This window comes from Streptomyces sp. NPDC044063 (genome assembly GCF_056434285.1).
Genome location: NZ_JBWKFM010000007.1, coordinates 163,926 through 219,983, shown reverse-complemented (window position 1 = coordinate 219,983; position 56,058 = coordinate 163,926). Strand labels below are relative to the sequence as shown.

Below are 56,058 nucleotides of genomic sequence, written 5' to 3'. Positions count from 1 at the left end.
GCCTCCAGCGCGGGCACACCGGCCCGCGGCCGCAGGGTGACGGTCCGCAGGGTGCCGGTGACCTTCACGATGTCCCGGTCGTCGCAGTCGCATATTCGTGTGCAGCCGGTGGCCGCCGCGTCCTGCTGCAGTTCGGCGTGGTGCAGCTCCTCCTGGGAGCTGGACAGCCGGTCCAGCATCCGGCGGAAACGGCCGGTCGGCTTATCGGGACGGGGTACGGCACTCATGTCACCAGCGTAGCGGGGCCGGGCACGCCCGGGATCAGCCCGCACACCGGGATCCCAGGTCACGCCCGCGGCCCGCCCCTCACCCCTCGAACCGGTACCCCATCCCCGGCTCCGTGATGAAGTGCTTCGGATGCGACGGGTCCAGTTCCAGCTTCCGCCGCAGCTGGGCCATGTAGACCCGCAGGTAGTTCGTCTCCGTGCCGTACGACGGGCCCCAGACCTCCTGGAGCAGCTGCTTCTGGCTGACGAGACGGCCCGTATTGCGGACCAGTACCTCCAGCAGATGCCACTCCGTGGGCGTGAGGCGTACGTCCTTGCCTCCCCGGTTGACCTTCTTCGCCGCGAGGTCGACCGTGAAGACCTCGGTCTCGACGATCGCGTCGTCGCCCGCGCCCGCCGGGTGCGTCGGCTCCGCGCGCCGCACGGCGGCTCGCAGTCTCGCCAGCAGCTCGTCCATCCCGAAGGGCTTGGTCACATAGTCGTCGGCGCCCGCGTCGAGCGCCTCGACCTTCTCGTCGGAGGTCTGGCGCGCGGAGAGGACGAGGATCGGCACCCGGGTCCAGCCGCGCAGTCCCTTGATGACCTCGACGCCGTCCATGTCCGGCAGGCCGAGGTCGAGGATGACCACGTCGGGGTGGCGGGCGGCGGCGAGCTGGAGTGCCGTGGCGCCGTCGGGCGCGGCGTCGACCTCGTACTTCCGCGCCTTGAGGTTGATCACGAGAGCGCGGACGATCTGCGGCTCGTCATCCACCACGAGCACCCGGTTCATGCTGAACCACCTCTACTGTTCGTGCGGGCCCCGCCCTGGGGCCCGGAATCCTGGTCCGGTTCGGTCTGGGTCCGTGCGGCCGCCGCGGCCGCCGTCACGTCGTGGCCTGGGCCGGCAGGTCGGGGCGTACGGGCGGGCGCCCGGGCGCGGCCCGGAGGGTGAGGACCATGGTCATGCCGCCGCCGGGGGTGTCCTCGGCGGTCAGCGTGCCGCCCATGGCCTCGGCGAAGCCCCGCGCGACCGCGAGGCCGAGGCCGACCCCGGCGCCGCGGGGGGCGTCCCCGTAGCGCTGGAAGGGCTCGAAGATGCGGTCCTTGGCGCTGTCGGGGACGCCGGGTCCCCGGTCGGCCACCCGTACCTCGACCCGGTCGCCGAGGGCGCTGGCGGCCACGAGGACCGGCTCCCGGCCCTCCGGGTTGTACTTGACGGCGTTCTCGACGATGTTCGCCACGCTGCGTTCGAGCAGCCCGGGGTCGACGGCGACCATGGGCAGCGACTCGGGGATGTCGAGGATCGCGCTGCCCTCGGGGACGCCGCCCAGCGCCATCGGGACCACCTCGTCGAGGTCGATCTCCCTGATCAGCGGGGTGACGGTGCCGGTCTGGAGGCGGGACATGTCGAGGAGGTTGCCGACCAGGTGGTCGAGCCGGTCCGCGCCGTCCTCGATGCCGGCGAGCAGCTCGGCCTCGTCCTCCTCGGACCAGGCGACGTCGTCGGAGCGCAGGGAGGTCACCGAGGCCTTGATCCCGGCCAGCGGGGTGCGCAGGTCATGGCTGACGGCGGCCAGCAGGGCGGTGCGGATGCGGTTGCCCTCGGCGAGCCGGCGGGCCTCCTCCGCCCGGTCCACGAGCCGCTGGCGGTCCAGGACGACGGCGGCCTGCGCGGCGAAGGCGGCCAGGACGCGGCGGTCCTCGGCGGGCAGCACCCGGCCGGAGAGCGCGAGGGCCAGGTTGTCGCCGACGGGCATGTCCACGTCGGCGTCCTCGGGCCGCAGCAGGGGCTTGCCCGTGCCCGTGACGACGCTGCTGGCGCAGGTCCACGGGTCGACGTCGCTGGCGCGTTCGAGCAGGGCGACGGATTCCATGCCGAAGGTCTCGCGGACCCGTTCCAGCAGGGCGTCCAGGCTGGTCTCGCCGCGCAGGACGCTGCCGGCGAGGAAGGAGAGGATCTCCGACTCGGCGCGCAGCCGGGCTGCCTGGTGGGTGCGGCGGGCGGCGACGTCGACCACGGAGGCCACGGAGATCGCGACGAGCACGAATATCGTGATGGCGACGATGTTCTTGGTGTCGGTGATCGTCCACTGGTGGACGGGCTCGACGAAGAAGTAGTTGAGCAGCAGCGAGCCGAAGGCCGCCGAGGCCAGGGACGGCAGCGCGCCGCCGAGCAGGGCCGCGCCGACCGTCGCGCACAGGAACAGCAGCATGTCGTTGGCCAGCCCGAGGTCCGGCACGACCTGGGTCAGCAGGAAGCTGAGCAGCGCGGGCCCGACGAGGCCGACCATCCAGCCGGCCACGAGCCGGCCGCGGCCGAGCCGGGCGCCGCGCGCCACGGGCAGTCCGCGGCCCTTGGCGACCTCCTCGTGGGTGACGATGTGCACGTCGAGGTCGGGGCCCGAGTCGCGGGCGACGGTGGCGCCCACGCCGGGCCCGAAGACGTACTGCCAGGTCTTGCGGCGGCTGGAGCCCAGCACGATCTGGGTGGCGTTGACGCCGCGCGCGAACTCCAGCAGCGAGGCCGGCACGTCGTCGCCTATCACGTGGTGGAAGGTGCCGCCGAGGTCCTCGACGAGCGTGCGCTGGACGGCCAGTTCCTTGGGCGAGGCGGAGGTGAGGCCGTCGCTGCGGGCGATGTAGACGGCGAGGATCTCGCTGCCGGAGCCCTTGGCGGCCATACGGGCGGCGCGGCGGATGAGGGTGCGGCCCTCGGGGCCGCCGGTGAGGCCGACGACGATGCGCTCGCGGGCGTGCCAGATGGTCGAGACGTCGTGCTCGGTGCGGTACTGCCGCAGGTACTCGTCGACGCGGTCGGCGGTCCACAGCAGGGCCAGCTCGCGCAGGGCGGTGAGGTTGCCGGGGCGGAAGTAGTTGGAGAGGGCCGCGTCGACCTTGTCGGGCTTGTAGATGTTGCCGTGCGCCATGCGGCGGCGCAGGGCCTGCGGCGACATGTCGACGAGCTCGATCTGGTCCGCGCGGCGGACGACCTCGTCGGGCACGGTCTCGCGCTGCCGTACGCCCGTGATCGACTCGACGACGTCGCCGAGCGACTCCAGGTGCTGGATGTTGACGGTCGAGACGACGTCGATGCCGGCCTGGAGCAGTTCCTCGACGTCCTGCCAGCGCTTGGTGTTGCGGGAGCCGGGGACGTTGGTGTGGGCCAGCTCGTCCACGCACACGACGGCGGGCCGGCGGGCGAGGACGGCGTCCACGTCCATCTCGGTGAAGACGGAGTCGCGGTAGCCGATCTCGCGGCGCGGCACCTCCTCCAGGCCGTGGAGCATGACCTCGGTGCGCGGGCGGCCGTGGTGCTCCACGAAGCCCACCACGACGTCCGTGCCCCGCTCGACCCGGCGGTGGGCCTCGGAGAGCATGGCGTAGGTCTTGCCGACGCCCGGTGCCGCGCCGAGGTAGATGCGTAGGTTGCCGCGTCCCATGGCCCCATTGTCTTTCAGGAATCGCGACGGTGTTCGGGGCGGTTCTCCGTCCTGAGGTGCCACACCGTCGCGCACCTCGACCTTACGACCCGGGAAACCGACATTTCGGGCGAGGGGTGGCTGGACGGCGGGTATTGACGCAGCTCTGACGCCCCGGGGCGTAACGCGCGCCCTCACCCGCCCCCGCCGGGGAGCATGCGAGCACCCCCGCCCCTCCCCCATCGGCGACAGGGGTGGGGGCGGGGGCGGTGATCAGGCGCGGTGGCCCAGCGCCCGATGGCTCAGCGCGCGGTGCCGGCGCTCGGCCACATCGTGGGCGGCTGCGGGGTGGGGCGGGCGGTGGCCGGACGCTCCGTGGGGGCCTGGGTGGGCCGCGGGTCCTGGCTCGGTGCCGTCGTCGGACCCTGGCTCGGACCCGTCGTCGGGCCCTGGCTCGGACGCGTGGTGGGGAGCGGGGTGGGCTCGGCGGTGGGCTTCGCCGTCGGCGGACGCGTGGGGTCCTCGCCGGGGACCTGGGGCAGGCGCCACGACTGACCCTTGGCGGTGGAGGAGTAGGACCACTGCTGGGCGCGCGCGCCGGGCTTGAGGCTGGAGTTCTCGATCTCCAGGATCTTGCCGCTGTTCTTGTTGGCGATGAGCGCGATGTCGTTGAGGGTGTCGAACCGCCAGAGCTGGGTGGCCGCCTTGTCGACACAACTCCACAGCTGGGCCGGGGCACCGTTGTCCTTGCGGGAGTCGGCTATCTCCAGGCATCTGCCGCTCTCGGCGTGAATGATCCGGAAGTCGGCCGAGGTGCCCACGCGTTCGACGCGCCACTGCGCCTTCGGGCCGTTCTCGCAGTATCCCTGCACGGCGGGCGAGCCGTTGTCCGTACCGAGGGCCTGGAGGCACTGGTTGCTGTAGTGGTTGACGACGAGCTGTCGGGTACCGGACGCGTCCGCGGCGTGCCCGGCCGACGGGATCATCACGACGGCGGCGGCAGCACCGGCTGCCGTGGCGGCCGCCGCTGTGGCGATCTTCGAGGTGATCTTCATGCCGGTGATCGTAAGCGGCTCAAACCTTGCCACAGGCGGGAATAGACGGACAATCAGCTCGTGGCGGAACAAGTGGAATGCGCCCCACCAGGAATCGGCGGGGCGCGTTCCGGGTCGGACGCGGCCGGGACGGTCAGCCCCGGGCCCCCTTCGCGAGCTCCCTCAGCGCCACGTTGAGCCGGAGCACGTTCACCCGCTCCTCGCCCATGAAGCCCAGGACGCGGCCGTCCACATGGTCCTCGACCAGCTTCTCGACCTTCGCCGCCGGCAGGCCGTTGGCCTTGGCGACCCGCTTGGCCTGGAGTCGCGCGTACTCCGGGGAGATGTCCGGGTCGACACCCGAGGCCGAGGCGGTCAGCGCGTCCACCGGGACGGACGCCGGGGAGACGCCATTGAAGGCCGCGACGTCCGTCCGCCGCTTCTCGACGTTCTCCAGCAGCACCTTGCTGTCCGCCGCGAGGTTGGAGGCGCCGGAGACCAGCAGCTTGTAGCGCGTGTTCTCGGTGTTGGGGCCGGCGGCCGAGGGGCGGGGCTGGAAGTACTTCGGGTCGGGCAGGGCGTTGCCGTCCTCGCCCTTCTCCTTCAGGTCGTAGGTCTGGCCGAGCCGCTCGGAGCCGACGGACCTGCCGCCGGCCTTGATCTCGGAGCCGTTGGCCTTGTCGTGGAAGGCCGCCTGGGCGATGCCGGTGACGACGAGGGGGTAGATCACCCCGCAGACCACCGTGAGGACGAGGAGGGCGCGCAGCCCCGCGCCCAGCAGGCGGGCCGTGCCGCGTACGGAGTTGTTCATGGTGACGTCACCCGATGCCAGGGATGAGGGAGATGAGCATGTCGATGATCTTGATGCCGATGAACGGGGAGATGAGACCGCCCAGTCCGTAGATCAGGAGATTGCGGCGGAGCATGGCGTCCGCGCTCATCGGGCGGTAGCGGACGCCCTTGAGGGCGAGCGGCACCAGGGCCACGATGATCAGTGCGTTGAAGACGACGGCCGACAGGATGGCCGACTCCGGGGAGGCCAGGCCCATGATGTTGAGCTTGTCCAGGCCCGGGTAGGCCACGGCGAACATCGCCGGGATGATCGCGAAGTACTTCGCGACGTCGTTGGCGATCGAGAACGTGGTCAGGGCGCCGCGCGTGATGAGCAGCTGCTTGCCGATCTCGACGATCTCGATGAGCTTGGTCGGGTCGGAGTCCAGGTCGACCATGTTCCCGGCCTCCTTGGCGGCGGAGGTGCCGGTGTTCATGGCCACGCCCACGTCGGCCTGGGCCAGGGCGGGCGCGTCGTTGGTGCCGTCGCCGGTCATGGCGACGAGCTTGCCGCCGGCCTGCTCGCGCTTGATGAGGGCCATCTTGTCCTCGGGGGTGGCCTCGGCGAGGAAGTCGTCGACGCCGGCCTCCTCGGCGATGGCCGCGGCCGTCAGCGGGTTGTCGCCCGTGATCATGACGGTCTTGATGCCCATGCGCCGCAGCTCCTCGAACCGCTCGCGCATGCCCTCCTTGACGACGTCCTTGAGGTGGATGACGCCCAGCACCCGGGCGCCCTCGGCGTCCTCCAGCGCGACCAGCAGCGGCGTACCGCCCGCCTGGCTGATCGCGTCCGTCAGCGCCCGGGCGTCCTCGGCGACGGCGCCACCGCGCTCCTCGACCCAGGCGATGACCGAACCGGTCGCGCCCTTGCGGACCTTGCGGCCCGCCACGTCCACGCCCGACATACGGGTCTGCGCCGTGAAGGGCACCCACTCGGCGCCCACGAGCTCGCCCTGGTGGCGCTCGGGCAGCTCGTACTTCTCCAGGGCGAGGGCGACGATCGAGCGGCCCTCGGGCGTCTCGTCGGCGAGCGAGGAGAGCTGGGCGGCCTCGGCGACCTCGGTGGCCGTGGTGCCCCGCACGGGCACGAACTCGCTGGCACGGCGGTTGCCGTAGGTGATGGTGCCCGTCTTGTCGAGCAGCAGCGTCGAGACGTCGCCCGCGGCCTCCACCGCGCGCCCGGACATCGCCAGGACGTTGCGCTGCACCAGCCGGTCCATGCCGGCGATGCCGATCGCGGAGAGCAGCGCGCCGATGGTGGTCGGGATGAGACAGACCAGCAGGGCGGCCAGCACGATCATCGTCTGCTCGGCGCCGGCGTGGATCGCGAAGGGCTGGAGGGTGACGACGGCCAGCAGGAAGACGATGGTGAGCGAGGCCAGCAGGATGTTGAGGGCTATCTCGTTCGGCGTCTTCTGCCGGGCGGCGCCCTCGACCAGGTTGATCATCCGGTCGATGAAGGTCTCGCCGGGCTTCGTCGTGATCCGGACGACGACGCGGTCGGAGAGGACCTTGGTGCCACCGGTGACGGCCGAGCGGTCACCGCCGGACTCACGGATGACCGGGGCCGACTCACCCGTGATGGCGGACTCGTCGACGGAGGCCACACCCTCGACGACGTCGCCGTCGCCCGGGATGATGTCGCCGGCCTCGCAGACGACGAGGTCGCCCACGCGCAGCTCGGTGCCCGGCACCGACTCCTCGGCGTCGCCGTTCAGCCGGCGGGCGACGGTGTCGGTCTTGGCCTTGCGCAGGGTGTCGGCCTGCGCCTTGCCACGGCCCTCGGCGACGGCCTCGGCGAGGTTGGCGAAGAGGACGGTCAGCCACAGCCAGACGGTGATCGCCCAGCCGAACCAGTCGCCGGGGTGCTCCAGCGCCAGCACGGTGGTGGCCACCGAGCCGACCAGGACCACGAACATGACCGGGGCCTTGACCATCACCCGCGGGTCGAGCTTCCGGAAGGCGTCGGGCAGCGACTTCAGCAGCTGCGCCGGGTCGAAGAGGCCGCCGGAGACGCGGCCGTGCTCCTCGTCACCGTGCGGGCGGGTGTCCTTGGGGTCCTCGGAGGCGGTACGGACAGGTGTGGTCGTGCTCATGAGAGTCCCTCCGCCATCGGGCCAAGGGCCAGGGCCGGGAAGTAGGTCAAGCCGGTGATGATGAGGATCGCGCCGACGAGGAGGCCCGCGAAGAGCGGCTTCTCGGTCCGCAGGGTGCCCGCGGTCTCGGGGACGGGCTGCTGCTCGGCGAGCGAGCCGGCCAGCGCCAGGACGAAGACCATCGGCAGGAAGCGGCCGAGCAGCATGGCGAGGCCGATCGTGGTGTTGTACCAGGGGGTGTTGGCGTTGAGGCCGGCGAAGGCCGAGCCGTTGTTGTTGGCGCCGGAGGTGAAGGCGTAGAGCACCTCGGAGAAGCCGTGGGCGCCGCTGTCGTGCACCGAGTTGCCGGCCGTGTTGAGGATCGACTCCGGCGGCGAGGACAGTGCCATGGACAGCGCGGTGAAGCCCAGGACCAGCGTCGGGGTGATGAGGATGTAGCACGCGGCGAGCTTGATCTCGCGGGTGCCGATCTTCTTGCCCAGGTACTCGGGCGTGCGGCCGACCATCAGGCCCGCGATGAAGACCGCGATGATCGCCATCACCAGCATGCCGTAGAGGCCGGAGCCCACACCGCCGGGGGCGATCTCGCCGAGCATCATGCCGAGCAGGGCGATGCCGCCGCCGAGGCCGGTGAAGGAGGAGTGGAAGGAGTCCACGGCACCGGTCGAGGTGAGCGTCGTCGTGGTCGCGAAGATCGCGGAGGCGCCGACGCCGAACCGCTGTTCCTTGCCCTCCATCGCGCCGCCGGCCGCCTGGAGCGCCGCGCCGTGGTGCGCGTACTCCGTCCACATCATCAGCGCGGTGAAGCCGAGCCAGATCAGGCCCATGGTGGCCAGGATCGCGTAGCCCTGCTTGACGTTGCCGACGAGCTTGCCGAAGGTGCGGGTCAGCGAGAACGGGATGACGAGGATGAGGAACGCCTCGAAGAGGTTGGTGAAGGCGTTCGGGTTCTCGAAGGGGTGGGCGGAGTTGGCGTTGAAGTAGCCGCCGCCGTTGGTGCCCAGCTCCTTGATGACCTCCTGGGAGGCCACCGCGCCACCGTTGACCTGCTGGGTGCCGCCGGTGAGCTGCCCGATGTCGTGGATGCCCGCGAAATTCTGGATCGCGCCACAGGCGACGAGGATCAGCGCGCCGACGACGGAGAGCGGGATCAGGATGCGGACGGTGCCGCGCACCAGGTCGGCCCAGAAGTTGCCCAGCTCCCCGGTGCGCGAGCGGGCGAAGCCCCGGACGAGCGCGACGGCGACGGCCATGCCGACGGCGGCCGAGACGAAGTTCTGGACGGCGAGGCCGAGCGTCTGCACGGCGTGGCCCATGGCCTGCTCGCCGGAGTACGACTGCCAGTTGGTGTTCGCGACGAACGACGCGGCGGTGTTGAACGCCTGGTCGGGGCTGATCGCGGTGAAGCCCAGCGAGAGCGAGTCGGGCAGGACGCCCTGGACGCGCTGGAGCAGGTAGAGGAAGAGGAGGCCGACGACGGAGAAGGCGAGGATGCCGCGCAGATAGGCGGGCCAGCGCATCTCGGCGTCCGGGTCCGCGCCGATGAGGCGGTACATCCACTTCTCGGCGCGCAGGTGCTTGTCGGAGGAGTAGACGCGGGCCATGTGGTCGCCGAGCGGGCGGTAGCAGAGCGCGAGCGCGGCGACCAGGGCGGTGAGCTGGAGGACTCCGGAGAGAACGGGGCTCATGTGAGTGCTCAGAACCTCTCCGGGTAAACGAGGGCGAGGATCAGGTAGCCCAGGAGGGCGACGGCCACGACGAGGCCGACGATGTTCTCGGCGGTCACAGCTTCGTCACCCCCTTGGCGACGAGAGCCACCAGCGCGAAGACCGCGACCGTGGTGACGACGAAGGCCACGTCGGCCATCGTGTGCTCCTAGAGAGGTTCGGGTGAACTGACCTCTAGAGGAAACATCCGTTACCGGTGGGTACGGCCTTCGTTGACGCCTCCCTTACGGCCATTAGCGCCGCCTTGACGGGATTCATACGGACGCGGTCCGGACCTGCGCAAACGCCGCTGGGCCGGAACCCGTGCATCGGGTTCCGGCCCAGCGAAACGGCGGAATCCGGCCGTGTACCGGCCGGTTCGCCTGCCTTGGATCGGCTTGGGTGTCTGCTGGGGTTCAGCGCACCTCGGTGGTCTCCGGGCCGCGCTGGAGGCGGTCCACACCACCGGCGAAGCGCGAGCCCTGCTCCTCCTGCTGGAGGCCCTCGGCCACCATCTGGGCGTCCTCGGGCAGCTTCAGCACGATCGGGTCGCGGGGCGCCATCGGCGACTCGCCGCGCACCACGACGGTGTCGCGGAAGATCTGCTCCAGCAGCCCGGCGGTCTGCGGCTGGACCGCGCCCTGGCCCGAGATCACACCGCGCAGGAACCAGCGCGGCCCGTCGCAGCCGACGAAGCGCACCAGCTGCACACCCTGGGTGCCGTCCGGCAGCGCCACGGGCACCTGGGCCCGCAGCTCCCAGCCGAGCGTTCCCTCGATCTCCTCGACGACACCGCCCTGCTGGGTGATGCCGTTCGCGATCTCCTCGCGGACCTCGTGCCAGATGCCCTCGCGCTTGGGTGCGGCGAAGGCCTGCAGCTGCACGGCGCTGTCGCGCAGCACCACGGTCGCGGCGACGATCGCGTCACCGGCGACCTCGACCCGCAGTTCCATGCCCTCGACGCCGGGCACGAACAGCCCGCCGAGGTCCACGCGCCCGTCACCGGGCTCCCTGACCTCGGAGATGTCCCACGGCCCGTCGGGGCGCGGCTCCGGCTCCAGCCGGATCCGGCTCGCGGCCGCGGTGGCATGTGCGTCCTCGTCGGCGAGGGCGTCCTCGTCCGACTCCTCGGAGGTCACGTCGTCGAGGCGGTCGGCACTCTCGACGACGTCCTCGCTGCGCTTGCGGCGACGACCGAACACGTCACTGTCCTTCCCGGTCGCTGGCGACCGAAGCGAATCCATTCCCCACGGCAGCGTGGCCACCGGTGGACCCGAAGCCCCCTTCGGCCCGTGCCGAGCCGGGAAGCTCCGCCACCTCGTGGAAGCGGACCTTCTCGACCTGCTGGACAACCAACTGGGCGACGCGGTCGAACCTCTCGAACCGGACGCTCTCGCGCGGGTCCAGATTGACCACAATCACCTTGATCTCTCCACGGTACCCGGCATCGATGGTGCCCGGGGCATTGACCATGGACACCCCGCAGCGGGCGGCGAGACCCGAGCGGGGGTGGACGAACGCGGCGTACCCGTCGGGCAGCGCGATCGAGATGCCGGTGGGCAGCACCAGCCGCTCGCCGGGGGCGAGCTCGGCGGCCTCGGTGGTGACCAGGTCGCAGCCGGCGTCGCCGGGGTGACCGTAGGCGGGAACCGGCACCTCGGGGTCGAGCCGGCGGATGAGGACGTCGACGGGCGGCCGCATCAGTGCTTGCTCCTGTTCGCTTCTCCGCCCGCGAGGCGAACGTGCGGCTCGTACGTCGTCCGCGGCCCGGAGGCCTCGCGTGCGCCGCTCACGGGTTCACCTCGAAGGCTCGGGCGACCTTCACCTGGTCGGGGTCGGCGAGGACGGCCTGGATCTCGTCCTTGCGGCCGTTCTCGATGAAGTGGTCGATCTTGACCTCGATGAACACCGCCTTCGCGCGCACCGCGACCGGTCCGTCGGGGGCGCCGATCCGGCCCGTGGCGGTGCAGTAGATCTTGCGACCCGCCACCGCGACGACCTCGGCGTCCAGGTGCAGCACCGAGTCCACGGGCACCGGGCGGACGTAGTCCGTCTCCAGCCGGCCGGTGACCGCGATGGCGCGCAGCAGCCAGCCCAGGGCGCCCAGCGTCTCGTCCAGCGCCGTGGCCAGCACACCGCCGTGCGCCAGCCCGGGCGCGCCCTGGTGGGCCTCCTTGACCCGGAACTCGGCGGTGACGCACACACCGTCACCGGCCCGCGTCTCCAGGTGCAGCCCATGCGGTACTCCGCCGCCACAGCCGAAGCAGTACTCGTAGTGCGACCCGATGATCTCGCCGGGCGCCGGGGCTTCGGGGTGCCGTACCGGGGGTACGGCGTCGGGCGGCGGTGTCGCCGCTGTCGTTCGTCCACTCACAGGGGCTGACCTTACCCGCGCCGACGGCACCCGGTCCCGCCCGTGCCAAGCTTGTGCGCATGCAGCCTTACGAAGAACGCCTGACCGCGCCCCGTTCCTGGTGGTTCATCGCGGTTCTCGCCGGGATCGCCATGGGGTTGATCCTGCTGCCGCTGGGCACGCTGCCCCTGCTCGGCGGCCTGGTCGGCGGTGGCGCGCTCACCGCGGCCGCGGTCAGCTCGTACGGCTCGGTGCGGATCCGGGTGGTGGGCGGCGCCCTGGTCGCGGGGGACGCGCGCGTCCCGCTGGAGGCGCTGGGAGTGCCGGAGGTCCTGGACGCGGAGGAGGCCCGGGCCTGGCGCACCCACAAGGCCGACACCCGCGCGTTCATGCTGCTGCGGGGCTATGTGCCGACGGCGGTGCGGATCGAGGTCACGGACCCGGCGGACCCGACGCCCTACCTCTACCTCTCCACCCGCACCCCCGAGCGGCTGGCAGCCGCTCTGACGGCCGCGCGGGCCTGAGGCCTAGGCGAGGCCCAGGCCCTGCTCGTCCCAGGGCACCTGGCGCTTGCGGAGGTCCTTGCGGACCTTCTCGGCGAGCCGCCGGGTCTCCCGGCGGTTCATCGCCGCGCCCACGGCCGCCCCGATCATGAAGGGCGCGAGGTTGGGCAGGTTGCGGAAGGTGCGCTTGAGGATCCGCTGACGCAGTTCCCGTTTGAGCTGCCCGCCGAGCGCGGCGTTGACGGTCAGGGGGGACGTGACGTCGATGCCCCGCTCGTCGGCCCAGGCGCCCAGATAGGCGAGGATCCGCTGGCGGGGGGTGCCGGGCGCGCGGACGCCGTAGACCTCGTGGAGCTCGGCGATCAGCTTGTACTCCACGGCGGCGACGCCGACGATCTCCGCCGCCAGTTCGGCGGGCATGGCGGGCGGCACGGGCATCATGGCCGCGGCGCCGATCCCGGCGCCGACGGTCGAGGTGCCGTAGCTGGCGCCGGCCACCAGCTTGTCCGCGAGCTCCTCCGGCCCGAGGCCGGGGAACTGCGCGCGGAGCGTCTCCAGATCCCGCACGGGGACGCGCGGGGCGGTGGCGATGATCCGGTCGGCGACGGCGGCCAGACCCGCCCTCGCCCCCCGGCCGCCCTGCCGCAGCCAGGCGCTACGACGGCCTGCGGCGGCGAGCGAGGCCCAGCGGCCTCGCTCGACGTTCGCGTCGACCATCTCGCCAGATGCGCTCACGGCGGGCCCGGTGGTCGGCTCGGGCTGCCGGGAGCGCCACTTGCGGAACGGGGTCGAGCCTGCCATGGCAGACCCTCGCCTCACTCGCAGTCGCGGCAGATCGGCTGACCGTTCTTCTCGCCGGCCAGCTGGCTGCGGTGGTGCACGAGGAAGCAGCTCATGCAGGTGAACTCGTCGGCCTGCTTGGGCAGGACCCGGACGGCCAGTTCCTCGTTGGAAAGGTCCGCGCCGGGCAGTTCCATGCCCTCGGCGGCCTCGAAGTCGTCGACGTCGACGCTCGAGGCCGACTTGTCGTTGCGCCGAGCCTTGAGTTCTTCCAGGCTGTCGCTGTCGACGTCCTCGTCGGTCTTGCGTGGGGTGTCGTAGTCCGTTGCCATGTCGCTCTCCCCCTCTGGGTGTCTGCGGTGTCTCCAGCGCACGTAACGCGTGAGAGGCCGGACTTGTGCCCGACCCGAGGCGGAGATTTTGCCTCACATCAAGGTCTGTTACTCAATCGACACCCAACCGCACACCTGAAGAGGTGATCGAGTTGGGTGGCGATGGGGACCGTACACGGCCGGAAAACCGTGCGCGGCCACGCCATCCCGTGTACTTCCCGTGATCAGGACCCCCGGAAACCCCCATTTTTCAGGCGGCCGCCGATCGTTTCCGACTACGGAGAGTAGATGGCTTGAAGTCAGCGTGTGTGACGGAACACACACGGCCACGATGACGGTCGGAACGGTGAAATTCCGCCCAAAGCGAACCGTGGCCGACCCATTGTCGCAGACTCCCGGCGAACCGGTCGGACGGGTGTCAGGTGGGCAGGACGACCCGCATGACCAGGCCTCCTCCCTCGCGGGGCTCCGCCGTGATCCGCCCGCCGTGCGCCCGCGCCACCGAGCGCACGATGGACAGCCCCAGGCCGACGCCCTTGTCACTGCCCGTACGCTCCGTACGCAGCCGGCGGAACGGCTCGAAGATGTTGTCCACCTCGTAGGCGGGGACGACCGGGCCGGTGTTCTCCACCACCAGCACCGCCTGTCCCGGCTGTGCCATGGTCGTGACCTCCACCCACCCGTCCGGGGTGTTGTAACGCACCGCGTTCTGCACCAGGTTCAGCGCGATCCGCTCCAGCAGCACGCCGTTGCCCTGCACGACCGCGGGCTGCCGGGTGCCGCGCAGCTCCACGCCCTTGGCCTGGGCCTCCGTACGGGCCTGGTCCAGGGCCTGGGAGGCCACCTCGGCCAGGTCCACCGGCTTGCGGTCCACGATCTCGTTGTCGCTGCGGGCGAGCAGCAGCAGGCCCTCCACGAGCTGCTCGCTGCGCTCGTTGGTGGCCAGCAGCGTCTTGCCCAGCTGGTGCAGCTCCGGGGAGGCCCCGGGGTCGGAGAGGCTGACCTCCAGCAGCGTGCGGTTGATCGCCAGCGGGGTGCGCAGCTCGTGCGAGGCGTTGGCCACGAATCGCTGCTGGGCGGTGAACGCCCGCTCCAGCCGGTCCAGCATCTCGTCGAAGGTGTCCGAGAGCTCCTTCAACTCGTCGTCCGGCCCACCCAGTTCGATGCGCCGGGTGAGGTCCGTGCCGGCCACCCGGCGGGCCGTACGGGTGATCTTGCCCAGCGGCGAGAGCACCCGGCCCGCCATGGCGTAGCCGAAGGCGAAGGCGATCACGGCGAGGCCGAGGAGGGCCAGCAGGGAGCGGCGCAGCAGGGACTCCAGCGCGGCGGCGCGCTGGTGCTGCATGCACGTCTCGAGGATGCGGTTGGCCTCGCCGGAGGTCAGGCCGGGGGTCTTCAGCTGCGGGCAGGTGGAGCCGGTGACCGTCACCACGCTGCCGTCGGTCAGCTTGATCAGCGGCTCGCTGCCCACGCTCAGCGCGTTGGCGGCCAGCAGATAGATGATCGTCAGCAGCAGGACGCCGGCCATCAGGAACATCCCGCCGTACAGCAGGGTGAGCCGTATGCGGATGGTGGGCCGCAGCCACGGGAAGGGGCGGACGACCGGCTGGCGGGGGTCCCAGGTGGGCTTGGGCGGGGCCGCCGGCGTGGGGGGCGCGGGGGTCGACATCGCCGTCAGATCCGGTAACCGGAGCCCGGCACGGTGACGATCACCGGGGGCTCGCCGAGCTTGCGGCGGAGCGTCATGACGGTGACCCGCACGACGTTGGTGAACGGGTCGGTGTTCTCGTCCCAGGCCTTCTCCAGCAGCTGCTCGGCCGACACCACGGCTCCCTCACTGCGCATGAGCACCTCCAGCACGGCGAACTCCTTGGGCGCCAGCTGCACCTCGCGTCCGTCGCGGAACACCTCGCGGCGGTTGGGGTCGAGCTTGATCCCGGCCCGCTCCAGGACGGGCGGCAGCGCGACGGTGGTGCGCCGGCCCAGGGCGCGCACGCGCGCGGTGAGCTCGCTGAAGGCGAACGGCTTGGGGAGGTAGTCGTCGGCCCCGATCTCCAGGCCCTCCACGCGGTCGCTGACGTCGCCGGAGGCGGTGAGCATCAGGACGCGGGTGGGGATGCCGAGCTCGACGACCTTGCGGCAGACGTCGTCGCCGTGGACGAGCGGCAGGTCCCGGTCGAGCACGATCACGTCGTAGTCGTTGACGGCGACGCGCTCCAGCGCGGCCGCCCCGTCGTACACGACGTCGACGGCCATGGCCTCCCGGCGCAGTCCGGTGGCGACGGCGTCTGCGAGCAGCTGCTCGTCCTCGACGACGAGTACGCGCACGGCGTTGATCCTTCCCTTTGAGCCCTGGTGGGCAGCCTCGAACGACCCCTGTGGGTCACTCCATCCTGCCTCGGATGTCGATAAACCGGCCGTAAGGGGTGCCGGACGGCCAACCGGGGAAGGGATTCCGGATTGCTCCGGTGCCGGAGGTTTCCGCCCGGACAGGGGTGGGGAAGACGTCTGCACACCCGCGATCACGCTCCTCGGTACGCCCCCGTGTACCCGGGACCACGCGCGTGATCGTTTTCGCCGTGGCACACCCCCGTGCCGCCGACCCACGACGAAGGGGGCGCACCACCATGGACGCTTTCACCGCGGGCCTTCTGCAGCGCATAGCAGCCACCCGCTCCGACCTCGACCATGCCCGCCGGACCGGGGACGAATTCCTCGCCGAGGTGGAGCAGGCCGAGCTGGACGACCTCCACCGCCTGGCCGCCGAGCACGGTGTGCACGTCGGCGCGGCCTGATCCGCTCCCGGATCCCGCGTACGGAGCGCCCCGGTGCCGCATCGGCACCGGGGCGCTCCGCCGTGTACGGCCCCGCTAGCCCCGGTCGTCCTCCAGGTCCCGCCAGGCGCCCAGCGCCTCCAGGCGGGCCTGGAGTGGCTCGAAGAGGCCGGGCGGCGCGGCCACCGTCAGCTCGCCCGACTCGGCCAGGCCGGGCCGCCCGCCCGTGAGCGCGCCCGCCTCGCGGGCGATCAGCGCGCCGGCGGCGTGGTCCCAGGGGTTGAGGCCCCGCTCGTAGTAGCCGTCCAGCCGGCCGCAGGCCACGTCGCACAGGTCGATGGCGGCCGAGCCGCCGCGCCGGATGTCGCGCACCTCCGGCAGCAGCGTGCGCAGCACCTCGGCCTGGGCGGCCCGGCGGCTCTGGAGGTAGCCGAAGCCCGTGCCGATCAGCGCCTGGTCGAGGGCGGGGGCCGGGCGGACCGTCAGCCGCCGCTCCCCCAGGAAGGCGCCCTCGCCCCGCACTGCGCGGTAGGTCTCGCCGCGCTCCGGTGCCGCGACGACGCCCACGACCGCCCCGCCGTCGATCTCGGCGGCGATCGACACGGCCCAGGACGGCAGTCCGTAGAGGTAGTTCACGGTGCCGTCGATGGGGTCGATCACCCAGCGCACCCCGCTGGTGCCCTCGGTGCTGGCGCCCTCCTCGCCCAGGAGGCCGTCCTGGGGGCGCCGCTCGGCGAGGAAGCCGGTGATCAGCTTCTCGGCGGCGATGTCCATCTCGGTGACGACGTCGATGGGGCTGGTCTTGGTCGCGGCCACGCCGAGATCGGCCGGCCGCCCGTCCTTCAGGAGCGCGCCGGCCCGCGCGGCGGCTTCGAGGGCCACCTCCAGGAGTGCGGCCTTGAGGGTGTCGGTCACGGTGCTTTCGCTCCTTACGCGTACGGGCTGTCGGCGCCCGCGGCGGCCGGGCGGGGGGCCCGGGCCGGGCAGCAGCCGACGGGGCAGAGGTCGTGGCTGGGGCCGAGGGCGCCCAGGGCGCAGCGCTCGGGGTGTTCGCCGCGCTCGGTCGCGGCGCGCTCCAGGACCAGCTCGCGGACGGCCGCGACGAAGCGCGGGTCGGCGCCGACCGTGGCGGCGCGGGCCACCGGGAGGCCGAGCTCGGCCGCCTTGGCGGTGGCCTCGGTGTCGAGGTCGTACCGGACCTCCATGTGGTCCGAGACGAAGCCGATCGGCACCATGACGACGGCCGGGGCGCCCTCGCCGTGCACGGCTTCGAGGTGGTCGCAGATGTCGGGTTCGAGCCAGGGGATGTGCGGGGCGCCGCTGCGCGACTGGTAGACGAGGTCCCAGGGCCGGTCGGTGCCGGTCCGTTCGCGCACGGCGGCGGCGACGGTGCGGGCGACGTCGAGGTGCTCGGCGACGTAGGCGCCGCCCTCGCCGTGGGCCTCGGCGGGCCCGGAGGAGTCGGCGGCGGAGGTGGGGACGGAGTGGGTGGTGAAGGCCAGCCGGGCGCCGTCCCGTACGTCCTCGGGCAACCGGTCCAGGGCGGCCAGCGTCGCGTCCACCATGGGGCCGACGAAGCCGGGGTGGTTGAAGTAGTGCCGCAGCTTGTCGACGCGGGGCGGCGTCAGGCCCTCGGCCGTGAGGGCGGCCAGCGCGTCGGCCAGGTTCTCGCGGTACTGCCGGCAGCCCGAGTAGGAGGCGTACGCGCTGGTGGTCAGCGTCAGCACGCGGCGGTGGCCGGCGGCGGTCAGCTCGCGCAGCGTGTCGGTGAGGTAGGGCGCCCAGTTGCGGTTGCCCCAGTACACCGGGAGGTCCAGGCCGCTCGCCGCGAAGTCCTCGCGCAGGGCCCGCAGCAGCGTGCGGTTCTGGTCGTTGATCGGGCTGACGCCGCCGAAGAGGAAGTAGTGCTGCCCGACCTCTTTCAGTCGTTCCCGGGGGATGCCCCGGCCGCGGGTGACGTTCTCCAGGAACGGGACGACGTCCTCCGGGCCCTCGGGTCCGCCGAAGGAGAGCAACAGCAGGGCGTCGTAGGGGGCGTGAGCTGGCAGATCCGACATGCGTCCGATCCTGCCACCCGGCACCGGCCGCCGGGAAATGGCAGTGCGCCGAACAAAAGTACGCACGTAAGCTGTATCAGCCACGTACATCCCTTACGGCACCCTCGTCCGCGTCCCCTTCACCCATCCCTCCGGGAGCCGTCGTTGTCCAGCCCCTACAGCGCCATATTCGCCGCCCCCGGCACGAAGGGCTTCTCCGCCGCGGGCCTCCTCGGCCGGATGCCCCTGTCGATGCTGGGCGTCGGCATCGTCACGATGATCTCCCAGATCACCGGCCGGTACGGGCTGGCGGGCGCGCTGACCGCGACCCTCGCGATCGCGGCGGCCGTGCTCGGGCCGCTGATCTCGCGGATGGTCGACCGGCACGGGCAGCGCCGGATCCTGCGTCCGGCGACGACGGTCGCGCTGGCGTCGCTGGCGGGGCTGCTGCTGAGCGCTCAGCAGCGGTGGCCGGACTGGACGCTCTTCGTCTTCGCGGCGGGCGCGGGCTGTGTGCCGAGCGTGGGATCGATGGTGCGGGCCCGGTGGGCGGCGATCTACAGCGGCTCGCCGCGCGAGCTCCACACGGCGTACGCGGCCGAGTCGGTGATAGACGAGGTGGTCTTCATCGTCGGGCCCATCCTGTCGATCGGCCTGTCCACCGCCTGGTTCCCGGAGGCGGGCCCGCTGCTGGCGGGCTGCTTCCTGGCCGTCGGGGTGTTCTGGCTGACCGCGCAGCGGGCCACCGAGCCCCGGCCGCACCCCCACGCGGCGCAGGGGGTCGCCTCCGCCCTGCGCTCCCCCGGGCTCCAGGTGCTGGTGGTGACCTTCGTGGCCACCGGGGCGCTGTTCGGGTCGGTCGAGGTGGTGACCGTGGCCTTCGCCGACGCGCAGGGCCACAAGGCGGCGGCGAGCCTGGAGCTGGCCGTCTACGCGCTGGGGTCCTGCCTGGCGGGCGCGGTCTTCGGGCTGCTGCACCTCAAGGGCGACCCGGCCCGGCGCTGGGTCCTGGGCGTGTGTGCGATGGCCGTGAGTATGATCCCGCTCCAACTGGTCGGGAACCTGCCGGTCCTGGCCGTGGCGCTCTTTGTCGCGGGCCTCGCCATCGCGCCGACGATGGTCACCACGATGGCCCTCGTCGAGCAGTACGTACCGCGCGCGCAGCTGACCGAGGGCATGACCTGGACGAGCACCGGACTCGCGGTCGGCGTGGCGCTGGGTTCGTCGGCCGCCGGCTGGGCGGTGGACGCGGCCGGCGCCGAGGCGGGGTACCTGGTGCCCGGCGCGGCGGGGCTGCTCGCGGCGGCCGTCGCGTTCCTCGGGTACCGCCGGCTGCGGCCGGCGCCTGAGCAGGTGGGGGTTGGCGCTGATGACGGCGACGACGCGAACGAGCAGTGCCTGGCGTAACTGGGCGGGGAACATCACCGCCCGACCGGTACGGACCGTGGCCCCGGCCACGGTGGAGGAGCTGTCCGCCGCGATCGTGCGGGCGGCCTCCGAGGGGCTGACGGTGAAGGCGGCCGGCTCCGGCCACTCCTTCACCGCGGCCGCGGCGACGGACGGCCTGCTGGTGCGGCCGGACCGGCTCACCGGCGTCCACGCCGTGGACCGGGCCACGGGGACGGTGACCGCCGGGGCGGGCACGACCCTCCGGGAGCTGAACAGGACCCTCTCCGCCCACGGCCTGTCGCTGGCCAACATGGGCGACATCATGGAACAGACGGTCTCCGGCGCGGTGAGCACCGGCACCCATGGCACGGGCCGGGACTCGGGCGCGATCGCGGCCCAGATCCGGGGCCTGGAGCTGGTGACGGCCGACGGCTCGGTGCTGCGCTGCTCGGCCGCGGAGCATCCGGAGGTCTTCGCGGCGGCCCGGGTGGGGCTGGGCGCGCTGGGCGTGATCAGTGCGGTCACCCTCGCCGTGGAGCCGGAGTTCCTGCTCACGGCGCGCGAGGAGCCGATGGCCCTGGACCGGGTGACGGCGGAGTTCGACACGCTGGTGGCGCGGAACGAGCACTTCGAGTTCTTCTGGTTCCCCCACACCGACCGCTGCGTCACCAAGCGCAACAACCGCGCCGCGGGTCCGGCCGCGCCGGTCGGCCGGGTGAGCGGCTGGGTGACCGACGAGCTCGTCTCCAACGGCGTCTTCGCCGCCGCGTGCGCGCTGGGCCGGGCCGTGCCGGCCGCGGTGCCCGCGATCGCCGCCGTCTCCGGGCGGGCACTGTCGGCCCGTACCTACACCGACGTCCCGTACAAGGTCTTCACCAGCCCCCGCCGGGTGCGCTTCCTGGAGATGGAGTACGCCGTTCCGCGCGCGGCGGCGATGCCCGCGTTGCGGGAGCTGCGGGAGATGATCGAGCGCCGGCGGCTGCGGACCGGCTTCCCGGTGGAGGTGCGGGTGGCGCCGGCCGACGACATACCGCTCTCCACGGCGTCGGGCCGGGACACCGCCTACATCGCCGTGCACCAGTACCGCGGCGTCCCCTACCTGGAGTACTTCACGGCGGCCGAGCGGATCATGACCGCGCACGGCGGCCGGCCCCACTGGGGCAAGCTGCACAGCCGCGACGCGGCGTACCTGGCCGGCGTCTATCCGCGCTTCGGGGAGTTCACCGCGGTGCGGGACCGGCTGGACCCGCACCGCGTCTTCGGCAACGCCTATCTGCGGCGCGTCCTGGGCGCGTGAGCGGAGGGCGGTCCGGCCCGGTTCGGTCCGGCCCGGTTCAGGAGGACGTGCCGGTCGTGGGGCCCGTGCCCGTGCCGGCGGCCGCGTTCTGGCCGGGGGCCGGCGGCGCGGACTGACCACCGGTGCCGGTGCCCTGGCCGCCGGTCGCGCCGCCCTTGCCACCGGTGCCGGTGCCGCCGGAGTCCGGCGTCGTGCTGGGCCGGGGCGTGGGGACCGGGGACGGGCTGCTCCCGCCGTCCGGGGAGGGCGAGGTCTTGGGATCCGGCGAGGCGCCGCCGTCCCCACCGCCCTGCCGCGACGCGTCCGGGGACGGTGTGGCGGCGGCGTCCTCGCCGGTGCCGCCGCCGCGGTCGGCGTCCGACCGGCCGGTGCCCGGCGTCCGTCCGGGGTCGGGGTCCCGCTTCTCGTCCTTCTTCCCGCTCCCCGGCTGGAAGAGGCGGGTGACCGTGGTGCCGTCGCCGCCGTCCGCGCTGGAGCCGGAGACCAGCTCCCAGGCGGTCACGGTGCCCATCGCCACGGCGAAGACCAGGCCGGCGGCCAGGGCCGGCCGCTTCCAGCCGCGCAGCCGGGTGCCGTGGGTCGTGCCGTGGGAGAACTCCTCGGACCAGCCGGCCGGGTCGGAGGAGTCGTTGACGTGCGTCCGGTCCTGCGCGCCGGGGTACGCACCGGCGTACGCCCAGGACTGCGCCGGATGTGCTCCGGTCGGTGACGCCTGGTGCAGGGGTTGCGTGCGGTCGTCGACGAGGGGCAGGGCGCGTGTCGCGTCGTCCGCCGAGCGGGCCCGGTCGACGGCCCGGCCCGCCTCGCGCACCGGGACACGGCGCAACCGGGGCTCCGCCTGCACGGTGGCCGCCTCGCGAATCTGTTCGCCCGTACGTTTGAACATGTGCTGGAAGAGCGTTCCACCGGTCGTGGCCACGACACTCACGACACCGGCACCGATCACCGTGCCGTATACACCGAGTTTGCCCGCGAGGAGCGCGGCGACCACCGCCGCCAGGGCGCTGCCGGCGACCTGCGCGACGCTCAGGTCCAGGCGCCTTTCCTTGCCTTTTGCCTCGCTTTCGGGTTTGTCGTCCATCTCCAGCCTCTGTTGTTCCTTTCGGTCCCTCTTGCAGCTAGAAGAGACATTCGAGGCTGACGAACAGTTCCGAATCGGGCGATTGTGTGAACCTCGACACCACCTCCGCCCCCGCCCGTGATCCCGTCTCCCAAGGGGCGCATTCCAACTCCCTTGCCGCAGGTGAACTTCCCTGGCGCGCCGATCCACGCCCGGTGGCCCGAATGGAGTACTGTGACGAGCCCTGGCCCCAATATCCCGTCCGGCTGCCCGGAACCACGGGACGGGGGCCCGGGCGGCTCTCGCCCCGTCAACTCGGCAATGTTGTGGCAGGCTGCTACCCGGGCAGGCCACACTCGACTAGCGGAAGCAGCGACGCAGGTGACGTCGGCAGGCACCACCCGGGAGGTCCCCATGCCCGAACTGCGTGTCGTGGCAGTCTCCAACGACGGCACACGGCTGGTTCTCAAGGCTGCGGACAGCACGGAGTACACGCTCCCCATCGATGAGCGGCTGCGTGCCGCAGTACGCAACGACCGCGCGCGTCTGGGGCAGATCGAGATCGAGGTGGAGAGCCACCTCCGGCCCCGCGACATCCAGGCCCGCATCCGGGCCGGCGCCTCCGCCGAGGAGGTCGCCCAGCTCGCCGGCATCCCGGTGGAACGGGTGCGGCGCTTCGAGGGCCCCGTGCTCGCCGAGCGCGCCTTCATGGCCGAGCGGGCCCGCAAGACGCCGGTGCGCCGCCCCGGCGAGAACACCGGACCACCGCTGGGCGAGGCCGTCGGCGAGCGGCTCGTGCTGCGCGGCGCCGACAAGGACACCGCGCAGTGGGACTCCTGGCGCCGCGACGACGGCACGTGGGAGGTCCTCCTCGTCTACCGCTCCTCCGGCGAGCCGCGCGCGGCGAGCTGGACGTACGACCCGCCGCGCCGGATCGTTCAGGCGCTGGACGACGAGGCCCGCGCGCTGATCGGCGAGACCGACGACACGCCCGAGCCGAGCTTCCCCTTCGTGCCGCGCATCGCACGGCTGCCGCGCGACCGGCCGCTGGATCGTTCCCTTGACCGGGACCGGCAGGGCGCCGGGGCCCCGGCCGAGCCGGAGGCCTCCTCCGACGACGCGCCGGCGGACGAGCCGGCCAAGGAGCGCGACTCCCTGACCAGCCTGCTGGAGGCGGTGCCCAGCTTCCGGGGCGACATGGTCGTGCCCGAGCCCCCGTCGACCCCGCCGGCCGTCGTGCCCGACCCGCCGGCGGAGGAGCCGGAGGCGGTCGAGCCGCCCGCGCCGGCCGCCAGCGCCGGGTCCGCGTACGCCGACGTGCTCATGCCGCGCTCGGTGGCGAGCCACCGCGAGCGCCTGATCGGCGCGACGGACCGCCAGGCCGAGGCGGACGGCGTCCGTCCGGGCCGCCGCGCCGCCGTGCCGAGCTGGGACGAGATCGTCTTCGGTACGCGGCGCAAGAAGCAGGAGTGACGCGGGTAGCGGGAGTGACCCGAGCGGCTTGAGTGACGTCGTGCCGCCGGGCGGGGTGAGGGCCGTGGGTCCCCGCCCCGCCCGGTGGGCGTTCGCCGGTCAGCCCGGCTGGGGCCCCGTCGCCACGGGCCGCCGCGGGTCGCCGGACCACTCGCTCCACGAGCCCACGTACAGCGCGGCCGGGATGCCCGCCACCGCCAGCGCGAGCACCTGCTGCGCCGCGGACACGCCCGAGCCGCAGTAGACGCCCACCTCGGTGGCGTCCGCCGCGCCGAGCTCGCCGAACCGCTCCGCGAGGGCCTTCGCGGGCAGCAGCCGGCCGTCCTCCCCGACGTTGCCGGCGGTGGGGGCCGAGACCGCGCCCGGGATGTGCCCGGCCACGCGGTCGATCGGCTCGACCTCGCCCCGGTAGCGCTCCCCCGCCCGCGCGTCCAGCAGCAGCCCGCGGCGGGCCAGCGCCGCCGCGCCGTCCGCGTCGAGCACCGGCAGCGCCCCCGGGCGCGGCGTGAAGTCGCCCTCCGGTACGACCGGCACGTCCGTCGTCAGCTCGCCGCCCGCCGCGGTCCACGCGGCGAGCCCGCCGTCCAGGACCCGTACGGACGGGTGGCCGGCCCAGCGCAGCAGCCACCAGGCGCGTGCCGCCGCCCAGCCCAGCCCGCCGTCGTACACCACGACCGGATGGTTGTCGCGGACCCCGGCGCGGCGCATGGCGGCGCCGAACTCCCGTACGTCCGGCAGGGGGTGACGGCCCCTCTCCCCCGGCTCCCCGGCGAGCTCGGCGTCCATGTCGACGTAGACCGCGCCGGGGAGGTGCCCGGCCTCGTACGCGGGACGGCCGGGCGGGCCCCCTAGCACGTAGCGGATGTCCAGCAGGGTGGGCGGCTGCGCGCCGGCCGACTCGCCCGCCCAGTCCGTAACGGTGATGATGGCGTCCATACCCCCATCCTGGCGTACCGGGCGGTGCGGCGAACGGCCCCCTGGCCAGACGCCGCGATGCTGATCGATACTGAACGGCGACGGCGCGGACACAGAAGCGGAACGCGAATTCGGGCATGCTCCTGCGGGAACCGCGAAGCCCGCGACCGGCGCGGGACGCGCGGCCACCACGACGGTCCGAGGAGCGACTGACGATGACCGAGGTATGGGGATCCTCCGAGACCAGCGAGGAGGAGCCCCGGCGCCAGACACCGGGCACCCCCTGCTGGACCAGTCTCCTGGTGCACGACCTGGAGGCGACCGAGGAGTTCTACGGCGGGCTGTTCGGCTGGTCCTACTACAGCCCCGGACCGCGCCGGCCCGGCCCGTACGTACGGGCCACCCTGGACGGGCGGGACGTCGCCGGAATCGGCGAGCTCCCGGCGGATCGTCAACTCGCGGGCGCCTGGACCACCTATCTGGCGAGCGACGACGCGGACGCCTGCGCGGAATGGATCCACTGCTGCGGCGGCACCGTCGGCGTGGGCCCGCTCGCGACCGAGGACGCCGGGCGGATGGTGCTGGCCACGGACCCGTCGGGCGCCGCCTTCGGGGTGTGGCAGGGGCGGCGGATGACCGACGACCGGTGCCCGGGGGTGCCGGGCGCCCCGGTCTGGCACGAGCTGGTGACCTACGAGGCCTCCGTCGTACTGAAGTTCTACCGCGCGCTCTTCGGCTACGAGAGCAAGGCGGCGGGGACGGTCGACTCCGACGCGGTCACCCTCCACGTGGACGGCCGGCCGGTCGCCGCGATCCGCGGCGCGGGGCACGCGCTGCGCCGCCCGCACTGGATGACGTACTTCGAGGTGTCCGACGTCGACGCGGCGGCCGGGCGCGTCACCGAGCTGGGCGGCCGGGTGCTGAGCGCCCCCGCGCAGGGCCCGGGCGGCCGGGTGGCGCGGGTCGCCGACCCCGAGGGCTCGGTCTTCTCGCTGCTGCGCTCGGCGCCCTGAGCACCGCCCCGGCACACGCCGGGGTCACCCCTGGACGGAGCCGTCCGGGTCCACCGGCAGCACGTCGGGCGACAGGGCGGCGGCACGCGCCGCGGCCGCGGTCAGCCGGCGGCGGTGGTGGCGCCGGCACAGCACCTCGTAACCCACCACGGTCTCCGGCTGGTTGACGTCGCCCACCACGACCTGGGCCCCTTCGACCACCATCTCCCCGCCGACCGTGCGGGCGTTGTGCGTGGCCCGCGCCCCGCACCAGCACAGCGCCTCGACCTGGAGCACCTCCACCCGGTCCGCCAGCTCGATCAGCCGCTGGGAGCCGGGGAAGAGCTTGGTGCGGAAGTCGGTGGTGATGCCGAAGGCGAAGACGTCGAGCTCGAGGTCGTCGACGACCCGGGCCAGCTGGTCGATCTGCTCGGGCGTGAGGAACTGCGCCTCGTCCGCGATGACGTAGTCGGCCCGGCCGCCCGCCGAGAGGTGGGCGACGAGGTGGGCGTAGAAGTCGAAGCCCTCCCCCGCCTCCACGGAGTCGGTCACCAGTCCGAGCCGCGACGACAGCTTGCCCTCGCCCGCGCGGTCGTTACGGGTGAAGATCATGCCTTGCAGGCCGCGGGCGGAACGGTTGTGCTCGATCTGCAGAGCGAGGGTGCTCTTTCCGCAGTCCATCGTTCCGGAGAAGAACACCAGCTCGGGCATGGGAAGGCCGATGCCTTTCGTATGTCGTGGGGGGCGTGGGACGGGCGTGGGGAGGGGCCGGCGGGAGCCGGTCCTCAGGAGCGCACTTCGAGCAGTGGTACGAGCTGCTCGACGGGCGTCATCGAGCCGTGCAGCCCGACCATCCTGGACTCGTTGGGCTCGGTCTCCGTGGCGACGATCGCGACGTCGTCCCGGGCGGCGGCCACGACGTCGCCGATGCGCCCGTGCACCCGGTCGTCGACGCCCGCGCCGGGCGGGCCGAACCAGCCCGCCTCGATCGCCTCGTCCCGGCCCGCGACCCACATCTGCTCGCCGAGCACCTCGCGCCACACCGCCAGGACGTCGGCGGCGGCGCCCGGCACCGCGTAGACGTGCCGGGCCCGGGCCTCGCCGCCCAGCAGCGCCACACCGGCGCGCAGCTCCCAGTCCTCGTCGAAGTCGATGCGCGACTCCGGGTCGAACGGGATGTCGATCATGCCGTGGTCGGCGGTGACGTAGAGCGCGGAGCGCGGCGGCAGCTGCTCGGCCAGGCGCTGCGCGAGCAGGTCCACGTACATCAGCTGGCCGCGCCATTCCTCGGAGTCCACACCGAAGCGGTGGCCCTTGCCGTCCACCTCGCTGTAGTACGTGTAGACGAGCGAGCGGTCGGCGGCGGCGAGCCGGTCGGCGGCGAAGTCCATCCGCTCCTCGCCGGAGAGGCGGCCGTGGAAGGTGCCGCCGCTCAGCGCGATCTTCGTGAGCGGGGTGTGCTGGAAGTCGGGGGCCGAGACCTGGCAGGTGGCGACGCCGGCGGCGTCGGCCAGCTGGAAGACCGTGGGGTAGGGCTGCCAGACGTGGGGGTCGGTCCAGGGACGCCAGCGCAGCTGGTTCATCAGCTCGCCCGTCGCCGGATCGGCGACGGTGTAGCCGGCCAGGCCGTGGGCGCCGGGCGGCAGGCCCGTGCCCACCGAGGCCAGGGAGGTCGCGGTGGTGGAGGGGAAGCCCGCGGTGAGCGGCCCGCCGGTGCCGTTCATGGACGACGGCAGCAGCGAGTGGAGGAACGGCGCCTCCTCGGGGTGGGCGCGCAGCAGCTCCCAGCCCAGGCCGTCGATCAGGAAGACGCAGACCCGGTCGGCCGGCGCCAGCTCCAGGCCGCTCGCCATGCCGGGGACGCCCAGGCCGGCCGCGACGGTGGGCAGCAGGTCGGCGAGGGACCCGGTGCCGTAGCGGGGCAGCGGGGCGTGGCGGGGGTCGAGCGGGGCCGGCTCGGGCCAGGCGGAACCGGTGAAGGCGGGATGTGACATCAGCGGGCGGTCGCCGCGGTGGCCTCGGAGAGCGACTGGGCGAAGGCGAGGGCCTGGCGGACGGTGTCCGGACCGTCGCCCGCCTCGCTGACGCGCAGGCTCAGGTCGTCGGCCGTGGAGGAGCCGGTGTAGCCGTGGTCGGCGTCGCAGTTGGGGTCGCCGCAGGCGGCGGGCTCCAGGTCGATGCGGGACACCGCGCCCCAGCCGATGGTGAGGACGACCTCGCGGGGCAGGGTGCCCGGGGTGTACGCCTCGGGGTTGGCCACGACGCGGCTGAGCACCACCGAGGAGATGCGCTCCAGCTTCACCGACTCGGTGGAGGTGGTGGCGTAGGGGGACGGCGACGTGCCGTCCGCGGCCTGCTCGTCGGTGTGGCTGACGATGAATCGGGTGCCGGTGAGGACCAGCACCGTGACGTGGCGGCGCACCTCGTTGGAGTCGAACGTCGTCTCCTGGTGGACCAGGTACGAGACGACCGGCTCCCCGCCCACGGCGGCCTCCACCGCCTCGGCCACGAGGGCCGGGTAGTAGCCGCTGCGCTCGATCGCCGCGCGCAGCCCCTGGGTCGTCGTACCGGTCTTCGCCATACGTCCCATCCTACGGGGCGTACGGGGTCCCGCTGCCGGGGCCGTCCCGGCCGGAGCGACGCGGCGGTCCGGGGCGCGGGGGCGGGGTCAGTAGGAGGGCAGGCTGCGCGGGCCCAGGTCGCTGCGGGCGGGCGGGCGCGCGAGGCGCAGGGAGGCGCCGAGCACATGAACACCGTGCGGGGCGACGATCACGGGCTCCAGGTCGGCGCCCACCACCTCGGGGTGGTCGTCGACCAGCCGGGACACCCGCAGCAGCAGTTCCTCCAGGGCCGCGGTGTCCACGGGGGTGGAGCCGCGCCAGCCGAAGAGGAGGGGCGCGGTGCGGACCGAGCGGATCAGTTCGGCGGCGTCCCGGTCGGCGACCGGGATCAGCCGGTGGGCGGTGTCGCCGAGCAGCAGGGAGGGGGCGCCGGCCAGCCCGAAGGAGAGCACGGCGCCGGCCGCCGGGTCGATGGCGGCCCGGACGACCGTGTCCACGCCGCGCGGGGCCATGGACTGCACGACCAGGCGGAGCTCCTCGGGCGTGCCGAGCAGCTCGGTCAACTCGGCGTAGGCCCGGCGCAGTTCGGTCTCGCCGCCGAGGTCGAGGCGGACTCCGCCCAGGTCGGCGCGGTGCCGCAGGTGGGGGGCCGTGGGCTTGAGGGCGACGGGGAAGCCGAGCCGGTGGGCGGCGTCGACCGCGCCGTCGGGGTCGGGCGCCGGCAGGGCGGGCAGCACGGCGATGCCGTAGCGGGCGAGGAGGCGCTGGGTGTCGGCGGCGGAGAGGGTCACGGCGCGCCGGCCGGCGTTGTGGGCCCTCAGGAGCACCTCGATGTCGGCGGCGGCGCCGGACTCGTCGATGTCGTCGTACTCCGGTACGCGCCCGGGCTCGGCCGCGTGCCGCCGCCAGCGGGCGTAGCGGACGGCCTCGGTCAGCGCCCGTACGGCCCGCTCGGCGGCGGGGTAGGCGGGCACGCGGACGGCCGGGGCGGGGGCCGGGGGTTCCTGCTCGGGGTCGGGCTCCGGTGGCGCGGCCAGGGCCTCGGCCAGGCCCGGGATCTCCAGGTGGACGACGGCCACGGGCTTGGGCGCGTCCGGCACGGCCCCGGCGACCGCCGCGCGGACGGCGTCCGCGAGCTCGGCGGCGGAGGCGTCGCCGACCCAGGGGATGGCGGTGACGACCACGGCGTCGCAGGCCCGGTCGGCGAGCGCCTCGGCCAGGGCGGCGCGGAAGTCCTCCGGGGTGGCGGCGGTGGTCAGGTCGCGGGGCAGCAGCGGGCGCAGCCCGTCGGTCAGGCAGGCGTCGTAGGTCAGCAGGGACAGCGACTGGGAGTTGCCGAGGATGGCCACCCGGGGGCCGGCCGGCAGCGGCTGGGAGGCGAGCAGGAGGCCGGTGTCGGCCAGCTCGGTGACCGTGTCGACGCGGATGACGCCGGCCTGGCGGAGCAGGTCGGAGACGGTCGCGTCGGGTATGCGGGTGGTGCGGACGGCGTGCCCGGCGGGGGCCGCGGCGCCGTGCCGGGCGCCCTTGACGACGACCAGCGGCTTGCGGGCGGAGGTCCGGCGGGCGAGGCGGGCGAACTTGCGCGGGTTGCCGATCGACTCCAGGTACATCAGGGCGACGTCGGTGTCGGGGTCGTCGTGCCAGTACTGCAGGAAGTCGTTGCCGGAGAGGTCGGCGCGGTTGCCGGCGGAGACGAAGGTGGAGATGCCCACCAGGCCGGCGGCGCGTCGGTGGAGGCCGGACAGCAGGGCGATGCCGATGGCACCGGACTGGCTGAAGAGGCCGACGCGCCCGGCGGTGGGCAGCTCGGGCGCCAGGGAGGCGTTGAGGCGGACCCCCTCAGCGGTGTTGATCAGGCCGAAGGAGTTGGGGCCGATGACGCGCATGCCGTGGGAGCGGGCCTGGCGGACCAGCTCGCGCTGGCGGTCGCGGCCGGCGGGCCCGCTCTCGGCGTACTCGGCGGACAGGACGACGAGCCCCTGGACGCCGCGCTCGCCGCAGTCGGCGACGACGGCGGGCACCTGGTCGGCGGGGACGGCGATCACGGCGAGGTCGACGGGCTCCTCGATGTCGCGCACCGAGCGGTGGGCGGGGACGCCCTCCGGCTCCAGCGCGGAAAGGGAGTCCGGGAAGGCGCGGTTGACCGCGTGGACGCGCCCGGTGAAGCCTCCAGCGAGGATGTTGCGCAGGACGGTGCGGCCCATGCCGCCCGGCCCGCGTCCGGTGCCGACGACGGCGACGGAGCCGGGGGCGAGCAGGCGCTGGACGGAGCGGGCCTCGGCGAGCCGTTCGCGGGCGCGCTGCACGGCGAGCGAGGCGTCGGTGGGTTCGAGGTCGAGTTCGAGGCGGACGACGCCGTCCTCGAAGCTGCGCTTCTGGGTGTAGCCCGCGTCCGTGAAGACCTTGATCATCTTGCTGTTGGCGGGCAGCACCTCGGCGGTGAAACGCCGGATGGAGCGTTCGCGGGCGACGGCCGCGATGTGCTCCAGGAGGGCGGAGGCGACGCCGCGGCCCTGGTGGGCGTCCTGGACGAGGAAGGCGACCTCGGCCTCGTCGGCGGGGGACGAGGCGGGCATGCCGCGGTCGTCGACGCGGTCGTAGCGGACGGTGGCGATGAACTCGCCGCCGACGGTCGCCGCCAGGCCCACCCGGTCGACGTAGTCGTGGTGGGTGAAGCGGTGCACGTCCCGGTCGGAGAGACGGGGGTAGGGCGCGAAGAAGCGGTAGTACTTGGACTCGTCCGAGACCTGTTCGTAGAAGCTGACCAGCCGCTGGGCGTCGTCGGGCGCGATGGGGCGGATCCGCGCGGTGCCGCCGTCGCGCAGGACGACATCGGCTTCCCAGTGTGCCGGGTAGGCGTGCTCGGGCGGCGTGTGCATGGGCACAGCGTAAGGCCGGGAACCGGCGTCCCTCAGGTGGCGGGCGGCCCACGGTGCCGGGGCCGGACGGCCCTGGCGCGGGAGGGCGCCGGGGCACCGCGCACCCCGTGCAACAATGGTCTAGACAACTCCTCCCGATTCGAAGGGCAACACCATGGTTGAGCGCCGAGTGAACGTCGGCTGGGCCGAGGGCCTGCACGCCCGGCCCGCGTCGGTCTTCGTCCGTGCGGCGACCGCCGCCGGCGTCCCCGTGACGATCGCGAAGGCGGGCGGCAACCCCGTCAACGCCGCCTCCATGCTCGCGGTGCTGGGCCTGGGCGCCCAGGGCGGCGAGGAGATCGTCCTCGCCACGGAGGCCGAGGGCGCCGAGGCCGCGCTCGACCGTCTGGCCAAGCTGGTCGCCGAGGGGCTCGAGGAGCTCCCGGAGACCGTCTGATCCTTCGGATCACCCGGCCCGCCGTCCGGCGGGCATGCGACGGGGCCGCGGCGTTCCTCATGGACCGCCGCGGCCCCGTCGTCGTACGGCGGCGGCCGGGGACCGCCACAATTCCCGCCCGCCGTTATTCGCCCAGGAATAGCAGGCGCTTGTTAAGGGTGTGCGCCGGCCGTGTTCACGGATTGTTTCGGCAGGCCCGGACCGGGCGGCGCCGGCACCCGGCGCAGCCGGAATTCACCCGGATTCCGGCCCGCGTGGACGGCGGCGTGGGCCCGGGCCCGCTCGGCGTCGCCGCGGGCCACGGCGTCCACGAGCGCGCCGCACGTCTCCCACTCCTCCACCGGCCGGGCCGGCGGCTCGGCCGTGTGCACCCAGGCGATCTTGCGCCGCAGCTGGGTGAGCAGCGTGGCCAGGCTGGGGCTGCCGGAGGCCTGGGAGAGGGTCTCGTCGAACCAGTCGGCCAGCGGCCGCAGCTCGCCGGTCCGGCCCGCGCGCGCCCGCTCCTGGCCGAGCCGGACCAGGCCGCGCAGGACCTTCAGGTGTGCCTCGGTGCGCCGCTCGGCCGCCCGCGCGGCCGCCAGCGGCTCCAGCAGGGCACGGACGTCGAGGAGGTCCGCGGCCTCCTCCTCGCTGGGCTCGGCGACGCACGCCCCGGCGTGCCGGCGGGTGGTGACGAAGCCCTCGGAGGCGAGGGTGCGCAGGGCCTCGCGGACGGGCACCCGGGAGACGCCGTAACGGCGGGCGAGGAGTTCCTCGATGAGCCGGCTGCCGGGCGGGAAAACACCGGTGACGATGTCGTCGCGAATCGCCGTGCACACGGCGTGCGCGGAAATGCGGCGGCCCTCGTGCGCCGCTTCACCACCGCCGTTCACGTACGGCCCCGCATGGCTGCACCTCCGCTTTACGACTTAATCGGCCGAGCGGGTCGGCCCATTGACATCCGTTCAGCGACTCTATGGCAATCCCCGGTGATTTCCGATGGGGCCGGTGAATCATGGATATTTTTTGGCCAGCACCCCCGGCGGAAGCGCGAGAAGGCCCCGGCCGTGGGGCCGGGGCCTGGTGCGCGCGTCGCGGGTCAGACGTTGACGCCGTGCGCCGCGAGGTAGGCGATGGGGTCGATGTCGGAGCCGTAGGTGGCGCCGGTACGGGCCTCGAAGTGCAGGTGCGGGCCGGTGACGTTGCCGGTGGCGCCGGAGAGGCCGATCTGCTGGCCCGGGGTGACCGTCTGACCGACGGAGACGTCGATCGAGGAGAGGTGGGCGTACTGCGTGTAGGTGCCGTCGTTGTGCTTGATGACGACGTTGTTGCCGTACGCGCCGCCCCAGCCGGCCTCGACGATGGTGCCGGCGGCGACCGCGTGGACGGAGCTGCCGGTCTCGGCGTGGAAGTCGATGCCGGTGTGGCTGCCGGAGCTCCACAGGCCGCTGGAGGCCTTGTAGGAGGTGGAGACGTAGGAGCCGTCGAGGGGGCTCACGTAGGTGCCGAGGCGCTTGCGCTCCTCGTCACGCGCGGCACGCTCCTTGGCCTCGCGCTCCTCCTTGAGCTTGCGCTCGGCCTCCGCGTGGCGCTCCTTGGCCTCGGAGGCCTTCTTCTTAGCGCTCTCCTCGGCCTGCAGGCGGGCGGCGGCCTCGTCGGCGGCGCTGCGCTGGGTCTCGGCCTGGGCGTCGACGTTGCCGGCCATGACGTCGCTCATGACGACGGCCTGGGTCAGCCCGGTGTCCTCGGGGCCGCGGGTCTCGTCACCGGCGGCGAAGGCCGGGGCGGCGACGCCGGCGACCACACCGGCGGCGGTCAGGGTGGCTATGCCCGCGACATTGGCGCTGACGCGCGCGGCTCGGCTCGGACGGCGGTGCTTCCCCATGGATGGGCGATCCTTTCCTTCCCTCTCGCCTACCGGGTTAGCTGACGGGTTCGGAGCAGGAAGGTCTCCTACGGTGCCCTCGTGAAAGGGAACCGATTCACCCCAGGGACTGATGGGTCCCCGGCTCCCTTCGGCTGGCGCCTCGGGGACTCGGCGATGGCTGCCCGGGACCGCGGTTGCGGCTCCGATCTGACGGACTGCCGCCCTGACGCTAATCGGCGTCAGATTCGAACGGCAAACAGAACCGGGCTTTTATGACGTACGCCACACGACCAACATGCAACCACCGCGAGAAAACGGGCATAAAGGAGACGCGTGGGCCCCGATGGGCCCACGCGTCTCACATGTCCGGCAATGTCCGGCCCAGGGAGAGCGGCGGACAGCAGGGTTGACGCCCCGTCAGATCAAGGGATCAGGCCGGGACGACCGTCACCTCGCCGATACCCAGCGCCCTGACGGGCTCGGCGATCTCGGAGGCGTCCCCGACCAGGACCGTGATCAGCCGGTCGGCCGGGAAGGCGCTCACGACGGCCGCCGTGGCCTCCACCGTGCCGGTGTCGGCGAGGCGTTCGTACAGCCGCGCCTGGTAGTCGTCCGGCAGGTGCTGCTCGACCTGGTCGGCCAGGGTGCCCGCGACGGCGGCGGCCGTCTCGTACTTCAGCGGGGCGACGCCCACCAGGTTCTGCACCGCCACGTCCCGCTCGGCCTCGGTCAGACCCTCGGCCGCGAGGGTGCGCAGCACCGTCCACAGGTCCGCCAGCGCCGGGCCGGTGTTCGGGGTGTCCACGGAGCCGCTGATGGCCAGCAGCGCCGTGCCCGTGCCGTCGGGCGCCGAACGCAGGACCTGGCCGAAGGCGCGGACGCCGTAGGTGTAGCCCTTCTCCTCGCGCAGCACACGGTCCAGCCGGGACGTCAGCGTGCCGCCCAGGCAGTACGTGCCGAGCACCTGGGCGGGCCAGACGCTCGCGTGCCGGTCCGGGCCGGTGCGGCCCAGGAGCAGCTGGGTCTGGACCGCGCCGGGACGGTCCACGATCACCACACGGCCGGTGTCGTGGGCCGTGACGGCCGGGACGGGCCGGGGCTCGGCGGGAGCGCCCGTCCAGGCGCCGAGGGACTCGGCGAGGGCCTGGTCCAGGTCGACGCCGGTGAAGTCGCCGACGACGACGGCGGTCGCCGTGGCCGGGCGGACGTGGGCCTCGTAGAAGGCGCGCACGGAGGCGGCGTCGATGCGCTCGACGGTCTCCTGGGTGCCCTGGCGGGGCCGGGACATGCGGGAGGAGGCCGGGAAGAGCTCGGCGGACAGCGCCATGGCCGCCCGGCGGGCGGGGTTGGCGAGCTCGTGCGGGATCTCGTCCAGGCGGTTGCCGACCAGGCGCTCGACCTCGTTGTCCGGGAAGGCCGGGGCGCGCAGGGCGTCGGCCAGCAGGCCCAGGGCCTTGGGCAGCCGGGAGGCCGGGACCTCCAGCGACAGCCGCACGCCCGGGTGGTCGGCGTGGGCGTCCAGGGTGGCCCCGCAGCGCTCCAGCTCGGCGGTGAAGTCCTCGGCACTGAGCTTGTCGGTGCCCTCGGAGAAGGCCCGCGCCATGATCGTCGCCACGCCGTCGAGACCCTCGGGCTCGGCGTCCAGGGGGGCGTCCAGGCTGACCTCGACGGCGACCACCTGCTGGCCCGGGCGGTGACAGCGCAGCACGGTCAGGCCGTTGGAGAGCTGCCCCCGCTCCGGGGCCGGGAAGGCCCAGGGGGTGGGCGCTCCCGGCTCGGGCCGGGGGTGGAACACCATCGACGGGGCGGGCTGCTGGGTGTCCGCGGCGGCGTCGCTCACTGAGCCGTCTCCTCTTCGTCGTTCTCGCCGGCGGCGGTGTCGGCGTCGGTCCGGGGCGTGGTCGGCTCGTAGACCAGCACCGCGCGGTTGTCGGGGTGCAGCCGGGCCTTGGCGACCTCCTGCACCTCCTCGGGGGTGATCTCCAGGACGCGCTGCACGGCGGTCAGGGCCAGCTGCGGGTCGCCGAACAGCACGGCGAAGCGGCACAGTTCGTCGGCCCGGCCGCTGACGGTCGCCAGGCGGTCCAGCCACTCCCGTTCCAGCTGCGCCTGGGCGCGCTCCATCTCCTGCGGGGTGGGGCCCTCGACGGCGAAGCGGGCGAGCTCCTCGTCGACGGCGGCCTCGATGCCGGCCACCTCGACGCCGCCGGACGCCTTCACGTCCAGCCAGCCCAGGGAGGGGGCGCCGGCCAGGCGCAGCAGGCCGAAGCCGGCCGCGACGGCGGAGCGGTCGTGGCGCACCAGACGGTTGTGGAGGCGGGAGGACTCGCCGCCGCCGAGGATGGTCAGCGCCAGGTCGGCGGCGTCCGCCTCCCGGCTGCCGTCGTGCGGCAGGCGGTAGGCGGCCATCAGCGCGCGGGAGGGCACCTCCTCGCGGACGACCTCGCGCAGCTGCCCGCCGATGGTGTCCGGCAGGCTGCCGTCGCGCGGCGGCTGCTTGGCGTCGTGGGCGGGGATGGAGCCGAAGTACTTCTCGATCCAGGCGAGCGTCCGCTCCGGGTCGATGTCGCCGACGACCGACAGGACGGCGTTGCCGGGCGCGTAGTACGTGCGGAAGAACGCGCGCGCGTCCTCCAGGGAGGCCGCGTCCAGGTCGGCCATGGAGCCGATCGGCGTGTGGTGGTACGGGTGGCCGTCGGGGTAGGCCATGGCGGTCAGCTTCTCGAACGCGGTGCCGTAGGGCACGTTGTCGTACCGCTGGCGGCGCTCGTTCTTGACGACGTCGCGCTGGTTCTCCATGGACTCGTCGTCGAGCGCGGTGAGCAGCGAGCCCATCCGGTCGGCTTCCAGCCACAGGGCCAGCTCCACCTGGTGGGCGGGCATGGTCTCGAAGTAGTTGGTGCGCTCGAAGCTGGTGGTGCCGTTCAGCGAGCCGCCGGCGCCCTGCACCAGCTCGAAGTGGCCATTGCCCTTGACCTGTGCGGAGCCCTGGAACATCAGGTGCTCGAAGAGGTGGGCGAGGCCGGTGCGGCCCTTGACCTCGTGGCGCGAGCCGACGTCGTACCAGAGGCAGACCGCGGCCACCGGGGTCAGGTGGTCCTCGGAGAGGACCACCCGCAGGCCGTTGGCCAGGCGGTGCTCGGTCGCTGTCAGACCGCCCGAGGCGGCCTGTTGCGTGGCCGTGTGACCCATGGGCATGTACGTCCCTTCGATCTCTTGAGATCCCGCGGTGCCTCGCGACGACTCGCGTGATGAACAGTGCTGTCACTGTATGCAAGCGCACCGACATCCGGAGAAGTTCCCGGGCCGGGCCACCCCTCCCGGACGGGTCGCGGTCGGGGTTGTCAGCGGCGCGGTCCACAATGGTCGGCGTCAGACCGCCTCGGCAATCGATCGAAGGAGCAGCAGCCGCGATGGCCCGCCGCAGCACGAAGACCCCGCCGCCGGAAGACTTCGAGGAGCGCATCCTCGACATCGACGTCGTCGACGAGATGCAGGGCTCCTTCCTCGAGTACGCCTACTCGGTCATCTACTCGCGCGCCCTGCCGGACGCCCGGGACGGCCTCAAGCCCGTCCACCGCCGCATCCTCTACCAGATGAACGAGATGGGGCTGCGCCCCGACCGCTCGTACGTGAAGTCGGCGCGCGTCGTCGGCGAGGTGATGGGCAAGCTCCACCCGCACGGCGACGCCTCGATCTACGACGCCCTGGTGCGCATGGCGCAGCCCTTCTCCATGCGGGTGCCGCTGGTCGACGGGCACGGCAACTTCGGATCGCTCGGCAACGACGACCCGCCGGCCGCCATGCGCTACACCGAGGCCCGGATGGCGGCGGCGACCTCGCTGATGACCGAGTCGATCGACGAGGACACGGTCGACTTCGCGCCCAACTACGACGGCAGCGAGCGCGAGCCCGTCGCGCTCCCCGCCGCGTACCCGAACCTGCTGGTCAACGGCTCGTCCGGAATCGCGGTCGGCATGGCGACGAACATGCCGCCGCACAACCTCGGCGAGGTGATCGCGGCCGCCCGGCACCTCATCCGGCACCCGGGCGCCGACCTCGAGACCCTGATGAAGTTCGTCCCCGGCCCGGACCTGCCCACGGGCGGCCGGATCGTCGGTCTGAGCGGCGTCCGCGACGCCTACGAGACCGGCCGCGGCACCTTCAAGATCCGCGCCACCGTCTCCGTGGAGAACGTCACGGCCCGCCGCAAGGGCCTGGTCGTCACCGAACTGCCCTTCACGGTGGGTCCCGAGAAGGTCGTCTCCAAGATCAAGGACCTGGTCGGCTCCAAGAAGCTCCAGGGCATCGCGGACGTCAAGGACCTCACCGACCGCGCCCACGGCCTGCGCCTGGTCATCGAGGTGAAGAACGGCTTCAACCCCGAGGCCGTCCTGGAGCAGCTCTACAAGCTGACGCCGATGGAGGAGTCCTTCGGCATCAACAACGTCGCGCTGGTCGACGGCCAGCCGCTGACCCTGGGCCTCAAGGAGCTGCTGGAGGTCTACGTCGACCACCGCTTCGACGTGGTGCGCCGGCGCAGCGAGTTCCGGCGGAGCAAGCGGCGCGACCGGCTCCACCTGGTCGAGGGTCTGCTGGTGGCGCTCGTCGACATCGACGAGGTCATCCGAATCATTCGATCGAGTGAGAACGCGGCGGCGGCCAAGGCGTCACTCGTGGAGCGCTTCTCGCTCTCCGAGGTGCAGACCCAGTACATCCTCGACACCCCGCTGCGCCGCCTGACCAAGTTCGACCGGATCGAGCTGGAGTCCGAGCGGGACCGGCTGAACACCGAGATCGACGAGCTGACGCGCATCCTGGAGTCCGACAGCGAGCTGCGCAAGCTCGTCTCCTCGGAACTGGCCGACGTGGCGAAGAAGTTCGGCACCGAGCGGCGTACGGTGCTTCTGGAGTCGGCCGGCGTCCCGGCCGCCGCGATGCCGCTCCAGGTCGCGGACGACCCCTGCCGGGTGCTGCTGTCCTCCACCGGCCTGCTGGCCCGTACGGCCACGGGCGAGCCGTTCGACGGGGCGGCCGAGACCAAGCGGGTCAAGCACGACGTGATCGTCTCGGCGGTCCCGGCGACGGCCCTGGGCGAGGTGGGCGTGGTCACCTCCGAGGGCCGCCTGCTGCGGGTGCGGGTCATCGACCTGCCCCAGCTGCCGGAGACCGCGGCGGCGCCCAACCTCGCGGGCGGGGCGCCGTTGGCGGAGTTCCTGACCCTGGCGGACGGCGAGCGGGTGGTCTGCCTGACCACGCTCGACGAGTCCTCGCCGGGCCTGGCCATCGGCACGGAGCAGGGCGTCGTCAAGCGCGTGGTCCCCGACTATCCGGCCAACAAGGACGAGCTGGAGGTCATCGGCCTCAAGGACGGCGACCGCGTCGTGGGCGCCGTCGAGCTGCGGACGGGCGAGGAGGACCTGGTCTTCGTCACCGACGACGCCCAGCTGCTGCGCTACCAGGCCTCGCAGGTACGGCCGCAGGGCCGCCCGGCGGGCGGCATGGCGGGCATCAAGCTGTCCGCCGGCGCGAAGGTCATCTCGTTCACGGCGGTGGACCCCGCCGAGGACGCGGTCGTCCTCACGGTCGCCGGCGTCCGGGGCGGGCTGCCCGGCGCCCTGGAGTCCACGGCGAAGCTGACACCGTTCGACCAGTTCCCGCGCAAGGGCCGGGCGACGGGCGGCGTGCGCTGCCAGCGCTTCCTGAAGGGCGAGGACTGCCTGATCCTGGGCTGGGCCGGGCCCGCGCCCGCCCGGGCCGCGACGACCGGTGGTGCCCCCGCCTCGCTGCCCGACCCCGACCCGCGCCGCGACGGCTCGGGAACGCCGCTGCTCAAGCCGGTCGCGGCGGTCGCCGGACCGGTGTAGGCCCCGGCGATCCGACGGGACCAGGCCCGGGGTCAGGACTGCGCGTAGCGCAGGACGCCCCACATGCCGGTCTCGTCGGTCTCCCGCGGGGCGGTGTCGCGGCAGGCCGCGATCCCGTCCCGCAGGGCGTCGGCGTCGATGCCGCTGCCGATCATGACGAGCCGGGTGGCACGCTTCTCGGAGCGCGCCCACGGCGACGGGTAGAAGCGCAGGAAGTCGCCGACCGCGTGGACGGTGAACTTCTGCCGGTGGCCGGCCACCCCGAAGTGGACGAAACCCTTGATGCGGTAGAGGCCCTCGGGCCGGCTGTCGAGGAACTCCATCAGCCGGCGCGGGTGCATCGGCTCCTCGGAGGCGAACTCGACGCTCTCGTAACCGGTGTGCGGATGACCGTGGTGGTCGTGGTCACCCTCGTCTTCCCCAGTGCAGAGGTCCTCGAAGGAGAGCTGGCGGATCGCCTCGTTCCGGTCCTCGCGCGGCTTGCGGTCGAAGAGGAACCCGGGGTCGACGCGCCCGTGCGAGGTCGCGACGACGGGCGTTCCGGGCGCGAGCCCGGCGAGCGTCGCCAGCAGGCGGTCGCGTTCCTCGTCCGCGACCCGGTCGGCCTTGTTGAGCACGACGAGGTCGGCGATGGCCACGTGGCGGTCGAGCTCCGGGTGCCGCGCGCGGGTCGCGTCGAACTCGGCCGCGTCGATCACCTCGACCAGCCCGCCGTAGACGATGTTCCTGTTCTCGCTCGCCAGGATCATGCGGATGAGCTCCTGGGGCTCGGCCAGTCCGCTGGCCTCGACGACGATGACGTCGATACGGGCCGCGGGCCGGGCCAGCCGGTCGAGGAAGAGGTCCAGCTCGCTGGTGTCCACGGCGCAGCACAGGCAGCCGTTGCCCAGCGACACCATGGAGTCGACCTGCCCGGCGACGGCCATCGCGTCGATCTCGATGCTGCCGAAGTCGTTGACGATCGCCCCGATCCTGCTGCCGCCGCTCCGGCCGAGCAGATGGTTGAGCAGCGTCGTCTTGCCGGAACCGAGGAACCCCGCGAGCACGATGACCGGGATCTGTCGCTTGGCCAAGGGGTCGGTCCTCCGTCGTGTCGTCTCGTCCGGTCGATCGGTCGGCCGCGGGCGTCTCGTCGTACGAATCGGCCGGCTCAAGTGTCGCACCGGTACCGGGTCAGGTTAGGCTCACCTACGTGAGCACGTGCGCCACCGCCTCCCGACTGCTGTCCGAGCCCCTGGCCGGTACCGCCGCGACCGCGCGCACCTGGCTGCTGATCGAGCAGCCCGGCCCCTGGGGCTCCGACGCGCTCACCGCCAGCCACCTCGACCCCGCCCTCGGCCGCGCCCTGGACCGGGCCGCCAAGGGCACGGGCGTGCGCGTGCAGCTCATCCGCCGCCCCGGACGGCACGCCGACTGCCACGAGCCCGCCGGCCACCGCGTCTACGTCGCCCACACGGCCCCCGGCCGCTCCTGGATCCGCACCACCCGGCTCACCGGCCTCGCCGCCCTGACGGAGCTGGACTTCGCCGCCCTGGGGGCCGGCGAGCACGGCGGGCTGTGGGACGCCCACGAGGGCGCCCCCCTGGCCTTCGTCTGCACCAACGGCAAGCGGGACCGCTGCTGCGCCCTGCTCGGCCGCCCGCTCGCCGCGGAGCTGGCCGCCTCGGGCGGTCACGACGTCTGGGAGATCACCCACATAGGTGGTCATCGCTTCGCGCCGACCCTCCTCGTCCTGCCGTACGGCTACACGTACGGGCGGGCCACCGCGCACGACGCGAAGGACGCCCTGGAGGCGGCGCGCGACGGGCGGGTCGGCACGGCGGGCTGCCGGGGCCGCTCGGCGTGGGACCGTCCAGGGCAGGCCGCCGAGCTCGCGGTGCGCGCGCTGACCGGCGAGGAGGACGCGGACGCCCTGGACGTCACCGGCACGGAGACCGGTGGCGCCGAGGGCGCGGCACCGCGCTGGACCGTGACCGTCGCGCACCGCGACGGGCGCGCCTGGCGGGTCGAGGTCGAGCAGGGCGCGGCCGCGCCGCCGCGGCCGGAGTCGTGCGGGAGGGCGCTCGGCACGCCGTCCCGGATGGACGTCGTCGCCGTCGTCCCGGCCGGTCAGCCGGCCGCCTTCGCCACGAACTCGGTGGTGTAGGTCTTCTTCAGGTCCACCGAGGCGTCCTTGAGGTTGGGGTTGAAGGCCTTGAGGACCTCGTGGACGGTCCGGGGGCCGTCGGCGGGCATCACGCCGTCCTTGGTGAACATCGGCAGGGTGTTCGCGATCGCCTTCGCGTAGAGGTCCTTACCGCCCTGGGCGTAGTCGGCGGGCATCTTCTCGGCGATCTCCTCCGGGGTGTGCTCCGACATCCACTTCAGGGTCCTGACCATGGCGTTGGCCAGCTTCTGGACGGTCTCCTTGTGGCTGTCGACCCAGTCGGTGTTCATATAGAGGCTGGACGCGGGGTAGAGGCCGCCGAGCGCGGCCCTGGCGCCCTCGGGCGTCCGCATGTCGACGATCACCTTGCCGGAGTTCTTGGCGAGGATCTGGGCGACCGTGGGGTCGGTGGTCATGCCGCCGTCGATCGCGCCCTTCTCCAGCGCGGAGATGAAGGTCTGCCCGGCGCCGACGGCCACGGGCGTGAAATCGCTGACCTTCACACCGTTCTTCACCGCCAGGTACTTGGTGAGGAAGTCGGTGGAGGAGCCGAGGCCGGTCACGCCGAGCTTCCTGCCCTTGAAGTCCTTGGGCGAGGCGATGTCGCCCGCGGCGGCCCTGGAGACGACCTCCACCTCGCCGGGCGTGTGGGCCAGCTGGACCACCGACTCCACCCGCTTGCCCTTGACCTGGAGGTCGAGGGTGTGGTCGTAGAAGCCCACGACGCCCTGGACGTCGCCGGCGACCAGGGAGGTGGTGGCCTGCACGCCCGCGGGCTCGGAGAGCAGCTTGACCGTCACGCCCTCGTCCTTGAAGTAGCCGAGTCTCTGGGTGAGGACGGCGGGCAGGTAGATGACCTTGTCGAGTCCGCCGACCATGATCCGGACGGTCTCGCCGGCGGCCGGGTCCCCGGCCGCGGCGCTCTTGCCCGTGGTGGAGGACTCGTCGGCACAGCCGGAGAGTGTCAGGCACATGACACCAGCGAGGGCGGTGGCGGAGAGCTTGGCGAGGGTGCCGAAGGTACGCATCATCGGTTCCTTGGTTGTCGGGTGCGGTACGTCGGGTGCGGTACGTCGGGTGCGGTACGTGGGGTGCTGATCGGGGGGGTGTGGGGAGGCGGGGGAGGACGGTCAGCGGTCGCCGCCGGGCGAGCCCGGCTTCCAGCGGAAGAGGCGCTTCTCCGCGAAGGTCAGCAGCCCCTCGGCGACGAGGGCGACGACGGCGAGGATGGCCATCGCCGCGTACACGCCGGCCGAGTTGAAGGTCCCCTGCGAGGTGGCGACCAGCAGCCCGATGCCCTTGGTCGCGCCGATGTACTCGCCGACGATCGCGCCGATGAGCGCGAAGCCGAAGCTGACGTGGAGGCTGGTGAAGATCCACGAGGTGGCGGAGGGGATGACGACCTGGAGCGTCACCCTGCGGTTGCTCGCGCCCAGGATGCGGGCGTTGGCGACGAGATGGCGGTCCACCTCGCGGGCGCCCTGGAAGGCGTTGAAGAAGACGGGGAAGAAGACGAGCACCACGGCCGAGGCGACCTTGGACGCGGGGCCCAGGCCGAACCAGATGAGGAAGATCGGCGCGAGGACGATGCGCGGCAGCGCGTTGAGCACCTTGATGTACGGGCCGAGGACGTCGGCCAGGAAGCGGACCCGGCCCAGCGCGATGCCGAGCACGACACCGCCGGCCACACCGGTGATCCAGCCGAGCAGCGCCTCGTAGAGCGTGTACCAGATCTGCTCGCCGAGCGAGCCCTGGGCCGTGCCGTGCAGTGTCCACTGGACGATCTGGTCCCAGATCCTCGACGGCATCGAGAAGTTGAACGGGTCGATGGTGCCGGTGCGCGCCAGGACCTCCCAGGAGGCCAGCAGGACGACGAGCAGCAGGACGCGGGTGCCGAGGACCGCGAGCCGGCGGTTGCGGGCCGCGCGGACCCGCGCCTCCGTGCGCCCGCCGACGCGCTTGCTCGTGACGACCGTGGCGGCGATGGACTCAGGCGACACGGGAGGCACCCCTCTCACGGGTGATACGGACTTCCTCGCCGAGGCAGGACCAGATCTCCCGGTACAGCTCGACGAACCGCGGTTCCAGGCGCACCGATTCGACCCGGCGCGGGCGGGGCAGACCGATCGGGAAGACCTCCTTGACGGTGGCCGGCCCGGCGGTCATCACCACGACCCTGTCGGCGAGCGCGATGGCCTCCTCCAGGTCGTGGGTGACGAAGACGACGGAGGCCCGGCCGCCGCCGGTGTCCGATCCGCCCCACAGCTCCAGCAGTTCGTCCGACATCAGGGCCCGCGTCTGCACGTCGAGCGCGGAGAAGGGCTCGTCCATGAGGAGGATCGCCGGGTCGTTCACGAACGTCTGGGCGAGCGCCACCCGCTTGCGCTGACCGCCGGAGAGCTGGTGCGGATAGCGGTCCTCGAACGCGGCGAGACCCACCCGGCCCAGCCAGTCGCGGGCCCGTTCGCGTGCCTCGGCCTTCGGTACGCCGCGGAAGCGCGGCCCGGCCATCACGTTCGACAGCACGGTCCGCCAGGGGAAGACGGCGTCCTGCTGGAAGACGAAGCCGACCTCCGGGCGGATGCCGGTGACGGGCTCGCCGCCGACCAGCACCTCGCCCTCGGTGGGCTCCTCCAGGCCGCTCACCAGCGTGAGCGTGGTCGACTTGCCGCATCCGGTCGGGCCGACGACGGCCACGAACTCGCCCTGTTCGACCGCGAGATCGAGGTCCCGTACGGCCGTGTGCGACCCGCCCGAGGGGGTGCGGAACATCTTGGTCGCGCCGCGCAGTTCGATCGCCGGGGTGCCGCCCGGCGGGCTGACGCCCGCCCTGTCGCCGTTCATCCGTCTCGCCTCCGTCGCCGGCCGTGGTCCGGGGGGATCGCGCCCCGCGCCGGCGGCGGGGCGACCGGTGCTGGACGTTAGGAGTGACGTGGGACACGGGGGCAGTCTTGTGAGCGCTGTGCGAGTTGAGCGCGCGAAGCCTGTTCTGCTCGTTTTGCTCGCGGTAGAACAACGAAAGAGACACGGAAGCAACACAAGCGGCCATCTCCCGGCTACGTTCGGTGCACGTCGACGGCTCGCGCGCCCACCCGCCCCGCGTCGCCCCGAGCACCCCGACGAACCGCACCCGGACGACGAAAGGCACCCGTATGCGCCCCCGGTGGCCCCGGCGCGTCTTCGCGCACGTCCTCTCGGTGCAGCTGCTGATCACCGCCGGCGTCACCGCGCTCACCGCAGGACTGTTCCTCGGGCCGCTGGGTGCCCAGATCGACCAGCAGGCCGAACACCGGGCCCTGGCCATCGCCCAGGCGACCGCGGCCGAGCCCGGCATAGCGCGCGCCCTGCTGGCCGGCCGGCCGGACCCCGACGGACCGGTGCAGGCGGCGGCGGAACGCATCCGGCTGGCCACGGGCGCCAGTTACGTCGTCGTGGCCGACACCCGGGGCATCCGCTTCTCCCACACCACCCGGTCCGAGATCGGACGGCACGTCAGCACCGATCCGGGCCCCGCGCTGGCCGGGCACGAGTGGACGGGCATCGAGAACGGCACCCTCGGCAGGTCGGCGCGCGGCAAGGTGCCGCTGCGCGACACCGAGGGGGCCGTCGTCGGCGCGGTCTCGGTCGGCATCGCCTACGACGACGTCCGCGCCGTCCTGTTGCACGCCCTGCCCGGCATCCTGCTGTACGCGGGCGCCGCCCTCGGCGTCGGCGCGCTGGCCGCGTTCGCCGTCTCCTGGCGGCTGCGCAAACGCACGCGCGGCATCGAACTCTCCGAGATCTCCGCGCTGCTGCAGGAGCGCGAGGCGATCCTCCACGGCATCCGCGAGGGCGTGGTCGCCCTCGACCGGCGCGGGCGGCTGCGCCTGGTCAACGACGAGGCGCGGCGGCTGCTCGGGCTGGGGCCGGACGCCATCGGCAGGCCGCTGGACGCCGTCCTGCCTCCCGGGCGGACCACGGACGTGCTGGCGGGACGGGTGAGCGGCACCGATCTGCTCACCGTCCGCGATGGGCGGGTCCTGGTCGCCAATCGGATGGTCACCGCCGACGGCGGCACCGTGGCGACCCTGCGCGACCGTACCGAACTGGAGCAGCTGGGCCGGGAGCTGGACGGCACCCGGGGGCTCACCGAGGCGCTGCGCGCCCAGGACCACGAGCACGCCAACCGGATGCACACGGTGCTCGGGCTGCTGGAGCTGGAGCTGTACGACGAGGCGGTCGAGTTCGTGGCGGAGGTCACCGGGGCGCACCGGGCCACCGCCGAACAGGTCACCGAGCGGGTGTGCGAACCGCTGGTCAGCGCCCTGCTGGTGGGCAAGGGCGCGGTCGCGGCGGAACACGGCGTGGCGCTGCGCGTCGGGGACACGACATGCCTGCCGGAGCGCGTGGTCGACCCCCGGGACCTGGTCACCGTGCTGGGCAACCTCGTGGACAACGCGCTGGACGCGGTGACCGGGCGGGCGGACGGATTCGTGGAGGTGGACGTGCGGACGGCGGGCACGACGGTCGTGCTGGGCGTGACGGACAACGGGCCGGGCGTGCCGGAGGACGTCAGGGAGCTGGTGTTCGCCGACGGCTGGTCCACCAAGGAGCCGGAGCCCCACCGCCCGCGCGGGCTGGGCCTCGCGCTGGTGCGGCGGCTGGCCGAGCGGTACGGCGGATCGGCCCGGGTCACCGGACGGCCGGGCGGGGGCGCGGTGTTCACGGTCGAACTGCCGGAGGCGCTGCGGCCGGGCACGCCACCGGAGGCCGCGGCCGAGGGGCCGCCGGCGCGGGAAATGCCCCTCGTGGGGGAAGGAGCGAACCGTTGATCGAAGTCCTGGTCGTGGACGACGACTTCCGCGTCGCCGAGATCAACGCCGCCTACGTCCGCAAGGTGCCCGGCTTCCGCGTCCGGGCGACCGCCCGGGACGCCGCGCAGGCACTGGAGGCGCTGGAGGGCGGCGGCATCGACCTGATGCTGCTGGACCACTATCTGCCCGACGAGACGGGGCTGTCGCTGGTGCGCCGGATCCGGCAGCTGGGCCACCACACCGACGTCATCATGGTCACCGCCGCCCGGGACGTCACGACCGTCCAGGCGGCGATGCGCCACGGCGCGCTCCAGTACCTCGTGAAGCCGTTCACCTTCCCGGGGCTGCGGGTGAAGCTGGAGGCGTACGCGCGGATGCGCCGGACGATGGAGGGCACGGGCGAGGCCGGGCAGGACCAGGTCGACCGCATCTTCGGGGCACTGCACACGGCCTCGGCCGGCACTCCCCTGCCGAAGGGCCACTCGGCGCCGACGGCCGACCTGATCCGCCGGGTGCTCTCGGACGCGGCCGGGCCGTTGTCGGCGCACGAGGTGGCGGAACGCTCGGGGCTGAGCCGCTCCACCGCGCAGCGCTACCTCAAGCAGCTGGAGGAGGCGGGCCGGCTCAGCCTGACGCTGCGCTACGGCGAGACGGGCCGGCCGGAGCACCGGTACAGCTGGACGTGGCAGCGCTGACGGACGGCCGGTGACGGGCGATCAGCCGATGATGATCAGCCGATGACGCGCACACACGCGAGGATCTCCACGCCGTGCCGGCAGGCGTGGATAGAGGCGAAACAACGGTTGGTGAAACGGAGTGTGGAACCGTCGGAGAATCTGCAGACGACAGGGTCGTAGTCGGCCGTGCAGAAGCCCGGGCACTCCTGGACGACCGGTTCCGCCACGGCCGGGGCGGCCTGGGCGGGGGCGCTGAACGTGAGTCCTGCCGCGCCGATCAGCAGGGCGGTGGCGAATGGTGCGACGAGCTTGCGCATGGGAACACTCCTTCGCTCACGGGGTGTCCCACGTCTATCAGCGGTCCTGGCCGCGCGTAAGCCGGTGGACGGCGTTCCGCCCGGCCCGAACCGGCCGGTCCGCGGCCGGGCGCAACGGTTGATCAGGCGGCTCCGGCGCCGGTGAGGGCGCGGACCTCGGTCTCCGCGTGGGCGGCCGGATCGGCGGGCCGGGGCGAGAGCCGGGTGCCGAGCCACCCGGCGAGGAACCCGGCGGGTACGGAGACCAGACCGGGGTTCTCCAGGGGGAAGAAGGCGAAGTCCAGGCCGGGGAAGATCGCGCCCGGCGCTCCGGAGACCACGGGCGAGAGGACGACGAGCACCACGGCCGGAACCAGCCCGCCGTAGACCGACCAGACCGCGCCCCGCGTGGTGAACCGGCGCCAAAAGAGCGAGTAGAGCAGCACGGGCAGGTTCGCCGAGGCCGCCACGGCGAAGGCGAGCCCCACCAGGAAGGCGGCGTTGAGGTTCTGCGCGAGCAGCCCCAGCCCGATGGCGAGGGCGCCGGTGCAGGCCGCGGCGGCCCGGGCGACCGCCACCTCGCGGCGCGACCCGCGAGGGCCGTGACGCCGCAGCGAGGCGTACAGGTCGTGGGCCACGGCGGCGGAGGAGGCGAGGGTGACCCCGGCGACGACCGCGAGGATGGTCGCGAACGCCACGGCCGCGACGACGGCGAAGAGGATCGTTCCTCCGGTGGACCCGGCACCGCCGCCCAGGTCGAGGGCGAGCAGGGGAACGGCGGTGTTCCCGGCGGAGCCGGCGGCCCGGACGGCACCACCGCCCAGCACGGCGGCCGCGCCGAACCCGAGGACGATGGTCATCAGATAGAAGCCACCGATGAGCCCGACGGCCCAGACGACGGAGCGGCGGGCGGCGCGCGCGGTCGGCACGGTGTAGAAGCGCGCCAGGATGTGCGGCAGCCCGGCGGTTCCCAGGACGAGGGCGAGGCCCAGGCTGATGAAGTCCAGCCGCGCGACCGGGTCGCCGCCGTACTTCAGGCCGGGGGCGAGGAAGGCGCGCCCATGGCCGCTGCGCTCGGCGGCGGTGGTGAGCAGGGCCGACACATCGCCGTGGAACCGGACCAGGACCAGCACGGTCAGCGCCACCGTGCCGCCCATGAGCAGCACGGCCTTGACGATCTGGATCCAGGTGGTGGCCCGCATCCCGCCGAGCGTGACATAGAGGACCATCAGCGTGCCCACGCCGACGACCGTCCAGCCGCGTGCGGTCTGGCCGGTGCCACCGAGCAGGAGCGCCACCAGACTGCCCGCGCCCACCATCTGGGCGACGAGGTAGAGCACGGAGACGGTGACGGAGGCGATGCCGGAGGCGGTACGGACCGGGCGCTCGCGCAACCGGGCGACGAGGACGTCGGCCAGCGTGAACCGTCCGCAGTTGCGCACCAGTTCGGCGACGAGGAAGAGCACCACCAGCCAGGCCACGAGGAAGCCGACCGAGTAGAGCATGCCGTCGTAGCCGTAGAGGGCGATGAGACCGGAGATACCGAGGAAGGAGGCGGCGGACATATAGTCGCCGGCGATGGCGAAACCGTTCTCCAGGGGGGAGAACAGCCGCCCGCCCACGTAGAACTCCTCCGCCGATCCCCGGCGTTCGCGGCCCACCCAGGTGGCGATGGCGAGCGTGGCGACGACGAAGGCGCTGAAGAGCGCCAGCGCGAGGCCCTGATGGGAACCGCTCACCGCCGGCCGTCCCGCCCCGCCGTGCCGGCCGTGCCAGCCGTACCCGCTGTGCCCGTTGAGCCCGATGAGCCAGCCGGGAGCGCGAGACGCTGCCGGGCGCCCGGCAGCGTCTCCAGCGTGACCGCCCAGCGCAGCTCCATGGCGGCCGGGTCCCGGTGCAGCCGGGCATGCCGCGCGTACGCCCAGGTCAGCAGGAAGGTGCTGGCGAACTGGGCGAGCCCCGCCACCATCGCCACATTGACCGCCCCGGCCACCGGCCTGGCCATCAGCCCCGGCGCCAGGGTCGCCGCCAGCACATAGGCCAGGTACCAGACGAGGAACGCGCCGGTCGCCGGAAGGACGAAGCGACGGTACCGACGCCGCACCTCCCGGAACGCCGGGCTCCGGTGGACCTCCTGATAGACGTGCGACGCGTCGCGCCCCGGCACGACTCCGGCCGCTGCGCCACCGCTCCGCTGAACCGTTACGGCAGGATGCCCGCCGCCGTACCTGTCGCTCTCGTCCACAGAACTCTCCTCGGTCCCCGGCTCCTTGGCCTGGTGCCCAAGAATGGACAGACCGGAGAGATCCGGCCCCACTCACCGCGAGACGTTCACCCCATCAGGTGATGGTCAGCTGATGACCGCCCCGTCCTCGCCCTCGCCCTCGCCCCGGGGCGCTGCGGAGGGGTCACCACGTTCCCGCCGTCCCCGGCGGCCGCGCGATGCCGTGGCCGAAGGCGTAGCGCACGGCCTGTGCCCGATCCCGCACGCCTGTCTTGGCGAAGAGGTTGTTGATGTGCGTCTTCACCGTCGCCGCGCTCACCCCCAGCCGCCGGGCGATCTCCGCGTTGGACAGCCCCTCCGCGACGAGCGACAGCACCTCCGCCTCCCGCGCCGTCAGCCCGTCGGGCAGCTCACGCGGCCCCACCGCCCCCGGGCCACCCGCTCCCGGACCGAGTCCGGCGCCGGGAACGGGGACGGGGACGGAACCCGCACCCCCCGAGAGCCGCTCCAGCAGCCGCAGTTGCACCCGTGGCGACAGCCCCGCCTGTCCCGACATCACATCCTCGATCGCGCGGACGATCTCCTCTCCCCCGGCGTCCTTGGTGAGATAGCCCCGCGCCCCCGCCCGCAGCGCGGGGAACAGCGAGTCGTCGTCGGCATAGGTGGTCAAGATCACCACCTGGGTGGCCGGGTACTGGGTCCGGATGCGGCGCGTCGCCTCCGCCCCGTCGCAGCGCGGCATTCTGAGGTCCATCAGCACCACGTCCGGAGCCAGTTCGGCGACCAGTCGCACCGCCTCCAGACCGTCGGCCGCCGCACCGACCACCTCGACACCCGGCAGCAGCCCCAGCAGCATCACAATGCCCTCGCGGACCACGGTCTGGTCGTCCACGACCACCACCCGTGCCGCCGCACGGCCACCGCCCCCGCCGGGCGCGCCGCCCGCCTCCCCCGTTCCGGCCACCTCTCCCGTTCCGGCCGACCCCTCCGGCCCGCCCGGCTCCCACGGCGCGCCCGTGCTCCCCTGACCATCCATCACGCCGGCACCCGCAGACGCACCACGAACCCCTCCTGATCAGGCCCGGCCGGCCCGGCCTCCAGCGTCCCGCCCAGCAGCTCGGCCCGCTCCCGCATCCCCAGCAGACCGTACCCGGCACCGGACGCCGCCAGCCCGCCGCCGGGCGCCGTCGCGCCCCCGTCCCGGACCCAGAGCTCCACCTCCCTCTCCAGATAGGTGAGCCCCATGTCGACCCGTGCGCCCGGAGCATGCTTGCGGACATTGGTCAGCGCCTCCTGCGCCACCCTGCGCACCGCCAAGCCCGCCTCGGCCGGCAGCCTGCGCGGCTCCCCCGTCACCTCCAGACCGGCCCCCTCCGAGGCCGCGGCCTCCCTGAGGAACTCCTCCACGTTCGCCATCTCGCCCCGCAGCGCCGACAGGGCCTGCCGGGTCTCGGCCAGTCCCTCCCGCGCCATGCGCCGGGCCGCCCCGACCTGCTCCAGGACCCGCTCGCGCTCCACCCCGCGCTCGATGAGCAGCCGCGCCGCCTCCAGGTGCACCATCTGGGCGGACAGGCTGTGCGCGAGCACATCGTGGATCTCGCGGGCTATCCGGGCCCGTTCGGCCAGCGCCGCCGACTCCGCCTCCGCCCGGCGGGCCGCCCGCTCCTGGGCCAGCAGCCGGAATCCGGCCCCCCGCGCCTCCTCGTCCAGCCGCAGGGAGTATCCGACGAGCAGCACCCCGGCCGCGGTCACCGCCGTCACGGGCGAGCGCGTGTCGCTCGTCAGGGCGTACGCGCCCATGCACAGGGCCCCGAGTCCCAGCCCGTACCCGAGCGGGAGCCGTTCCACCGCGACGGCGGCGGCTATGCACCACAGCCCCACCGCCGCCGTGTGCGATCCCGCCACCTCCGCGGCGGCCCCCAGAACCGCCAGGACGGCCAGCGCGCCCAGCGAGGGCCACAGCCGTCGCGCGAGCGTCAGGTGGTAGCAGGCGTAGACGGCGGCGCCGGAGACCAGCAGGCCCCCGGCGAGGGCCGCGCACCACCAGCCGTGGAATACCCCTTCGCGGAGGACGCCCCAGAGGAACGCCCCGACCAGCACGATCCGGACGCCCCAGGACATCACATGGCGGCGCCGGGGCACCCCCACCCGCGAGAGCGCCTCACGCGCGGGCCACTCCGTCCAGAGCGCTGTGACCTCGTTCGGCATGGCCGCCACTCCCCCCGGATCGCTGATCACGCCGTCCCCGCCGGCCGGTCGCCGACGAGAAAGACGCTACGCGGACCGCAGCCGGGCCGGATCGGAGCACGGGTGGGCCCGGGGTGGATTCCGGGTGGAGATCCGCTCTCCACCCAGGGGTGGAGAGCGGAGGGAGGGCGCGGTACCGGGACCGGGCCCGCCCCGGGCTCAGGCGTCGATGCGCGAGCGGTCCAGCGTGGCCGCCGAGTTGGTGATGAACTCCTTGCGCGGCGCGACCTCGTTGCCCATCAGCAGGTCGAAGGCGCGCTCCGCCGCTTCCAGGTCGCTGATGTTGATGCGGCGCAGGGTGCGGTGGCGCGGGTCCATCGTGGTCTCCGCGAGCTGGTCCGCGTCCATCTCGCCCAGACCCTTGTAGCGCTGGATGCCGTCCTTGTAACGGACGCCCTTGCGCTCCAGCTCCAGCAGCGTCTGGCGCAGCTCGCTGTCGGAGTAGGTGTAGATGTACTTGTCCTGGCCCTTCTTCGGGTGGGTGAGCTCCACCCGGTGCAGCGGGGGCACCGCCGAGAAGACCCGGCCCTCCTCCACCATCGGCCGCATGTAGCGCTGGAAGAGCGTGAGCAGCAGACAGCGGATGTGGGCGCCGTCGACATCGGCGTCGGCGAGGAAGATGACCTTGCCGTAGCGGGCGGCGTCGATGTCGAAGGTCCGGCCGGACCCGGCTCCTATGACCTGGATGATCGCGCCGCACTCGGCGTTCTTGAGCATGTCCGAGACCGACGACTTCTGGACATTGAGGATCTTGCCCCGGATCGGCAGCAGCGCCTGGAACTCGGAGTTCCGCGCCAGCTTGGCCGTGCCGAGCGCCGAGTCGCCCTCGACGATGAACAGCTCGCTGCGCTCGACGTCGTCGCTGCGGCAGTCGGCGAGCTTGGCCGGCAGCGAGGAGGACTCCAAAGCCGTCTTCCGGCGCTGCGCCTCCTTGTGCTGGCGCGCGGCGATGCGCGTCCGGGCGGCCGCCACGACCTTCTCGAGCACGGCCCGGGCCTGCTGCTTGGCGTCGCGCTTGGTGGAGGTCAGGAACGCCTTGAGCTCCTTGGCCACCACATTGGCCACGATCCGGGAGGCCGCCGAGGTGCCCAGGACCTCCTTGGTCTGTCCCTCGAACTGGGGCTCGGCCAACCGCACGGTCACGACCGCGGTGAGCCCCTCCATGGCGTCGTCCTTGACGACGTCGTCCTCGGCGACGCGCAGCAGCTTGGCCGAGCGCAGCACCTCGTTGACGGTCTTGGTGATCGCCCGCTCGAATCCGGTGACGTGGGTGCCGCCCTTGGGGGTGGCGATGATGTTGACGAAGGACTTGACCGTGCTGTCGTAGCCGGTGCCCCAGCGCAGCGCGACGTCCACGCCGAGCTCGCGGGTGACCTCGGTGGGCGTCATGTGGCCGCGGTCGTCGAGGACCGGCACGGTCTCCTTGAAGGTGCCCTGCCCGGACAGCCGGAGGATGTCGCAGACGGCCTTGTCCTGGGCGAGGTACTCGCAGAACTCGCTGATGCCGCCGTCGTAGTGGAAGGTCTCCTCGGTGGCCTCGCCGCCGTCGATACCCCGCTCGTCCCGGACGACGATCGTCAGGCCGGGCACCAGGAACGCGGTCTGCCGGGCCCGTCCGTAGAGGGTCTCCAGCGAGAGCTTGGCGTCCTTGAGGAAGATCTGGCGGTCCGCCCAGTAGCGGACGCGGGTGCCGGTACGGGCCTTGGCCACCTTCTTGCCCTTGAGCAGGCCGTTCGCGGGGTCGAAGGGCGCGTCGGGGCCGGGCTCGGTGAAGATGCCCGGGACGCCCCGGCGGAAGCTGATCGCGTGGGTGCGGCTGTTGCGGTCGACCTCGACGTCCAGGCGGGCCGAGAGGGCGTTGACGACGGAGGCGCCGACGCCGTGCAGACCGCCCGAGGCGGCGTACGAGCCGCCACCGAACTTGCCGCCCGCGTGCAGCTTGGTCATCACGACCTCGACGCCCGAGAGGCCCGTCTTGGGCTCCACGTCCACGGGGATGCCGCGGCCGTTGTCCCGGACCTCCACGGACCCGTCGTCGTGGAGGATCACCTCGATGCGGTCGCAGTAGCCGCCCAGGGCCTCGTCGACGGAGTTGTCGATGATCTCCCAGAGGCAGTGCATGAGACCGCGGCTGTCGGTCGAGCCGATGTACATGCCCGGTCGTTTGCGGACGGCTTCGAGACCCTCGAGGACGAGCAGGTGCCGCGCGGTGTAGTTGGATCCGTCCCGGTCTGCCCCGGTCAGCAACGCAGTGGACGGCACGGACGTCTCGGCGGTCACGCGGTTCGCTCCTCGCTGAATTTCTGTCTGGCCCGTGTGGGGGCACATGGGTGGCTCGTTCGCCGTTCAGAGGGTACCGAGGCCTGGTAGAGCCTTTGTGCCGCCACCCTTGAGAACAACCATGCTAATCGAGCATCGATCAGATGTTCGATACCTCGATGGAGTGACATGCACATCACGTTCCCTTCGAGGCATGAACCATTTAGGCTCCGGGCACGTCCTCAAGAACAACCCGGCAAGCCAGCCGGGAGGACGACAGCCCCCAGCGACGTGAAACCGTAAGCCCACGCAATACGGCTCATTCGCCGCCAAACGTCAAGATCCGGCTGACTCGAAAGAGAAGTTTCGAGGAAAAGCCACGAGCGGGAACGTTTTCGGCCTGGTTGGATGTTGACCCTGGTACGACAGCTCGTCGAGCTAGAGAAGAGGCGACGTTGACTACTGTTCTGACCCCCGCGAGCCCGCTGACGGCCGCAGACCGCTGCGACCGGTGCGGCGCTCAGGCTTACCTGCGCGTCGTTCTCATGAGCGGCGGCGAACTGCTCTTCTGCGCCCACCACGGTCGTAAGTTCGAGCCGGAACTCAAGAAGATCGCCGCGGAGATACAGGACGAGACGGAGCGGCTCACCGCCGTCCCGGCGTCCGCGTCCGACGAGGACCGCTGAGTCCTCGGCCGAACGCCGACACATCGCGACCCACGACGAGCGAGGTCCTGCCATCGGCGGGACAGCCGCGGGCGGCTCCCCCAGCGGGGGAGGCCGCCCGTTCTCGTCTCCTCACGGCGACACCCGGGCTCCTCGGGCCCCGGCTCATGGCGACACCCGGCCCGGCCGCGGCGCCGGTGTCGGCGCGGGAGCGTGCTGTGACGGCGGCGGGGCGGCCGGTGCCGCCGGAGGCGGTGGTTTCGCCGGAGGAGCGTGTTCCGGCAGGGGCTCGGCACTGTGGGCCCGGACCAGCCCCATCACCGCCGAGATGCGCGTATAGACCCCTGGATGGCCCGCCTGGGCGCAGCCGCTCCCCCAGGACACCAGCCCCACCAGCCGTCCCCTGGCCACCAGCGGACCTCCGCTGTCCCCCTGGCACCCGTCCCGGCCCCCCTTGGGGAGTCCGGCACAGAGCATCGTGGCCGGGCTGTACGTGCCCTCGGGGCCGCCGGGATACGCCTTCCGGCACAGGGCGTCGTCCAGCACGAGCACCCGCGCCGCCCGGAGCGTCTCCGCGTAACGGCCGGTTCCGGTCGTGTCACCCCAGCCGTAGACCCCCGCGGCCGTGCCCGGCTCATAGGCGGGATCGCCCTGCGGGGCCATCCCCAGCGGACGACTTCCGGGCAGTTGCTCCGCCAGAGTGAGAACCGCCACATCGCCGGCGTTGGTCTCCATGTTGAACTCCGGATTGACCCACGTGGCCTGGATCGGCACCTCCGCGCCCCCGCCGCCGCGCATGTCGGCGCGCCCGGCGATCACCCGCAGGTCCCTGGCCTCCGCCGGATCCACGCCGAGGACCTCCCGGCTGAGGCAGTGGGCGGCCGTGACGATCGTCCTGCGCCCCACCACGACCCCGCCGCAGAACTGGCCGGACCGTACGTCGCCGAAGCGCTCCCGGCTCGCCACGGCCACCATCCAGGGCACATCGGTCACCTTCACGGCCACTCCCCCGACGACCTTGCGGTCCCCGGCCCGTACCGGAGACGGCGCCGCCAGCAGCAGCACGACCGTTCCGACGAGCAGGTACCTCAGGACGCGCATACGGTCTCCCGACGGAACGGAGTTCTGTGCCTACCCAGCGTCACCCCGGGCGCGCGTGCGCGCATCCGGAAAACAGCGGGGCCCGGCTCCTCCAACGAGGAACCGGGCCCTACCGCGACGAATCCATCCGGATGGATCAGTCCAGGTAGTCGCGCAGGACCTGCGAGCGCGACGGGTGACGCAGCTTGGACATCGTCTTGGACTCGATCTGGCGGATGCGCTCACGCGTCACGCCGTAGACCTTGCCGATCTCGTCGAGGGTCTTCGGCTGGCCGTCGGTGAGGCCGAAGCGCATCGAGACGACGCCGGCCTCGCGCTCGCTCAGCGTGTCCAGGACGGAGTGCAGCTGCTCCTGCAGGAGCGTGAAGCTGACCGCGTCGGCCGGGACGACCGCCTCGGAGTCCTCGATGAGGTCACCGAACTCGCTGTCGCCGTCCTCGCCCAGCGGGGTGTGGAGCGAGATCGGCTCGCGGCCGTACTTCTGGACCTCGATGACCTTCTCCGGGGTCATGTCGAGCTCCTTGGCCAGCTCCTCCGGGGTGGGCTCGCGGCCCAGGTCCTGGAGCATCTGGCGCTGGACGCGCGCGAGCTTGTTGATGACCTCGACCATGTGCACCGGGATACGGATGGTGCGGGCCTGGTCGGCCATCGCGCGCGTGATCGCCTGGCGGATCCACCAGGTCGCGTACGTGGAGAACTTGTAGCCCTTGGTGTAGTCGAACTTCTCCACGGCGCGGATCAGACCGAGGTTGCCCTCCTGGATGAGGTCCAGGAAGAGCATGCCGCGACCGGTGTAGCGCTTGGCCAGGGAGACCACCAGACGGAGGTTGGCCTCCAGGAGGTGGTTCTTGGCGCGCCGGCC

51 protein-coding genes, 1 pseudogene and 1 riboswitch (2 of these 53 running past the window's edge) are annotated in these 56,058 nt (G+C 72.7%); of the genes and pseudogenes, 13 read left to right on the top strand and 39 right to left on the bottom strand.

The window, feature by feature from the left end:
- The 3 genes from AC07BS_RS12290 to AC07BS_RS12280 form a co-directional block, all read right to left on the bottom strand.
- Positions 1-227, bottom strand: partial view of an OB-fold nucleic acid binding domain-containing protein gene (locus tag AC07BS_RS12290; protein ID WP_478640862.1) — the 5' portion only. The gene continues 172 nt to the left of window position 1, outside the view; 227 of the gene's 399 nt are visible here — the first part of the coding sequence; it begins with the start codon at positions 225-227; its stop codon lies beyond the left edge, outside the window.
- A 79-nt stretch (positions 228-306) separates the two neighbouring features.
- Positions 307-996: a response regulator gene (locus AC07BS_RS12285; protein WP_478640865.1), complete on the bottom strand. Its 690-nt coding sequence runs from the start codon at positions 994-996 to the stop codon at positions 307-309.
- A gap of 94 nt (positions 997-1,090) precedes the next feature.
- A complete protein-coding gene (locus AC07BS_RS12280; protein ID WP_478640868.1) occupies positions 1,091-3,646 on the bottom strand; it encodes an ATP-binding protein in 2,556 nt (851 codons plus the stop codon).
- A gap of 276 nt (positions 3,647-3,922) precedes the next feature.
- Between AC07BS_RS12280 and AC07BS_RS12275 the strand changes: the two genes are divergently transcribed.
- A complete protein-coding gene (locus tag AC07BS_RS12275; RefSeq protein ID WP_478641106.1) occupies positions 3,923-4,180 on the top strand; it encodes a glycine zipper domain-containing protein in 258 nt (85 codons plus the stop codon).
- On the opposite strand, the pseudogene AC07BS_RS12270 reads toward AC07BS_RS12275, so the two are convergent.
- The 8 genes and pseudogenes from AC07BS_RS12270 to AC07BS_RS12235 form a co-directional block, all read right to left on the bottom strand.
- A pseudogene (locus tag AC07BS_RS12270) lies at positions 4,177-4,611 on the bottom strand (RICIN domain-containing protein); the annotation flags it as partial. The gene AC07BS_RS12275 and the pseudogene AC07BS_RS12270 sit on opposite strands and share 4 nt — an antisense overlap.
- A 202-nt stretch (positions 4,612-4,813) precedes the next feature.
- On the bottom strand, positions 4,814-5,470 hold the full coding sequence (kdpC, locus tag AC07BS_RS12265; RefSeq protein WP_478640870.1) for a potassium-transporting ATPase subunit KdpC: 657 nt from the start codon (positions 5,468-5,470) through the stop codon (positions 4,814-4,816).
- Positions 5,471-5,477: 7 nt separating this feature from the next.
- Positions 5,478-7,586 carry a potassium-transporting ATPase subunit KdpB gene (kdpB, locus tag AC07BS_RS12260; RefSeq protein ID WP_478640872.1) on the bottom strand — a complete coding sequence of 703 codons (2,109 nt, stop codon included), beginning with the start codon at positions 7,584-7,586 and terminating at the stop codon, positions 5,478-5,480.
- Positions 7,583-9,274 carry a potassium-transporting ATPase subunit KdpA gene (gene kdpA, locus AC07BS_RS12255; RefSeq protein ID WP_478640874.1) on the bottom strand — a complete coding sequence of 564 codons (1,692 nt, stop codon included), beginning with the start codon at positions 9,272-9,274 and terminating at the stop codon, positions 7,583-7,585. The genes kdpB and kdpA overlap by 4 nt, the downstream gene beginning before the upstream one ends.
- Positions 9,275-9,282: 8 nt before the next feature.
- Positions 9,283-9,372 carry a K(+)-transporting ATPase subunit F gene (gene kdpF, locus AC07BS_RS12250; RefSeq protein WP_365409864.1) on the bottom strand — a complete coding sequence of 30 codons (90 nt, stop codon included), beginning with the start codon at positions 9,370-9,372 and terminating at the stop codon, positions 9,283-9,285.
- 336 nt (positions 9,373-9,708) lie between these two features.
- Positions 9,709-10,536 carry a DUF3710 domain-containing protein gene (locus AC07BS_RS12245; RefSeq protein WP_478931808.1) on the bottom strand — a complete coding sequence of 276 codons (828 nt, stop codon included), beginning with the start codon at positions 10,534-10,536 and terminating at the stop codon, positions 9,709-9,711.
- Positions 10,496-10,993, bottom strand: coding sequence for a dUTP diphosphatase (dut, locus tag AC07BS_RS12240; protein ID WP_478931807.1), 498 nt, complete (start codon positions 10,991-10,993; stop codon positions 10,496-10,498). The genes AC07BS_RS12245 and dut overlap by 41 nt, the downstream gene beginning before the upstream one ends.
- An 88-nt stretch (positions 10,994-11,081) precedes the next feature.
- On the bottom strand, positions 11,082-11,666 hold the full coding sequence (locus tag AC07BS_RS12235; protein ID WP_478640885.1) for a PaaI family thioesterase: 585 nt from the start codon (positions 11,664-11,666) through the stop codon (positions 11,082-11,084).
- A 59-nt stretch (positions 11,667-11,725) separates the two neighbouring features.
- Here AC07BS_RS12235 and AC07BS_RS12230 point away from each other — a divergent pair, with 59 nt between their 5' ends.
- Positions 11,726-12,169 (top strand): DUF3093 domain-containing protein, encoded by a 444-nt coding sequence (locus AC07BS_RS12230; protein ID WP_478640886.1) that lies wholly within the window; start codon positions 11,726-11,728, stop codon positions 12,167-12,169.
- 3 nt (positions 12,170-12,172) lie between these two features.
- Here AC07BS_RS12230 and AC07BS_RS12225 read toward each other — a convergent pair whose 3' ends face one another.
- From AC07BS_RS12225 to AC07BS_RS12210, 4 genes are all read right to left on the bottom strand, one after another.
- Positions 12,173-12,949, bottom strand: coding sequence for a hypothetical protein (locus tag AC07BS_RS12225; protein ID WP_478640888.1), 777 nt, complete (start codon positions 12,947-12,949; stop codon positions 12,173-12,175).
- A 14-nt stretch (positions 12,950-12,963) separates the two neighbouring features.
- Entirely contained in the window at positions 12,964-13,260 is a 297-nt protein-coding gene (locus AC07BS_RS12220) for a DUF4193 domain-containing protein (RefSeq protein WP_190110455.1), read from the bottom strand.
- Positions 13,261-13,678: 418 nt separating this feature from the next.
- Entirely contained in the window at positions 13,679-14,929 is a 1,251-nt protein-coding gene (locus tag AC07BS_RS12215; RefSeq protein WP_478640890.1) for a sensor histidine kinase, read from the bottom strand.
- A 5-nt stretch (positions 14,930-14,934) separates the two neighbouring features.
- On the bottom strand, positions 14,935-15,588 hold the full coding sequence (locus tag AC07BS_RS12210) for a response regulator transcription factor (RefSeq protein WP_478640892.1): 654 nt from the start codon (positions 15,586-15,588) through the stop codon (positions 14,935-14,937).
- A 299-nt stretch (positions 15,589-15,887) separates the two neighbouring features.
- Between AC07BS_RS12210 and AC07BS_RS12205 the strand changes: the two genes are divergently transcribed.
- A complete protein-coding gene (locus AC07BS_RS12205; RefSeq protein ID WP_478640894.1) occupies positions 15,888-16,055 on the top strand; it encodes a hypothetical protein in 168 nt (55 codons plus the stop codon).
- A gap of 75 nt (positions 16,056-16,130) precedes the next feature.
- Here the strand turns inward: AC07BS_RS12205 and AC07BS_RS12200 are convergent, their stop codons facing one another.
- Positions 16,131-16,949, bottom strand: a complete 819-nt coding sequence (locus AC07BS_RS12200) for an inositol monophosphatase family protein (RefSeq protein ID WP_478931805.1) — start codon at positions 16,947-16,949, stop codon at positions 16,131-16,133.
- A gap of 14 nt (positions 16,950-16,963) precedes the next feature.
- Entirely contained in the window at positions 16,964-18,091 is a 1,128-nt protein-coding gene (locus tag AC07BS_RS12195) for a ferrochelatase (RefSeq protein WP_478931803.1), read from the bottom strand.
- Between the two features lie 144 nt (positions 18,092-18,235).
- Between AC07BS_RS12195 and AC07BS_RS12190 the strand changes: the two genes are divergently transcribed.
- Positions 18,236-19,477: an MFS transporter gene (locus tag AC07BS_RS12190; RefSeq protein WP_478640900.1), complete on the top strand. Its 1,242-nt coding sequence runs from the start codon at positions 18,236-18,238 to the stop codon at positions 19,475-19,477.
- Positions 19,440-20,756 carry a D-arabinono-1,4-lactone oxidase gene (locus tag AC07BS_RS12185; protein ID WP_478931800.1) on the top strand — a complete coding sequence of 439 codons (1,317 nt, stop codon included), beginning with the start codon at positions 19,440-19,442 and terminating at the stop codon, positions 20,754-20,756. The genes AC07BS_RS12190 and AC07BS_RS12185 overlap by 38 nt, the downstream gene beginning before the upstream one ends.
- 37 nt (positions 20,757-20,793) lie before the next feature.
- Here AC07BS_RS12185 and AC07BS_RS12180 read toward each other — a convergent pair whose 3' ends face one another.
- Positions 20,794-21,837 (bottom strand): hypothetical protein, encoded by a 1,044-nt coding sequence (locus AC07BS_RS12180; protein ID WP_478931799.1) that lies wholly within the window; start codon positions 21,835-21,837, stop codon positions 20,794-20,796.
- A 360-nt stretch (positions 21,838-22,197) separates the two neighbouring features.
- Between AC07BS_RS12180 and sepH the strand changes: the two genes are divergently transcribed.
- On the top strand, positions 22,198-23,289 hold the full coding sequence (gene sepH / locus AC07BS_RS12175) for a septation protein SepH (protein WP_478640909.1): 1,092 nt from the start codon (positions 22,198-22,200) through the stop codon (positions 23,287-23,289).
- Positions 23,290-23,388: 99 nt separating this feature from the next.
- Here the strand turns inward: sepH and AC07BS_RS12170 are convergent, their stop codons facing one another.
- Positions 23,389-24,225 carry a sulfurtransferase gene (locus tag AC07BS_RS12170; RefSeq protein WP_478640911.1) on the bottom strand — a complete coding sequence of 279 codons (837 nt, stop codon included), beginning with the start codon at positions 24,223-24,225 and terminating at the stop codon, positions 23,389-23,391.
- A gap of 194 nt (positions 24,226-24,419) precedes the next feature.
- Between AC07BS_RS12170 and AC07BS_RS12165 the strand changes: the two genes are divergently transcribed.
- Positions 24,420-25,217 carry a VOC family protein gene (locus AC07BS_RS12165; protein WP_478640913.1) on the top strand — a complete coding sequence of 266 codons (798 nt, stop codon included), beginning with the start codon at positions 24,420-24,422 and terminating at the stop codon, positions 25,215-25,217.
- 24 nt (positions 25,218-25,241) lie between these two features.
- On the opposite strand, the gene AC07BS_RS12160 is transcribed toward AC07BS_RS12165, so the two are convergent.
- The 4 genes from AC07BS_RS12160 to AC07BS_RS12145 all read right to left on the bottom strand — a co-directional run bounded on the left by AC07BS_RS12160 (position 25,242) and on the right by AC07BS_RS12145 (position 30,639).
- Positions 25,242-25,907: a thymidine kinase gene (locus tag AC07BS_RS12160; protein ID WP_478640915.1), complete on the bottom strand. Its 666-nt coding sequence runs from the start codon at positions 25,905-25,907 to the stop codon at positions 25,242-25,244.
- A 74-nt stretch (positions 25,908-25,981) separates the two neighbouring features.
- Positions 25,982-27,190: an alkaline phosphatase family protein gene (locus AC07BS_RS12155; protein ID WP_478931796.1), complete on the bottom strand. Its 1,209-nt coding sequence runs from the start codon at positions 27,188-27,190 to the stop codon at positions 25,982-25,984.
- On the bottom strand, positions 27,190-27,777 hold the full coding sequence (locus AC07BS_RS12150; RefSeq protein ID WP_478640918.1) for a DUF5998 family protein: 588 nt from the start codon (positions 27,775-27,777) through the stop codon (positions 27,190-27,192). The genes AC07BS_RS12155 and AC07BS_RS12150 overlap by 1 nt, the downstream gene beginning before the upstream one ends.
- An 87-nt stretch (positions 27,778-27,864) precedes the next feature.
- Positions 27,865-30,639 (bottom strand): bifunctional acetate--CoA ligase family protein/GNAT family N-acetyltransferase, encoded by a 2,775-nt coding sequence (locus AC07BS_RS12145; protein WP_478640919.1) that lies wholly within the window; start codon positions 30,637-30,639, stop codon positions 27,865-27,867.
- A gap of 154 nt (positions 30,640-30,793) precedes the next feature.
- Between AC07BS_RS12145 and AC07BS_RS12140 the strand changes: the two genes are divergently transcribed.
- A complete protein-coding gene (locus tag AC07BS_RS12140) occupies positions 30,794-31,075 on the top strand; it encodes an HPr family phosphocarrier protein (RefSeq protein WP_478640921.1) in 282 nt (93 codons plus the stop codon).
- Between the two features lie 152 nt (positions 31,076-31,227).
- Here AC07BS_RS12140 and AC07BS_RS12135 read toward each other — a convergent pair whose 3' ends face one another.
- From AC07BS_RS12135 to AC07BS_RS12120, 4 genes are all read right to left on the bottom strand, one after another.
- Positions 31,228-31,947 carry a GntR family transcriptional regulator gene (locus tag AC07BS_RS12135; protein ID WP_478931793.1) on the bottom strand — a complete coding sequence of 240 codons (720 nt, stop codon included), beginning with the start codon at positions 31,945-31,947 and terminating at the stop codon, positions 31,228-31,230.
- A gap of 206 nt (positions 31,948-32,153) precedes the next feature.
- Positions 32,154-32,939: a M23 family metallopeptidase gene (locus AC07BS_RS12130; RefSeq protein ID WP_478640925.1), complete on the bottom strand. Its 786-nt coding sequence runs from the start codon at positions 32,937-32,939 to the stop codon at positions 32,154-32,156.
- Positions 32,940-32,950: 11 nt separating this feature from the next.
- Positions 32,951-33,105, bottom strand: a riboswitch (cyclic di-AMP (ydaO/yuaA leader).
- A 246-nt stretch (positions 33,106-33,351) separates the two neighbouring features.
- A complete protein-coding gene (locus tag AC07BS_RS12125; RefSeq protein WP_478641108.1) occupies positions 33,352-34,719 on the bottom strand; it encodes a M16 family metallopeptidase in 1,368 nt (455 codons plus the stop codon).
- Positions 34,720-34,757: 38 nt separating this feature from the next.
- Positions 34,758-36,113 carry a M16 family metallopeptidase gene (locus tag AC07BS_RS12120; RefSeq protein ID WP_478641110.1) on the bottom strand — a complete coding sequence of 452 codons (1,356 nt, stop codon included), beginning with the start codon at positions 36,111-36,113 and terminating at the stop codon, positions 34,758-34,760.
- Positions 36,114-36,334: 221 nt separating this feature from the next.
- Between AC07BS_RS12120 and AC07BS_RS12115 the strand changes: the two genes are divergently transcribed.
- Positions 36,335-38,788, top strand: a complete 2,454-nt coding sequence (locus AC07BS_RS12115; RefSeq protein ID WP_478640927.1) for a DNA gyrase/topoisomerase IV subunit A — start codon at positions 36,335-36,337, stop codon at positions 38,786-38,788.
- A 32-nt stretch (positions 38,789-38,820) separates the two neighbouring features.
- On the opposite strand, the gene AC07BS_RS12110 is transcribed toward AC07BS_RS12115, so the two are convergent.
- On the bottom strand, positions 38,821-39,861 hold the full coding sequence (locus AC07BS_RS12110; protein WP_478640930.1) for a CobW family GTP-binding protein: 1,041 nt from the start codon (positions 39,859-39,861) through the stop codon (positions 38,821-38,823).
- 119 nt (positions 39,862-39,980) lie between these two features.
- On the opposite strand from AC07BS_RS12110, the gene AC07BS_RS12105 reads away from it, so the two are divergent.
- Complete coding sequence (locus AC07BS_RS12105; RefSeq protein ID WP_478640933.1) at positions 39,981-40,934, top strand: sucrase ferredoxin; 954 nt, start codon at positions 39,981-39,983, stop codon at positions 40,932-40,934.
- On the opposite strand, the gene AC07BS_RS12100 is transcribed toward AC07BS_RS12105, so the two are convergent.
- The 3 genes from AC07BS_RS12100 to AC07BS_RS12090 all read right to left on the bottom strand — a co-directional run bounded on the left by AC07BS_RS12100 (position 40,898) and on the right by AC07BS_RS12090 (position 43,778).
- Positions 40,898-41,962, bottom strand: a complete 1,065-nt coding sequence (locus AC07BS_RS12100) for an ABC transporter substrate-binding protein (protein ID WP_478640936.1) — start codon at positions 41,960-41,962, stop codon at positions 40,898-40,900. The genes AC07BS_RS12105 and AC07BS_RS12100 overlap by 37 nt on opposite strands.
- Positions 41,963-42,064: 102 nt before the next feature.
- Complete coding sequence (locus AC07BS_RS12095) at positions 42,065-42,934, bottom strand: ABC transporter permease (protein WP_478640938.1); 870 nt, start codon at positions 42,932-42,934, stop codon at positions 42,065-42,067.
- Positions 42,924-43,778 carry an ABC transporter ATP-binding protein gene (locus AC07BS_RS12090; protein ID WP_478640941.1) on the bottom strand — a complete coding sequence of 285 codons (855 nt, stop codon included), beginning with the start codon at positions 43,776-43,778 and terminating at the stop codon, positions 42,924-42,926. Before AC07BS_RS12090 ends, AC07BS_RS12095 begins: the two co-directional genes overlap by 11 nt.
- Positions 43,779-44,086: 308 nt before the next feature.
- Here AC07BS_RS12090 and AC07BS_RS12085 point away from each other — a divergent pair, with 308 nt between their 5' ends.
- Both AC07BS_RS12085 and AC07BS_RS12080 read left to right on the top strand, forming a co-directional pair.
- Positions 44,087-45,745, top strand: coding sequence for a sensor histidine kinase (locus AC07BS_RS12085; protein ID WP_478640942.1), 1,659 nt, complete (start codon positions 44,087-44,089; stop codon positions 45,743-45,745).
- Positions 45,742-46,422, top strand: coding sequence for a response regulator (locus AC07BS_RS12080; RefSeq protein WP_478640944.1), 681 nt, complete (start codon positions 45,742-45,744; stop codon positions 46,420-46,422). The genes AC07BS_RS12085 and AC07BS_RS12080 overlap by 4 nt, the downstream gene beginning before the upstream one ends.
- Before the next feature lie 35 nt (positions 46,423-46,457).
- On the opposite strand, the gene AC07BS_RS12075 is transcribed toward AC07BS_RS12080, so the two are convergent.
- The 6 genes from AC07BS_RS12075 to AC07BS_RS12050 form a co-directional block, all read right to left on the bottom strand.
- The gene (locus tag AC07BS_RS12075) at positions 46,458-46,721 is read right to left on the bottom strand and encodes a Kazal-type serine protease inhibitor family protein (RefSeq protein ID WP_478640945.1); all 264 of its coding nucleotides are present in this window, start codon (positions 46,719-46,721) and stop codon (positions 46,458-46,460) included.
- Between the two features lie 122 nt (positions 46,722-46,843).
- A complete protein-coding gene (locus AC07BS_RS12070; RefSeq protein WP_478640946.1) occupies positions 46,844-48,439 on the bottom strand; it encodes a solute symporter family protein in 1,596 nt (531 codons plus the stop codon).
- Positions 48,436-48,945, bottom strand: a complete 510-nt coding sequence (locus tag AC07BS_RS12065; RefSeq protein ID WP_478931789.1) for a DUF485 domain-containing protein — start codon at positions 48,943-48,945, stop codon at positions 48,436-48,438. The genes AC07BS_RS12070 and AC07BS_RS12065 overlap by 4 nt, the downstream gene beginning before the upstream one ends.
- Positions 48,946-49,108: 163 nt before the next feature.
- Entirely contained in the window at positions 49,109-49,780 is a 672-nt protein-coding gene (locus AC07BS_RS12060) for a response regulator (RefSeq protein WP_478931848.1), read from the bottom strand.
- A gap of 179 nt (positions 49,781-49,959) precedes the next feature.
- Positions 49,960-51,132: a sensor histidine kinase gene (locus AC07BS_RS12055; protein ID WP_478931787.1), complete on the bottom strand. Its 1,173-nt coding sequence runs from the start codon at positions 51,130-51,132 to the stop codon at positions 49,960-49,962.
- A gap of 198 nt (positions 51,133-51,330) precedes the next feature.
- On the bottom strand, positions 51,331-53,451 hold the full coding sequence (locus AC07BS_RS12050) for a DNA gyrase/topoisomerase IV subunit B (protein WP_478931785.1): 2,121 nt from the start codon (positions 53,449-53,451) through the stop codon (positions 51,331-51,333).
- A gap of 434 nt (positions 53,452-53,885) precedes the next feature.
- Between AC07BS_RS12050 and AC07BS_RS12045 the strand changes: the two genes are divergently transcribed.
- Positions 53,886-54,116 (top strand): DUF7455 domain-containing protein, encoded by a 231-nt coding sequence (locus AC07BS_RS12045; protein ID WP_071961820.1) that lies wholly within the window; start codon positions 53,886-53,888, stop codon positions 54,114-54,116.
- Between the two features lie 144 nt (positions 54,117-54,260).
- Here AC07BS_RS12045 and AC07BS_RS12040 read toward each other — a convergent pair whose 3' ends face one another.
- Together AC07BS_RS12040 and AC07BS_RS12035 are read right to left on the bottom strand one after the other, a co-directional pair.
- Positions 54,261-55,196 carry a S1 family peptidase gene (locus AC07BS_RS12040; protein WP_478931782.1) on the bottom strand — a complete coding sequence of 312 codons (936 nt, stop codon included), beginning with the start codon at positions 55,194-55,196 and terminating at the stop codon, positions 54,261-54,263.
- A 136-nt stretch (positions 55,197-55,332) separates the two neighbouring features.
- Positions 55,333-56,058: the final stretch of an RNA polymerase sigma factor gene (locus tag AC07BS_RS12035; protein ID WP_478931780.1), read on the bottom strand. Its footprint extends 837 nt past the window's final position; 726 of the gene's 1,563 nt are visible here — the last part of the coding sequence; the start codon falls outside the window, past its right edge; the stop codon is at positions 55,333-55,335.

Bases quoted from the DNA above. Each gene is read 5' to 3' on its own strand.
- AC07BS_RS12285 (WP_478640865.1), bottom strand. From the start codon at position 996: ATGAACCGGGTGCTCGTGGTGGATGACGAGCCGCAGATCGTCCGCGCT.
- AC07BS_RS12280 (WP_478640868.1), bottom strand. From the start codon at position 3,646: ATGGGACGCGGCAACCTACGCATCTACCTCGGCGCGGCACCGGGCGTC.
- AC07BS_RS12275 (WP_478641106.1), top strand. From the start codon at position 3,923: ATGGCTCAGCGCGCGGTGCCGGCGCTCGGCCACATCGTGGGCGGCTGC.
- kdpC (WP_478640870.1), bottom strand. From the start codon at position 5,470: ATGAACAACTCCGTACGCGGCACGGCCCGCCTGCTGGGCGCGGGGCTG.
- kdpB (WP_478640872.1), bottom strand. From the start codon at position 7,586: ATGAGCACGACCACACCTGTCCGTACCGCCTCCGAGGACCCCAAGGAC.
- kdpA (WP_478640874.1), bottom strand. From the start codon at position 9,274: ATGAGCCCCGTTCTCTCCGGAGTCCTCCAGCTCACCGCCCTGGTCGCC.
- AC07BS_RS12245 (WP_478931808.1), bottom strand. From the start codon at position 10,536: ATGGATTCGCTTCGGTCGCCAGCGACCGGGAAGGACAGTGACGTGTTC.
- dut (WP_478931807.1), bottom strand. From the start codon at position 10,993: ATGCGGCCGCCCGTCGACGTCCTCATCCGCCGGCTCGACCCCGAGGTG.
- AC07BS_RS12230 (WP_478640886.1), top strand. From the start codon at position 11,726: ATGCAGCCTTACGAAGAACGCCTGACCGCGCCCCGTTCCTGGTGGTTC.
- AC07BS_RS12225 (WP_478640888.1), bottom strand. From the start codon at position 12,949: ATGGCAGGCTCGACCCCGTTCCGCAAGTGGCGCTCCCGGCAGCCCGAG.
- AC07BS_RS12220 (WP_190110455.1), bottom strand. From the start codon at position 13,260: ATGGCAACGGACTACGACACCCCACGCAAGACCGACGAGGACGTCGAC.
- AC07BS_RS12215 (WP_478640890.1), bottom strand. From the start codon at position 14,929: ATGTCGACCCCCGCGCCCCCCACGCCGGCGGCCCCGCCCAAGCCCACC.
- AC07BS_RS12205 (WP_478640894.1), top strand. From the start codon at position 15,888: ATGGACGCTTTCACCGCGGGCCTTCTGCAGCGCATAGCAGCCACCCGC.
- AC07BS_RS12195 (WP_478931803.1), bottom strand. From the start codon at position 18,091: ATGTCGGATCTGCCAGCTCACGCCCCCTACGACGCCCTGCTGTTGCTC.
- AC07BS_RS12185 (WP_478931800.1), top strand. From the start codon at position 19,440: ATGACGGCGACGACGCGAACGAGCAGTGCCTGGCGTAACTGGGCGGGG.
- AC07BS_RS12180 (WP_478931799.1), bottom strand. From the start codon at position 21,837: ATGGACGACAAACCCGAAAGCGAGGCAAAAGGCAAGGAAAGGCGCCTG.
- AC07BS_RS12170 (WP_478640911.1), bottom strand. From the start codon at position 24,225: ATGGACGCCATCATCACCGTTACGGACTGGGCGGGCGAGTCGGCCGGC.
- AC07BS_RS12165 (WP_478640913.1), top strand. From the start codon at position 24,420: ATGACCGAGGTATGGGGATCCTCCGAGACCAGCGAGGAGGAGCCCCGG.
- AC07BS_RS12160 (WP_478640915.1), bottom strand. From the start codon at position 25,907: ATGCCCGAGCTGGTGTTCTTCTCCGGAACGATGGACTGCGGAAAGAGC.
- AC07BS_RS12155 (WP_478931796.1), bottom strand. From the start codon at position 27,190: ATGTCACATCCCGCCTTCACCGGTTCCGCCTGGCCCGAGCCGGCCCCG.
- AC07BS_RS12150 (WP_478640918.1), bottom strand. From the start codon at position 27,777: ATGGCGAAGACCGGTACGACGACCCAGGGGCTGCGCGCGGCGATCGAG.
- AC07BS_RS12145 (WP_478640919.1), bottom strand. From the start codon at position 30,639: ATGCACACGCCGCCCGAGCACGCCTACCCGGCACACTGGGAAGCCGAT.
- AC07BS_RS12140 (WP_478640921.1), top strand. From the start codon at position 30,794: ATGGTTGAGCGCCGAGTGAACGTCGGCTGGGCCGAGGGCCTGCACGCC.
- AC07BS_RS12130 (WP_478640925.1), bottom strand. From the start codon at position 32,939: ATGGGGAAGCACCGCCGTCCGAGCCGAGCCGCGCGCGTCAGCGCCAAT.
- AC07BS_RS12125 (WP_478641108.1), bottom strand. From the start codon at position 34,719: ATGGTGTTCCACCCCCGGCCCGAGCCGGGAGCGCCCACCCCCTGGGCC.
- AC07BS_RS12120 (WP_478641110.1), bottom strand. From the start codon at position 36,113: ATGGGTCACACGGCCACGCAACAGGCCGCCTCGGGCGGTCTGACAGCG.
- AC07BS_RS12115 (WP_478640927.1), top strand. From the start codon at position 36,335: ATGGCCCGCCGCAGCACGAAGACCCCGCCGCCGGAAGACTTCGAGGAG.
- AC07BS_RS12100 (WP_478640936.1), bottom strand. From the start codon at position 41,962: ATGCGTACCTTCGGCACCCTCGCCAAGCTCTCCGCCACCGCCCTCGCT.
- AC07BS_RS12090 (WP_478640941.1), bottom strand. From the start codon at position 43,778: ATGAACGGCGACAGGGCGGGCGTCAGCCCGCCGGGCGGCACCCCGGCG.
- AC07BS_RS12085 (WP_478640942.1), top strand. From the start codon at position 44,087: ATGCGCCCCCGGTGGCCCCGGCGCGTCTTCGCGCACGTCCTCTCGGTG.
- AC07BS_RS12075 (WP_478640945.1), bottom strand. From the start codon at position 46,721: ATGCGCAAGCTCGTCGCACCATTCGCCACCGCCCTGCTGATCGGCGCG.
- AC07BS_RS12060 (WP_478931848.1), bottom strand. From the start codon at position 49,780: ATGCTGCTGGGGCTGCTGCCGGGTGTCGAGGTGGTCGGTGCGGCGGCC.
- AC07BS_RS12055 (WP_478931787.1), bottom strand. From the start codon at position 51,132: ATGCCGAACGAGGTCACAGCGCTCTGGACGGAGTGGCCCGCGCGTGAG.
- AC07BS_RS12040 (WP_478931782.1), bottom strand. From the start codon at position 55,196: ATGCGCGTCCTGAGGTACCTGCTCGTCGGAACGGTCGTGCTGCTGCTG.